General features: G+C 66.7%; 48 protein-coding genes, 1 other RNA gene and 1 riboswitch. Of the genes, 17 read left to right on the forward strand and 32 right to left on the reverse strand.

Annotated elements, in window-relative coordinates; genetic code table 11:
- Together L1088_RS09995 and L1088_RS10000 are read left to right on the forward strand one after the other, a co-directional pair.
- On the forward strand, window positions 1-466 hold a 466-nt coding region (locus tag L1088_RS09995), incomplete at its 5' end, for a transposase (protein ID WP_326490768.1).
- Window positions 467-503: 37 nt separating this feature from the next.
- Window positions 504-1571 carry a hypothetical protein gene (locus L1088_RS10000; protein WP_234554883.1) on the forward strand — a complete coding sequence of 356 codons (1068 nt, stop codon included), beginning with the start codon at window positions 504-506 and terminating at the stop codon, window positions 1569-1571.
- A 235-nt stretch (window positions 1572-1806) separates the two neighbouring features.
- On the opposite strand, the gene L1088_RS10005 is transcribed toward L1088_RS10000, so the two are convergent.
- Window positions 1807-2790: a sensor histidine kinase gene (locus L1088_RS10005; RefSeq protein ID WP_234554886.1), complete on the reverse strand. Its 984-nt coding sequence runs from the start codon at window positions 2788-2790 to the stop codon at window positions 1807-1809.
- Window positions 2780-4606 carry a translation elongation factor 4 gene (gene lepA / locus L1088_RS10010; RefSeq protein WP_234554888.1) on the reverse strand — a complete coding sequence of 609 codons (1827 nt, stop codon included), beginning with the start codon at window positions 4604-4606 and terminating at the stop codon, window positions 2780-2782. Before lepA ends, L1088_RS10005 begins: the two co-directional genes overlap by 11 nt.
- 139 nt (window positions 4607-4745) lie before the next feature.
- Between lepA and L1088_RS10015 the strand changes: the two genes are divergently transcribed.
- The 4 genes from L1088_RS10015 to L1088_RS10030 are packed head-to-tail and all read left to right on the forward strand — an operon-like array spanning window position 4746 to window position 8549.
- Window positions 4746-5864 carry an acyl-CoA dehydrogenase family protein gene (locus L1088_RS10015; RefSeq protein WP_234554890.1) on the forward strand — a complete coding sequence of 373 codons (1119 nt, stop codon included), beginning with the start codon at window positions 4746-4748 and terminating at the stop codon, window positions 5862-5864.
- Entirely contained in the window at window positions 5849-7003 is a 1155-nt protein-coding gene (locus L1088_RS10020; protein ID WP_234554891.1) for a thiolase family protein, read from the forward strand. Before L1088_RS10015 ends, L1088_RS10020 begins: the two co-directional genes overlap by 16 nt.
- A 9-nt stretch (window positions 7004-7012) precedes the next feature.
- On the forward strand, window positions 7013-7744 hold the full coding sequence (locus L1088_RS10025) for a 3-hydroxyacyl-CoA dehydrogenase (RefSeq protein WP_234554892.1): 732 nt from the start codon (window positions 7013-7015) through the stop codon (window positions 7742-7744).
- Window positions 7716-8549 carry a CoA transferase gene (locus tag L1088_RS10030; protein ID WP_234554893.1) on the forward strand — a complete coding sequence of 278 codons (834 nt, stop codon included), beginning with the start codon at window positions 7716-7718 and terminating at the stop codon, window positions 8547-8549. The genes L1088_RS10025 and L1088_RS10030 overlap by 29 nt, the downstream gene beginning before the upstream one ends.
- On the opposite strand, the gene L1088_RS10035 is transcribed toward L1088_RS10030, so the two are convergent.
- Genes L1088_RS10035 through L1088_RS10085 form a run of 11 tightly spaced genes read right to left on the reverse strand, consistent with a single transcriptional unit; the run spans window position 8546 to window position 18104 of the window.
- Window positions 8546-9301 (reverse strand): 3-hydroxybutyrate dehydrogenase, encoded by a 756-nt coding sequence (locus L1088_RS10035; RefSeq protein WP_234554894.1) that lies wholly within the window; start codon window positions 9299-9301, stop codon window positions 8546-8548. The genes L1088_RS10030 and L1088_RS10035 overlap by 4 nt on opposite strands.
- Before the next feature lie 18 nt (window positions 9302-9319).
- A complete protein-coding gene (locus L1088_RS10040) occupies window positions 9320-10024 on the reverse strand; it encodes an ABC transporter ATP-binding protein (RefSeq protein WP_234554895.1) in 705 nt (234 codons plus the stop codon).
- Window positions 10021-10746: an ABC transporter ATP-binding protein gene (locus L1088_RS10045; protein WP_038046084.1), complete on the reverse strand. Its 726-nt coding sequence runs from the start codon at window positions 10744-10746 to the stop codon at window positions 10021-10023. The genes L1088_RS10040 and L1088_RS10045 overlap by 4 nt, the downstream gene beginning before the upstream one ends.
- Window positions 10739-11656 carry a branched-chain amino acid ABC transporter permease gene (locus L1088_RS10050; RefSeq protein WP_038046085.1) on the reverse strand — a complete coding sequence of 306 codons (918 nt, stop codon included), beginning with the start codon at window positions 11654-11656 and terminating at the stop codon, window positions 10739-10741. Before L1088_RS10050 ends, L1088_RS10045 begins: the two co-directional genes overlap by 8 nt.
- A complete protein-coding gene (locus tag L1088_RS10055) occupies window positions 11653-12510 on the reverse strand; it encodes a branched-chain amino acid ABC transporter permease (RefSeq protein WP_234554896.1) in 858 nt (285 codons plus the stop codon). Before L1088_RS10055 ends, L1088_RS10050 begins: the two co-directional genes overlap by 4 nt.
- Window positions 12511-12528: 18 nt before the next feature.
- Window positions 12529-13704 (reverse strand): ABC transporter substrate-binding protein, encoded by a 1176-nt coding sequence (locus tag L1088_RS10060; RefSeq protein ID WP_234554897.1) that lies wholly within the window; start codon window positions 13702-13704, stop codon window positions 12529-12531.
- A gap of 16 nt (window positions 13705-13720) precedes the next feature.
- Window positions 13721-14146: a MaoC family dehydratase gene (locus tag L1088_RS10065; protein ID WP_038046089.1), complete on the reverse strand. Its 426-nt coding sequence runs from the start codon at window positions 14144-14146 to the stop codon at window positions 13721-13723.
- On the reverse strand, window positions 14124-14873 hold the full coding sequence (locus L1088_RS10070) for an alpha/beta fold hydrolase (protein ID WP_234554898.1): 750 nt from the start codon (window positions 14871-14873) through the stop codon (window positions 14124-14126). Before L1088_RS10070 ends, L1088_RS10065 begins: the two co-directional genes overlap by 23 nt.
- Window positions 14857-15639 (reverse strand): alpha/beta fold hydrolase, encoded by a 783-nt coding sequence (locus L1088_RS10075; RefSeq protein WP_038046092.1) that lies wholly within the window; start codon window positions 15637-15639, stop codon window positions 14857-14859. The genes L1088_RS10070 and L1088_RS10075 overlap by 17 nt, the downstream gene beginning before the upstream one ends.
- Window positions 15626-17104: a class I adenylate-forming enzyme family protein gene (locus tag L1088_RS10080; protein WP_234554900.1), complete on the reverse strand. Its 1479-nt coding sequence runs from the start codon at window positions 17102-17104 to the stop codon at window positions 15626-15628. The genes L1088_RS10075 and L1088_RS10080 overlap by 14 nt, the downstream gene beginning before the upstream one ends.
- Window positions 17097-18104: a 3-oxoacyl-ACP synthase gene (locus L1088_RS10085; protein ID WP_234554902.1), complete on the reverse strand. Its 1008-nt coding sequence runs from the start codon at window positions 18102-18104 to the stop codon at window positions 17097-17099. The genes L1088_RS10080 and L1088_RS10085 overlap by 8 nt, the downstream gene beginning before the upstream one ends.
- A 199-nt stretch (window positions 18105-18303) precedes the next feature.
- On the opposite strand from L1088_RS10085, the gene L1088_RS10090 reads away from it, so the two are divergent.
- Entirely contained in the window at window positions 18304-20886 is a 2583-nt protein-coding gene (locus tag L1088_RS10090) for a hypothetical protein (protein ID WP_234554904.1), read from the forward strand.
- A gap of 46 nt (window positions 20887-20932) precedes the next feature.
- Here L1088_RS10090 and secD read toward each other — a convergent pair whose 3' ends face one another.
- From secD to rimP, 6 genes are all read right to left on the reverse strand, one after another.
- Window positions 20933-23140, reverse strand: coding sequence for a protein translocase subunit SecD (gene secD / locus L1088_RS10095; RefSeq protein WP_234554906.1), 2208 nt, complete (start codon window positions 23138-23140; stop codon window positions 20933-20935).
- A 106-nt stretch (window positions 23141-23246) separates the two neighbouring features.
- The gene (locus L1088_RS10100; protein WP_234554908.1) at window positions 23247-23537 is read right to left on the reverse strand and encodes a hypothetical protein; all 291 of its coding nucleotides are present in this window, start codon (window positions 23535-23537) and stop codon (window positions 23247-23249) included.
- A gap of 7 nt (window positions 23538-23544) precedes the next feature.
- Window positions 23545-25260: a translation initiation factor IF-2 gene (infB, locus tag L1088_RS10105; protein WP_234554910.1), complete on the reverse strand. Its 1716-nt coding sequence runs from the start codon at window positions 25258-25260 to the stop codon at window positions 23545-23547.
- On the reverse strand, window positions 25229-25504 hold the full coding sequence (locus L1088_RS10110; RefSeq protein WP_234554911.1) for a YlxR family protein: 276 nt from the start codon (window positions 25502-25504) through the stop codon (window positions 25229-25231). The genes infB and L1088_RS10110 overlap by 32 nt, the downstream gene beginning before the upstream one ends.
- On the reverse strand, window positions 25501-26664 hold the full coding sequence (nusA, locus tag L1088_RS10115; RefSeq protein WP_234554912.1) for a transcription termination factor NusA: 1164 nt from the start codon (window positions 26662-26664) through the stop codon (window positions 25501-25503). Before nusA ends, L1088_RS10110 begins: the two co-directional genes overlap by 4 nt.
- Before the next feature lie 12 nt (window positions 26665-26676).
- Window positions 26677-27102 (reverse strand): ribosome maturation factor RimP, encoded by a 426-nt coding sequence (gene rimP / locus L1088_RS10120; protein ID WP_038049386.1) that lies wholly within the window; start codon window positions 27100-27102, stop codon window positions 26677-26679.
- A 159-nt stretch (window positions 27103-27261) separates the two neighbouring features.
- Here rimP and ssrA point away from each other — a divergent pair.
- From ssrA to L1088_RS10150, 6 genes are all read left to right on the forward strand, one after another.
- Window positions 27262-27610, forward strand: a transfer-messenger RNA (tmRNA) gene (ssrA, locus tag L1088_RS10125).
- Window positions 27611-27717: 107 nt separating this feature from the next.
- A riboswitch (FMN riboswitch) is annotated at window positions 27718-27838 on the forward strand.
- Between the two features lie 2 nt (window positions 27839-27840).
- Entirely contained in the window at window positions 27841-28974 is a 1134-nt protein-coding gene (gene ribD, locus L1088_RS10130) for a bifunctional diaminohydroxyphosphoribosylaminopyrimidine deaminase/5-amino-6-(5-phosphoribosylamino)uracil reductase RibD (RefSeq protein ID WP_234554913.1), read from the forward strand.
- The gene (locus tag L1088_RS10135; protein ID WP_038046112.1) at window positions 28974-29576 is read left to right on the forward strand and encodes a riboflavin synthase; all 603 of its coding nucleotides are present in this window, start codon (window positions 28974-28976) and stop codon (window positions 29574-29576) included. Before ribD ends, L1088_RS10135 begins: the two co-directional genes overlap by 1 nt.
- Entirely contained in the window at window positions 29560-30759 is a 1200-nt protein-coding gene (locus L1088_RS10140) for a bifunctional 3,4-dihydroxy-2-butanone-4-phosphate synthase/GTP cyclohydrolase II (protein WP_234554914.1), read from the forward strand. Before L1088_RS10135 ends, L1088_RS10140 begins: the two co-directional genes overlap by 17 nt.
- Window positions 30760-30779: 20 nt before the next feature.
- Window positions 30780-32921 carry a VWA domain-containing protein gene (locus L1088_RS10145; RefSeq protein ID WP_234554915.1) on the forward strand — a complete coding sequence of 714 codons (2142 nt, stop codon included), beginning with the start codon at window positions 30780-30782 and terminating at the stop codon, window positions 32919-32921.
- A gap of 52 nt (window positions 32922-32973) precedes the next feature.
- Window positions 32974-33315 (forward strand): hypothetical protein, encoded by a 342-nt coding sequence (locus tag L1088_RS10150; protein WP_234554916.1) that lies wholly within the window; start codon window positions 32974-32976, stop codon window positions 33313-33315.
- Here L1088_RS10150 and L1088_RS10155 read toward each other — a convergent pair.
- The 13 genes from L1088_RS10155 to L1088_RS10215 form a co-directional block, all read right to left on the reverse strand.
- Window positions 33272-33757, reverse strand: coding sequence for a PaaI family thioesterase (locus tag L1088_RS10155; RefSeq protein WP_234554917.1), 486 nt, complete (start codon window positions 33755-33757; stop codon window positions 33272-33274). The genes L1088_RS10150 and L1088_RS10155 overlap by 44 nt on opposite strands.
- Entirely contained in the window at window positions 33754-34173 is a 420-nt protein-coding gene (locus L1088_RS10160; RefSeq protein ID WP_038046121.1) for a cobalamin B12-binding domain-containing protein, read from the reverse strand. The genes L1088_RS10155 and L1088_RS10160 overlap by 4 nt, the downstream gene beginning before the upstream one ends.
- Before the next feature lie 9 nt (window positions 34174-34182).
- Window positions 34183-35838, reverse strand: a complete 1656-nt coding sequence (locus L1088_RS10165; protein WP_234554918.1) for an acyl-CoA mutase large subunit family protein — start codon at window positions 35836-35838, stop codon at window positions 34183-34185.
- A 78-nt stretch (window positions 35839-35916) separates the two neighbouring features.
- Window positions 35917-36801, reverse strand: a complete 885-nt coding sequence (locus tag L1088_RS10170) for a cation diffusion facilitator family transporter (RefSeq protein ID WP_234554919.1) — start codon at window positions 36799-36801, stop codon at window positions 35917-35919.
- Window positions 36802-38277 (reverse strand): lysine--tRNA ligase, encoded by a 1476-nt coding sequence (gene lysS / locus L1088_RS10175; protein WP_234554921.1) that lies wholly within the window; start codon window positions 38275-38277, stop codon window positions 36802-36804. It abuts the gene before it with no gap.
- Between the two features lie 12 nt (window positions 38278-38289).
- Window positions 38290-38760: a GreA/GreB family elongation factor gene (locus L1088_RS10180; protein WP_038046134.1), complete on the reverse strand. Its 471-nt coding sequence runs from the start codon at window positions 38758-38760 to the stop codon at window positions 38290-38292.
- An 88-nt stretch (window positions 38761-38848) separates the two neighbouring features.
- Window positions 38849-39211, reverse strand: a complete 363-nt coding sequence (locus L1088_RS10185; RefSeq protein ID WP_038046136.1) for a hypothetical protein — start codon at window positions 39209-39211, stop codon at window positions 38849-38851.
- Window positions 39212-39215: 4 nt separating this feature from the next.
- Complete coding sequence (locus L1088_RS10190; RefSeq protein WP_234554922.1) at window positions 39216-39614, reverse strand: diacylglycerol kinase; 399 nt, start codon at window positions 39612-39614, stop codon at window positions 39216-39218.
- Window positions 39569-39988, reverse strand: coding sequence for an rRNA maturation RNase YbeY (ybeY, locus tag L1088_RS10195; protein WP_234554923.1), 420 nt, complete (start codon window positions 39986-39988; stop codon window positions 39569-39571). Before ybeY ends, L1088_RS10190 begins: the two co-directional genes overlap by 46 nt.
- Window positions 39966-40961 carry a PhoH family protein gene (locus L1088_RS10200; RefSeq protein WP_038042760.1) on the reverse strand — a complete coding sequence of 332 codons (996 nt, stop codon included), beginning with the start codon at window positions 40959-40961 and terminating at the stop codon, window positions 39966-39968. The genes ybeY and L1088_RS10200 overlap by 23 nt, the downstream gene beginning before the upstream one ends.
- On the reverse strand, window positions 40925-41323 hold the full coding sequence (locus L1088_RS10205) for a hypothetical protein (RefSeq protein WP_038042758.1): 399 nt from the start codon (window positions 41321-41323) through the stop codon (window positions 40925-40927). Before L1088_RS10205 ends, L1088_RS10200 begins: the two co-directional genes overlap by 37 nt.
- On the reverse strand, window positions 41320-42297 hold the full coding sequence (gene floA / locus L1088_RS10210; RefSeq protein ID WP_234554925.1) for a flotillin-like protein FloA: 978 nt from the start codon (window positions 42295-42297) through the stop codon (window positions 41320-41322). The genes L1088_RS10205 and floA overlap by 4 nt, the downstream gene beginning before the upstream one ends.
- Before the next feature lies 1 nt (window position 42298).
- Window positions 42299-43567: an NfeD family protein gene (locus L1088_RS10215; RefSeq protein ID WP_234554926.1), complete on the reverse strand. Its 1269-nt coding sequence runs from the start codon at window positions 43565-43567 to the stop codon at window positions 42299-42301.
- 47 nt (window positions 43568-43614) lie between these two features.
- Here L1088_RS10215 and aroE point away from each other — a divergent pair, with 47 nt between their 5' ends.
- The 4 genes from aroE to L1088_RS10235 all read left to right on the forward strand — a co-directional run bounded on the left by aroE (window position 43615) and on the right by L1088_RS10235 (window position 48684).
- On the forward strand, window positions 43615-44409 hold the full coding sequence (gene aroE / locus L1088_RS10220; RefSeq protein ID WP_234554927.1) for a shikimate dehydrogenase: 795 nt from the start codon (window positions 43615-43617) through the stop codon (window positions 44407-44409).
- Window positions 44410-44988, forward strand: a complete 579-nt coding sequence (locus L1088_RS10225) for an IMPACT family protein (RefSeq protein ID WP_038042750.1) — start codon at window positions 44410-44412, stop codon at window positions 44986-44988.
- Window positions 44989-44997: 9 nt separating this feature from the next.
- The gene (gene polA / locus L1088_RS10230) at window positions 44998-47499 is read left to right on the forward strand and encodes a DNA polymerase I (protein ID WP_234554928.1); all 2502 of its coding nucleotides are present in this window, start codon (window positions 44998-45000) and stop codon (window positions 47497-47499) included.
- A 72-nt stretch (window positions 47500-47571) separates the two neighbouring features.
- Complete coding sequence (locus tag L1088_RS10235) at window positions 47572-48684, forward strand: RCC1 domain-containing protein (protein ID WP_234554929.1); 1113 nt, start codon at window positions 47572-47574, stop codon at window positions 48682-48684.
- Window positions 48685-48742 lie beyond the last annotated feature (58 nt).

Consider the following 48742-nt stretch of genomic DNA (forward strand, 5'->3'; position numbering starts at 1 on the left):
GGATACCGGGGGGAGGATGCTCCGGGCGTACGTTCACCCGGCCAACGAACACGACAAGTGGGGCGGGAAAGCGGTTTTGGAGGGGATGGACCTTGGTCTGTGGCCGAGGGTGAGGAAGGTGTATGGGGACTGGGGCTACCGGGGCCTAAGGGGCTTTTTGGAGGCTCTTGGGTTAGAGCTGGAGGTGGTGGCCCATCCTTACGCCGGGGTGCGGGGGGTGTGGGTGCGGGAGGGGGAGGAGGTGCCGGAGCTTCCCCGGGTAGAGGGCTTTAAGCCGTTGCCCAAGCGGTGGGTGGTGGAGCGGACGTTTGCGTGGTTGGGGAGGAACCGGAGGTTGAGCAAGGATTACGAGCAAAAGTTTTCACCCCCCGTTTCCTTAGGCCTCCCAAGGGACACCGTAGCCCCCCTCCTTGCACAGGAGCCGGTCACTACGGTATCCCTACCGGGTGCTCCAACCGGTACCTGAAAGTCTATCACCCTTCCGGCTCGGCTACCTGGCAGGCTTGCTCCTATCCCACCGCAAAACCGTCCACGCCATGTGGGAAGAAGGCTACCTCCCCTCCTCCCCAAGCTACGCCTCCACCCTCCTGGCCCTTAACCCCCATCCCTACGCCCCCGGCTGGCACCAAAGGCTCCTCGCCGCCCCCAAAGGCGCCTACCTGGCCATAGACCTCATGCCCACCCCCCACACTGGCCCCGCCATCCAAGGCTTGGGCCAGGTCTACAACCCCGCCGCCAAGGCTACCCGCCTCGGCCACCTCTTCCTCTCCTCCGTCCTGGTCTTCCCGGGAAAGGACCCCTACCCCCTGGCCCTCAAGCCCCACCCCGTCCCCGGGATGGAAACCCCAGACTACCCCCTCAAGACCCCCTCCGAAGCCCTGTTGGATGAGGTCTTTGACCTTCTGGCGGTCCATCCCCAGGTGGACCTCAAGGGAGTGGTGGCCGACGCCCAGTTCAGCTCAGGGCTGACCTTGAGGTCCCTCCTGCGGGCGGGCATTCCCTTTGTGGGCAGGATGCGGAGCCGGGTGAAGGTGGTGCTGCTGGAAGAGGGGGCAGAGGGGGAGGAGGAGGAAGGGGAGGTGGTCCCGGTGGGGGAGGTTTTGCAGCGCTATCCGCCGGGGAGGGCCCGGTACTACCGGCGGTTTGGGCTGTACGCCAAGCGGGTGCGGGTGGTGTGGCCTGGGGTGGGGCGGGTGGACATGGTGCTAGTGCACAAGGCCCAGGGGGCGGGGTGGCGGCGGTGGGTTTTGGTGTCCACGCTGGGGGGTGGGGTACAGGAGGTGCTGGAGGCTTGGACGTTGCGGTGGAAGGTGGAGGTGGTGCACCGGCTGTTCAAGGGGAACCTGGGGCAAGGGAGGAGCCAGGCGCGGGGGTATGCGGTGCAGCTGGCCCACAGCGAGTTGGTGGTGCAGGCGTTTCACGAGGTGCGGCGGGTGCGGGAGGAGAGGCCGGGGCTGATGTGGCGGCATGCGCAGCGGGAGGCGGGGAGGAGGTTCAGAGAAGCCTTGTTGACCGGGCCTCAGGCCACCTCACCCCCTAGGAGGCTCGCTCGGAAGGAGGGTGGGACGTAGGGAGAAAAGTTTTGTTACGAGCAGCATCCTTCCGTCAGTGAGGCGTGGTTGTACTTGGGCATGCTACGCTTGCTGGTGAAGCGGCTGGCGAGGGCCGCGTAAGGTGAGGTGGGGGACTTTTACGACAGCCTCTTATACCCTTTTCCCCTGAACCCTTCGCTCCCTCCCCTTGGCGGAGGCCCTGGGTACCCTTTCGCCGGGGTCCCCACGCGGACTTTGTCCGCGTGGGGTGGCATTAGAGCTCCCTGGCGGAGGGGAGTTCCAGGCGCAAGCACGCCCCTCCCAGGGAGCTTTGGCACGTTAATAGCCTTCCCCCGTGGGCCTCCGCTACCCGCCCGGCGGTGTAGAGGCCGAGCCCGGCGCTTCCCCGGTTTGTCCCCCCTTGGCGGAAGGGCTGGGCCAGGGCCTCCAGGGGCAGGGGAAGTCCGGGGCCGTCGTCCTCCACTGCCAAAGCCCCTTCCTCCACCCTTACCCGCACGCGGTTTCTGGCGTGGCGCAGGGCGTTGTCCAGGAGGTTGGCCAGGGCGCGCTCCACCAAAAGCCGCTCCCCCCGGGCCAGCCCCGCCCCCTCCACCAAGAGGCCCACGCCCCGCCTGCTGGCCTCCTCCCGGTAGCGCAGGAGGAGGTCTTCTACTAGGGCCCTCAGGTTCAGGGTTTCCCGCTGGGGGGTGCGGGCCTCGAGGCGGGAAAGGGCCAGGAGGTTTTCCACAAGCCGGTAGGCTCGGGAGAGCTCTTCCTTGAGCTGGCCGAGAAGCTCTACCCTCCGCGCCCTGCCCAGGTGGTCCTCCTTCTCCAGGTACTCCAGGGCGCGGATGGCAGAGAGGAGGGGCGTCTTGAGGTCGTGGGCCAAGGCCCCGTAGAAGGCTTCCCGGGCCTCGAGGAGGTTCTGCAGCCTGGCTAGGAGCTCCTGGAAGCGGCGCCGCAGGAGGGCCACCTCCGCGGGTGGGGGTTCCTTGGGGGGCGGGAGCTGGAGGGCCTGCACCGGCCCTTCCTTGAGGGAGAGGTAGGTGAGGGCCCGGGTGAGCTCTTCTAGGGGCCTGAGGAGGCTCCTGGCCAGGAAAAAGCCCACCAGGGCGGAAACCAGGGCCAGGAGGAGGAGCCAAAGGAGGAGGGGAAGCCAGGGTCCCTCCCCCATAAGCCCCAGGGTGAGGGCCAGGACCAGGTTGGGCAGAAAGGCCAGAAGGGCGATGACCAGGGCCAGCCTTGCCCTAAGGCTCATCCCGCCCCGCCGAGAGCACCGCCAGGAAGGCCTCCTGGGGCACCTCCACCTTGCCGATGGCCTTGAGCCGCTTCTTTCCCTCCTTTTGCTTTTCCAAAAGCTTCTTCTTTCGGGTCACGTCCCCGCCGTAGCACTTGGCCAAGACGTCCTTCCTGAGGGCCTTCACCGTGGCCCGGGCGATGATCTTGCCCCCGATGGCCGCCTGGATGGGCACTTCAAAAAGCTGACGGGGGATGACCTCGGCCAGCTTATCCACGATGGCCCGGGCCATGGGGTAGGCCTTCTCCCGGTGGGCGATGAAGGTGAGGGCGTCCACGGGCTCCCCGTGCACCAGGACGCTCACCTTGACCAAATCCCCAGGTTGGTAGCCGATCTGCTCGTAGTCCATGGAGGCGTAGCCCCGGGAAAGGCTCTTCAGGCGGTCGTGGAAGTCGTAGAGGATCTCGGCGAAGGGGGCCTCGTAGATGAGCTCTACCCGCTTCTGCGAGCCGGGGAGGTAGGTCATGTTTACCAGGCGGCCCCGCTTTTCCTGGACCAGCTGCATGATGGCTCCCACGTACTCCTCGGGGGTGAAGAGGGTGAGCTTGACGTAGGGCTCCAGCACCTCCTCCACCTTGGTGGGGTCGGGGAGGTCGGCGGGGTTGTGGATCTCCACCTCTTCCCCGCTTTTCAGGCGCACCCGGTAGACCACGCTGGGGGCGGTGGCGATGAGCTCCAGGCCGAACTCCCGCTCCAAGCGCTCTTGCACGATCTCCGCATGGAGAAGCCCCAGGAAGCCGCAGCGGAAGCCGAAGCCCAAGGCGGTGGAGGTCTCCGGCTCGAAGGTGAGGGCGGCGTCGTTCAGCTTGAGCTTTTCCAGGGCGTCCCGGAGCTTGCCGTAGTCCCCGGAGTCCACCGGGTAGAGGCCGGCGAAGACCACGGGCTTGGCGGGGCGGAAGCCGGGGTAGGGGGCGTCGGTGGGGCGGTCGGCCAGGGTAATGGTGTCCCCCACCTGCACGTCGTGGATGTCGCGGATGGCGGCCACGAGCCAACCCACTTCCCCCGCGGTGAGTTCCTCCACCGGGACAAGCCCCTGCGGGGTGAAGACCCCCACCTTGTTCACCACGAACTCCTTCCCCGTGGACCAGACGCGGATGCGGTCTTCCGGGCGCACCCGGCCCTCGAAGAGGCGCAGATAGGGGATGACCCCCTGGTAGGCGTCGAAGAGGGAATCGAAGATGAGGGCCTTCAAGGGGGCCTCGGGGTCGCCTTGGGGCGGGGGGATGCGCCGGACGATGGCCTCCAGGATCTCCTCCACCCCCTCCCCGGTCTTCCCCGAGGCGAAGATGGCCTCGTCCGCAGGCAGGCCCAGGACCTCCTCCACCTCGAGGGCCACCTCCAGGGGGCGGGCGTTGGGCAGGTCGATTTTGTTGATGACGGGGATGATGGTGTGCTCGTGCTCCATGGCCAGGTAAAAGTTGGCGATGGTCTGAGCCTCCACCCCTTGGCTGGCGTCCACCACCAGCAGGACCCCCTCCACCGCCGCCAGGGCCCGGGAGACCTCGTAGGTGAAGTCCACGTGCCCGGGGGTGTCGATGAGGTTGAAGACGTAGGTCTCGCCGTCCTTGGCCCGGTAGTTCACCCGCACGGCGCTGGCCTTGATGGTGATGCCCCGCTCACGCTCCAGCTCCAGGGAGTCCAGGAACTGCTCCCGCATCTCCCGCTCGCTCACCGCGTGGGTCATCTGCAGGATGCGGTCGGCCAGGGTGGACTTCCCGTGGTCCACGTGGGCGATGATGGAGAAGTTGCGGATGCGGCGGCTATCCATCCTTTCCATCGTCCGGGGAAGGAAGGGCAAAGTCAAGCTGCCCTGTCCACGCCCTGTTCCTGGAGGCGTTGGCGGGAGGAGGGGAGCTTGAGTCAAGTGGCCTTGTGCGGCCCCCGACCGCCGGGTATGCTTGGGCCAGGAGGTTCCCTTGAACCTGGAGCATTCCCTGCGGGAGCTGGCCCGGCGCTTCGCCCGGGAGCGGGTGCTGCCCGAGGCCTCCCGCCTGGACCGGGAGGCCCGCTTCCCTCGTGCCCTCTTCCAGGAGGCGGCGGCGCTTGGCTTCCCCACCCTTGTGGTGCCGGAGGTCTGGGGCGGGGCGGGCCTGGGCCCCACGGCTTTGGTCTTGGTGGCCGAGGAGCTGGCTTATGCCTGCACCGGGGCGGCGGCGGCCTTGCTCCTCAACAACCTGGTGGCGGACGCCCTCCTCCTTTCGCAAAGCCACTACGCCCAGGGTTTCCTTCCCCGGCTCAAGGGGGAGGTGGCCGCCTACGCCCTCACCGAGCCCCAGGCGGGTTCGGACGTGGCCGCCATCCGCACCCGAGCGGAAAGGGTGCCGGGAGGCTACCGCCTCTACGGGCGGAAGACCTGGATCAGCCACGCCCCCGAGGCGGCCTTCTTCGTGGTCTTCGCCAAGGTGGCGGAGGGGAGGGAGGGGATCGCCGCCTTTCTGGTGGAGCGGGGGGAAGGGGTGGAGGTGGGGCCTCCCTTGCCCAAGCTGGGGCAGAAGGCCTCCCCGGCGGCGGAGGTGGCTCTGGAAGGGGTTTTTGTGCCCGAGGAGGGCCTCATCGCCCGGGAGGGTTTCCGGCTCGCCATGCGGGTCTTCGACCGCTCCCGGCCCATGGTGGCCGCCTTGGCGGTGGGGCTTTTGCAGAGGGCTTTGGACGAAGCCCTGGCCTACGCCGCCATGCGGGAAGCCTTCGGCAAGCCCCTTTGGGAGCATGAGGGGGTGGGGTTTAAGCTTTCGGAGATCTTCATGGACCTCGAGGCCGCCCGCCTCCTCACCCTGAAGGCTGCCGAACTGGCGGAACGAGGCGAGGAGAACGCCTTGGAGGCAGCCGCAGCCAAGGCCTTTGCCGCCGACGCCGCGGTGCGGGGGGTTTCCGAGGCCCTCCAGGTCTTCGGGGGCAACGGCTACAGCGAGGAGTACCCCCTGGCCAAGCTCTACCGCGACGCCAAGGTGCTCCAGATCTACGAGGGCACCTCGGAGATCCAGAGGCTCATCGTCCTGCGGGAACTGGTGCGGAGGAAGGTATGGGAGAGCCGGTGATCCTCGAGGCGGTGCGCACCCCCATCGGCAAGCGGAACGGGGCTTTAAGGGCGTGGCGGCCCGATGCCCTTTACGCCCGGGTCTTGGATGCCCTCCTAGAGCGGACGGGGATCGACCCCCACCTCATCGGGGACGTGGTCACGGGGTGTGTGACCCAAACCGGGGAGCAGGGGGCCAACGTGGGCCGGCTGGCCGTCCTCCTCTCCCGCCTGCCCCAGGAGGTCCCTGCGGTAAGCCTAAACCGCATGTGCGGCTCCAGCCAGCAGGCCATTCACTTCGCCGCCCAGGCCATCGCCGCCGGGGACCTGGACTTCGCCATCGCCGGAGGGGTGGAGAGCATGACCCGATGCCCCATGTTCTCCGACATCGGGGGCGGCTTCCACACCTTGAACCCTGCCCTTTTCCGGCGTTATGAGCTCGTCCACCAAGGGGAAAGCGCGGAACGCATCGCAGAGAAGTATGGCCTCTGCCGGGAGGAGCTGGACGAGTGGGGCTACCTCTCCCACAGGCGGGCGGCCCGGGCCATCCAGGAGGGGCGCTTCCGGGACCAGATCCTTCTCCTGGAGGGGGTGGATGGGGAGGGAAGGCCTTTCCTGCTGGACCGCGACGAAGGGGTGCGTTTCGACGTGGACTACGAGCGGATGCTGGCCTTGAAGCCCGTCTTCCGGGAGGACGGGGTGGTGACCGCCGGCAACTCCAGCCAGATCTCCGACGGGGCGGCGGCCCTCCTCCTGGGGGACCGGGAGAAGGCCCAGGCCTTGGGCCTTCGCCCCCGGGCCCGCTTCCTCGCCCGGGTGGTGGTGGCGGGGGACCCCACCCTGCAGCTTCTGGAGGTGATCCCCGCCACGAGGAAGGCCCTGGAGCGGGCCGGGCTTTCCCTCAAGGACATCGACGTCATCGAGATCAACGAGGCCTTCGCCAGCGTGGTCCTGGCCTTCCTGCGGGAGCTTGGCCCCGACCCGGAGAGGGTGAACCCCAACGGCGGGGCCATCGCCCACGGCCACCCCTTGGGGGCCACGGGGGCGGTCCTCATGACCAAGCTCCTCCACGAGCTGGAACGCACCGGGGGGGAGTTCGGCCTGCAGGTGATGTGCATCGGCCACGGTCAAGCCACGGCCACCATCATCCAACGGATCTAGGGGTGGACCATGGAACGAAGCGCCTTGGTAACGGGTGGGGCCTCGGGGCTTGGACGGGCCGCAGCCCTGGCCCTAAGGGATAGGGGCTACAGGGTGGTGGTCTTGGACCTCAGGCGGGGGGAGGCTCCCGGCCTCCAGTACCTGGAGGGGGATGTGGCCCGGGAGGAGGATGCTAAGCGGGCGGTGGAGCTCGCGGCCTCCCAGGCTCCTCTCTTCGCCGTGGTGAACGCGGCGGGGATCGGCCTGGCCCGCAAGATTTTGGGCCGAGAAGGCCCCCACGACCTGGAGGGCTTCCGCCGGGTGGTGGAGGTGAACCTCTTGGGCACCTTCAACGTGTTGCGTCTGGCGGCTTGGGCCATGCGGGAGAGCCCTCCCGACGCCGAGGGGCAGCGGGGAGTCATCGTGAACACCGCCAGCGTGGCGGCTTTTGAGGGCCAGGTGGGCCAGGCGGCCTACGCCGCCAGTAAGGGGGGCGTGGTGGGCCTCACCCTTCCCGCCGCCCGGGAGCTGGCGGACTGGGGCATCCGGGTGGTGACCGTGGCCCCAGGCCTCTTCGATACCCCCCTCCTTCAAGGGCTTCCTGAAAAGGCCAAGGCCTCGTTGGCGGAACAGGTGCCCTTCCCTAAGCGCCTGGGCCGGCCAGAAGAGTACGCCCTGTTGGTCCTCCACATCCTGGAAAACCCCATGCTGAACGGGGAGGTGATCCGCCTGGATGGCGCCCTGCGCATGGCCCCCAGGTAAGGTTCTGGACCTGACCCGGCTGCTTCCCGGGCCCTTGGCGGGAAAGCTTCTTGGGGATTTGGGTTTTCCCGTGGTCAAGGTGGAGCCTCCGCAAGGGGATCCCCTCAGGGACTGGGCCCCGGAGGCCTATCGCTTTTTGAACGGGGAAAAGGAGATCCTGACCCTTGACCTAAAGAGGGGGAAGGATCGGGAGAGGTTGTTGGTCCTGGTAAGGGAAGCCGCCGTTCTCCTGGAGTCCAACCGCCCCGGGGTCATGGAGCGGCTGGGCCTCGGGCCTGAGGTGCTCCTTGGGGTCAACCCCCGCCTGGTCTACGCCCGGCTTCGGGGTTACCCGGATGTTCCCGACCCTGGCCATGACCTCACCTATTTGGCGGAGGCGGGGCTTCTCGGGCGCTTTCCCTGGAGATCCTTCCAGTTTGCTGATCTGGCAGGCGCCTATGCCCTAGCCCTGGTGGCCTTAAAGGGGCTTCTCCTGGGGGGCGGGGTTTACGAGGTGGCCCTCTCCGAGGCGGTCAAGGCCGTGGCCTATCCCCCGATTCCCTTTCTGGATGGCTCGGTCCTTTGCTATGGGGTTTACCCTGCCCGGCAGGGGCAGGTGGCCTTGGCCGCCTTGGAGCCCCATTTCTGGGCCCGGTTTTGTGAGGAGGCAGGTCTACCGGAGTTGCTTGCGGCGGCCTTCAGCCCGGCCAAGCCCGGCCTTGTGCCTTATGAGCGGCTACGGGCCTTCTTTCAAGGGAGGACCGCCCAAGAGTGGGAGGCCTGGGCCAAGGGGAAGGGGGTGCCCCTCCGGGCCGTGCGGGGCTAGCGGGCGGTCCAGCCTAGGTCGATGGGGAAGACGGCGCCGGTGATGGCCCCCGCCTTCTCCGAGGCTAGGAAGAGGGCGAGCTCGGCCACCTCCTCGGGCTCGATGAGCCGCTTCACCGCCGCCTGGGCCAGGAAGACCTTCTCCACCACCTCGCTTTCCGGTATGCCCAGGGTGCGGGCCTGGTCGGCGATCTGGTTCTCCACCAGGGGGGTGCGCACGTAGGCGGGGGCGATGGCGTTCACCGTGACCCCGAAGGGCCCCGCTTCCAGGGCCACCGTCCGTGTGAGGCCGATGAGGCCGTGCTTGGCGGCGATGTAGGCGCTCTTGAAGGGGCTGGCCACCAGGCCGTGGACGCTGGCGATGTTGAGGATCCGCCCCCAGCCCTTGGCCTTCATCCCGGGAAGGAGCGCCTTGGTGAGCTGGAAGGGGGCGGTGAGCATCACCTGGAGCATCCTTTGCCAGGTTTCCAAGGGAAAGTCCTCCACGGGGTCGATGTGTTGGAAGCCGGCGTTGTTCACCAGGATGTCCACGCCGTACCGGGCCGCTTGCTCTCCCAGTTCCTCCACGGCCTTAGGGTCTCCTAGGTCCGCCTGGAGAAACACCCCGCCCAGTTCCGCCGCTAGGGCGGAGGCGTCCTTCACGTCGTGGACCAGCACCCTGGCCCCCTCCTGGGCGAAGGCCCGGGCGATGGCCAGGCCGATGCCGCTTCCGGCGCCGGTGATCAGCACGGTTCTGGGATGAACAGGGTTCATGGGTACCTCTTGGGTATCTTACAAGCTCAGGTAGGCTTCCCGTATGCTGGGGTCCTCTAAAAGGGCGTGGGCAGGACCTTGCAGCACCAGGCGACCGTGCTCCATCACGTAGGCCCTGCTGGCCACCTCGAGGCTCAAGGCGGCGTTTTGCTCCACGAGCAATACCCCGACTCCCTCTTCCGCCACCCGCTTTAGGGCCAGGAGCACTTCTTCGGCCAGCCGGGGGGCGAGGCCCAAGGAGGGCTCGTCCACCAAAAGGATCTTGGGGAAGCCCATGAGGGCTCGGCCGATGGCCAGCATCTGCTGCTCCCCGCCCGAGAGGGTTCCAGCGAGCTGCCGCCTCCGTTCCGCCAGCCTGGGGAAGAGGGCATAGACCCGGGCAAACCCCTCGCCGTCCCTCCCCGGCGCCAGGAAGGCGGCTCCTAGGCGCAGGTTTTCCTCCACGGTCATGAGGGGGAAAAGCTGGCGGCCCTCAGGGACGTGGCCTATGCCCAGGCGGGCCCTCTGGGCTGGGGAGAGGCCTGAGAGGTCCTGCCCGTCCCAAAGCGCCCTGCCCCGCCAGGGCCGCAGGAGCCCGGAGAGGGTGTGCAAAAGCGTGGTCTTGCCCGCCCCGTTGGCCCCCAGGAGGGCCACGAGCTCGCCCTCAGCTACCTCGAGGTCCACCCCGAAGAGCACCTGGGCCTTGCCGTAGCCGGTTTCCAGGGCCTCTACCTGGAGCTTCATGCCCGCCTCCCCAAATAGGCCTCCCTTACACGTTCTTCCTGAGCCACTTTCTCGTAGGTGCCTTCCGCGATCACCTCCCCGTGGTCCAGGACCACCACCCGGTCCGCTAGGGCCCGGACCACGGGCATCAGGTGCTCGATGAAAAGCACAGAAACCCCGCTATCCCGGATGCGCCGCACCAGGGCCACCGCTTCCTCGGCTTCCTTGGGGCGGAGACCTGCCATGACCTCGTCCAGGAGGAGTACCTTGGGGCGCGTGGCCAGGGCCCGAGCTAGCTCTAGGCGTTTGTCCTCCAAAAGGGTGAGCTCCCCAGCCAGGGCTTCGGCCCTGGGGGCGAGGCCGGTGAGGTCCAGCACCTCCGCCACCCAGGCTTCCGCCTCCTTCCTCTTTAGGCCCGGCTTGCCGAAGAGGGCCCCCACCAGCAGGTTCTCCCGCACGCTGAGCTCGGGGAAGGGCTGGACGATCTGGAAGGCCCGGCCTAGGCCCAGGTGGGTGCGGGTTTCCGGAGGGAGGTGGCTGATATCCCGTCCCAGAAGGAGGATCCGGCCCTGGTCGGGCTTTATTAGACCTGAAAGAAGGTTCAAGAGGGTGCTTTTGCCAGCCCCGTTGGGACCGATCACCGCCAGGATCTCCCCTTCCTCCAGGTGGAGACTCACCTCCTTAAGGGCCTGTAGCCCCAGGAAGCGTTTACTCAACCCTATAACTTCCAGGGCCTTACCCACGACGCCTCCCCAGGAGGCCCACCAGGCCGCGGGGCAGGAAGAGGATGACCAGGATGAGGATGGCCCCGTAGACCACCAGGTAGCCCTCCTTGATCCAAAGCCTGAGGGCCTGCTCGAGGCCTACCAACACCACGCCCCCCACTAGGGGTCCTAAAGTGGAGTAAAGACCACCGAAGATAGGGATGACCAGCGCTTCCACCGCCCTTCCCAAGCTGAAGGCGTCGTAGGGGGAGAGAAACAGGGTCTTCATCCCGTAGACCCCTCCGGACAGGCCGGCCACCAGGCTGCCCAAGAGAAGGGACCAGAGCTTCACCCTGACCACCCGCACCCCCAGGACCCGGGCCACCGCCTCCGACTGCCGGGTGGCCGCCTGGGCTAGGCGGAAGGGGCTCCACTCCGCCCAGTGGCTGAGGGCGGTGGCCAGGAGAAGAACGCCAAAGCTCAGGTAGTAGGCGGCCAGAGGCCATACACCCCCAAAGGGCGGTGGCACGGGAAGGCCAATGGGCCCACCCGTGAAGGCGAGCTTCAGGGCCAGGGTGCGCAGCACCTCGCTGAAGGCCAGGCTGGCGATGGCGAAGTACAGGCCGTGCAGGCGTAGGGTCACCGACCCGAGGAGCAAAGCCCCGGCCCCCGCCACGAAGGCCCCGAAAACCAAGGCGGGGAGGGTGCCCACGTGTGGGGCCAGGAGCCCAGCCCCGTAGGCCCCCAGGCCAAAGAAGGCGCCGTGGGCCAAGGAGAGCTGGCCGGTGCGGGCCACCAGATCCCAGGAGAGGGCCATGGCGGTGAAAAGCTGGATGAAAAAGCCCACGTCCAGGAGGAAAGCCCCCCAGATCCCCAGCGGAAGGAAGGGCAGAAGCGCAAAAAGGAGGAGGAAGAAGGAGAGGAAGGGGAGGTGGCTGAGCTCCCTCATGGGCTCCTCCAGGCCCGGCCCACCAGGGCCAGGAAGAGGACCAGGAAGAAAACCGCCTCCACTAGCCCCCCGCCCCCAGGCAGGTAGGTGCTTACCAGCGCCTCCGCTAGGGCCAAGACCAGGGCGGCGGGTACCACCCCTTTGAGGTTGCCAAGCCCGGCCAGGGCCACGATGGCGAAGGACTTGAGCGTGAAGATGAAGCCCACGGTGGGGCTGGCGTAGAGGATCACCGAGAGCATCACCCCGGCTACTCCGGCCAGGGCTGCGGCCAAGCCGAAGGCCAGGAGATAGACCTGGTCCGCTTCAATCCCCAGAAGGCCTGGAGCTAAGCGGTTCTGGGCCACCGCGCGCATGGCTAGGCCTAGCCGGCTTCGGGTGAGGAAGACTTGGAGCAGGAAGAGGAGGCCGAGGGAAAGCATAAAGGCCCCGAGGGGTACTGCTCCCAGGAAGAAGGGCCCCAGGGTGAGGGTGGCCGCCTGGTAGGACGGGGCCACCACCCGGGTGTCCGCCCCAAAGAGGAGAAGGGCCAGGTTTTGCAGGAGGATAGATAAGCCAAAGGTGAGGAGCATCTGGTTGAGCTCGGGGGCCGGGAGTACCGGTCGGATGAGGCCCTGGTAGACCAAGCCCCCTACCAGGAAGGCGGCCAGGAAGGCTAGGCCTAGGGAGAAGAGGGGGTCTAGCCCCTGGAGGGCAAAGAAGAGGTAGGAGAGGAAGGCCCCCATCATGAGGAACTCCCCGTGGGCGAAGTTGACGATGCCCACCACCCCCAGGGAGAGGGCCAGCCCCGTGGCCACCAGGGCGTAGACCCCGCTCATGAGGAGGCCGTTGAGGAGGGTCTGGAGGAGGAGCTCCACAGCCTTCTCCTCGGCCCTTTACCGCAAGTAGTATTCCCCAGGGTAGCGCAGGGGCCTCGAGGCCTTGTCCTTGGGGAAGACGGGGCGGCGGCTGCCTTCCAGGTACTGGAACTGGAACCATATGTCCGCTCCAAACCCCTGGTACCGGGTCTTCCCTGTGTCCGAGGGCTTGAAGGCCAAGGGACCGAATGGGGTGTTCATGCGTAGGGTTGCAAGGGCTTCCGCGATACGGTTCTTGTCGTTGCTCCCAGCCTTTTCCACCGCCAAAGCCAGGCTCTTGACGATGGTATAGCCCATGGGGGCCATGTATTCCTCGGTGACCTCCCCGTACTTTTTGCGGTAAGCTTCCACGAAGCGGCGGGACTCGGCGTTGCTTAGCGTGGGCAGCCAGGCGGTCATGCCCGCGACGTCGTTAGAGAGCGGGTTCCTTTCAAAACCGATAGGCCAGGAGGGGGGCGCACCGTAGATGAGCTTGGGCCTGAGCCCCACCTGCCGGGCCTGGGTGGCGATGGGCAGAGCATCCACGTCGTAGCCAATCCAGTAGAGGATGTCGGGGGCGAAGGCCCGGAAACGGGTGAGTATGGCGGTGAACTGGCCGCTCCCAGTCTTGTAGGGTTCCGCCTGGACCTGGTAGCCCAGTTTTTCCAGTTGCTGTTTGTAAACCCCAATGCCTGCGGAGCCGAAGGGTCCATCCTCGTAAAGGATGGCCACCTTCTTGGCCCCGTGTTCCCGGTTCAGGTACTGGAAGAACTGCAAAGCGGCGGCCACGTTGTGGTAGTCCCAAGGGTGGTAGTGGAAAAACAGGGGATAACCTTCAAAGGCTTGTTCCACCACCGAGCTGGCGGCCCCGATGACCAGGAAGAGGGGTCCGTACTGCTTCACGGGACCAGAGAGGGCGAAGGTGACCCCGCTGACCAGGCCTCCGATCACGATGTCCACCTTGTCCACGGTCATGAGCTTGGTGAAGGCGGGAACGGCCTTGGCCGCATCGGTGCCGTCGTCCACCACTACCAGCTCCAGCTTGGCCTTGCCAGTAGCGTTCACCTCGTCGGCAGCCAGCTGGATGCCGTTGAGCGCCGCCTTACCCGAAACCGCCGAAGCTCCGGAGAGGGGGAGGATGACCCCCACCTTTAGGGCGGTCTGGGCCCATGCCAGACCTGCTAGGAGAACCAAAAACCCCAACGCCTTTCGCATGGTTGCCTCCTTTTCCCTAGGGCCTTGCGCCCGTAGGCTCCTCGTAAAGCACCACAGCCTCACCCTCAATGACCCTTTCCCCACGCTGGTTTTCGCAGATGGTTTCCAGGGTGAGAACCAAGCCCCCCTTTTCCCGTTCGCGTATCGACTTCACCACGGCCGTGGCGGTGACGGTATCGCCCAGGTAGGTGGGCTTGAGGAAGCGCAGGGTTTGGGAGAGGTAGATGGCCCCGGTGCCCGGCAGCTTGGTCCCGATGACCGTGGATATAAGTCCGGCCACCAGGATTCCCTGGGCAACGCGCCGGCCGAAGCGGCTTCCTTGGGCGTAAGCTTCGTCCACGTGTAGGGGATTGGTATCCCCCACCGCCCCCACGAAGAGGGCCACGTGGGCCTCGGAAATGGTCTGGGTGTAGCTGGCTTTATCCCCCACCTTGAACCTCACCTTGCACCTCCTTAAGGAATGTTTCCAGGACGTCTTTGAGCATGCCTGGGTTTTCCAGGTTCGCCGAGTGGCCTACCCCCTCGAGGACGAGAAGCCTCCCCCTGGAGAAGAAGGCCGCCGTAGCCTCGGCCATAACCCGGGTCACCAGGGGGTCCAGGGCCCCGTAGACCACGAGGACCGGTCCCCTGTAAGGCTGCTCCAGCCGCCAGGCCGCCAGGGCCCGGGCGTTGCCCTGGAAGTGGGCAGGATGCATCCTCTGCGCCCTTTCCACCAGCTCGAGAAACCAAGGGGGTCTGCGGGTAGGGGCCATGGCCGCCAGAGCCTGGGCCAAGCCCTCAAGGTTGTGGCGGTAGCTTTCCAGGATGGGGTAGTAAGCTTCCGGGGTCTGTAGCCCCGAGGGGGGGGCGGAGTTGAGGAGGACGAGTCCCAGGGTCGTCGGGCCCGCCGCTTCCATCGCCACCGCACCCCCTAGGGAGTGGCCCACCAGGATGGCATCGTCTATCCCCTTTTCCCGGAGGAAGTCCCGCAGGGCTTGGGCGTAGGTGGGGATGGAGGGGACGAAGTCCTCGGGGGCTGGGCTTTCCCCAAAGCCCGGCAGGTCGGGGGCCAGGAGCCGGGCCCCCTCGGGGGGGTCTTGCAAAACCTCCCGCCACCACTCCTTACAGGCGAAGTTGCCGTGGATCAGGACCACCGGGGTGCCGCTTCCGCTTTCAAGGTAACGGAGCATAGGTTTCCTCCAAAAACGTCCTCACGGCCTGGGCGAAGGCCGCAGGGTCTTCCAAGGGTGCCGCGTGCCCCGTGGGCAGGGCCTTTAACCTAGCCCCCAGGCCCTTGGCGAGGGCCTCGGCGTAGGGCCGGGGGAAGAGGAGGTCCTCCTCCCCATAGAGGACCAAGGCTGGGAGATGGAGGTGTGGGAGCCGAGGCCTGAGGTCCTCGAGGGCGAGAAACCCGAGAAGGAGCCTTTCCTGGGCCTTTTCCTCCGGCGCTTGGGCCACCAGGAGGGCCAGGCCTTCCTCGGTGAGGAGCTCGGGGTGCTGGTTCAGGAAGCGGGCTCCGAAAACCCAGGGCAGGGCTACCCTTAGGCGCAAGGGGGTGCCCCCGGCCCTTAGGGCGTGAAGCCAGCCCTCCACCTTGGCCCTAAGGGCGGCGTCCAGGTAAGGGGTGGTGCAGCAGAGGACCAGGCTCCGGAAGCGCTTCGGGGCCAGGAGGGCGGCCTGCACGGCCACAATACCCCCGTTGGAAAGGCCCACCAAGGTGGTTTCCTCCCAGCCCAGCTCCCCAAGGAGGGTGAGGAGGTCCTGGGCGTGGACCTCTGGGGTGTAGGGGCCCTCAGGGGTTTCGCTCTCCCCTTGGCCCCGCATGTCGTAGCGAAGAAGGGTATAGCCCTTAAGTAAGGGTACCACGGGGTCCCAGCTTTCCAGTCGTTGGAAGATCCCGTTGAGAAGCACCACTTTGGGTCCTTCTCCCTCCACGCGGAACCTAAGCCTGGCCATGCTCTGCCTCCCACATCCTTTTCAGGGCCTCCTTTTGCACCTTCCCGGGCCCGGACTTGGGCAGTTCCGGCAGGAGGACGATGTGTTTGGGTACCTTGTACCCCGCCAGGCGCTCCCGGAGGAAGGCGCGAAGGACGTCTGCTTCCAGGGGCTCCTTGAGGGCCACGAAGGCCACCCCCACCTCGCCCCACTTGGGGTCCGGCACGCCCACCACTGCCGCCTCCCGCACCGCCGGGTGGTCGTATAGGGCCCGCTCCACCTCCACGGGGTAGATGTTTTCCCCCCCGGAGATGAACATTTCCTTTCTCCTCCCCACGATGTAGAAGCGCCCTTCCGCATCCTGGTAGGCCAGGTCCCCGGTCCTAAGCCAAAGCCTCTCCCCGTCGTAGACGAAGGCCTTGGCGTTCTCCTCCGGGCGCTGGAAATACCCCTTCATGACCACGCTCCCCGAAAGCCAAAGCTCCCCTGCCTCGCCCACGGGGGCCTCCTCGCCGTCCTCCCGCACCAGGCGGGCCCTCAGGTGGGGCATGGGCCGGCCCACGCTCTCCGGGTAGACCTCCGCTTCCTCCAGCTCCAGGGTGAAGCAGTTGACCCCGCACTCCGTGAGGCCGTAGCCTTGCTTGAAGCGCACGCCCTTCCTTTGGAACGCCTCCCTCACCGGGGCCGGGCAGGGGGCTCCGCCGGAGATGGCGAAGCGCACGAAGGAGAGGTCGGCCTCGGCGAAGCCGGGGGTTTCCAGGAGCATCTGGAACATGGTGGGCACCAGGAAGAGGATCGTGGGCCGGTACGTCACCACCAGCTCCAGGTACTCCTCGGGGCGGAAGCGCTCCTGGATCACCACGCTCCCGCCCAGGTAGAGGAGGGGGATGGCCAGGGCATTCAAGGCGGCGTGGAACATGGGGGTAGCCACGATGTACCGGTCTTCCCGGGAAAGCCCCCAGGCGAAGGCGGTCTGGATCGCGTTCACCAGGAGCTGGCGGTAGGGGATCAGCGCCCCCTTGGGCAGGCCGGTGGTGCCCCCGGTGAAGAGGAGGAGGGCAGGGTCCTCCAGGTTCACCTGCGTGGCCTCCGGGGTTGCCTTTCCTTCCTGAAGGACCTCGAGGGGAAACGCCCTGGGATCCAGGGCCTGGGCCAGTTCCTGAAAGCCCTCCCCATAGAAAAGCACCCGGGGTTCGGCGTAGTCGTAAAGGGTTCGCAGCTCGGCTAGGCTTAGGCGGTGGTTGAAGGGAGTGAGGATATGGCCGAGGAGGGGGCCTGCGAAGAGGAGGTCCAGGTAGGCGGGGTGGTTCCAGGCGAGAAGGCCCACCCGGTCGCCTTTGCCCACCCCCAGGTCCCGGAGGGCTGCGGCGGCCCTTTGCGCCCTTTGGTAAAGCTCAGCGTAGGTCAGCCATTCCCCGCGGAACCAGACCGCCTGGCGCCTGGGATGGTAGCCGGCCAGGCGCTCCAGCCAGTTGGGCTCAAGCATAAAGCCCTCCTTCCAGCCGGAGGACCGCAACCCCGTAGAAGTACCCCACCCCCGCCGCCGCCAGGGCCACCAGGCTTCCTTCCCGCAACAGCCCCTTCTCCCAGGCCAGCTTCAGGGAGAGGATGGGGTCCAGCTGGCCCAGGTGGCCAAAGCTCTCCAGGTAGATGGATTGTTCGTCCCTGAGGCCTAGGCCCTCCAGAACCGCCCGGTGGGCGGAGCGCTTCATGTGGAGCAGGGCCAGGTAGTCCAGGTCGGCCTCGGTGTACCCTGCCTCCGCTAGAGCCTCCCGTATCACTGCCAAGAAGGTGGGGATGGAGGTGCGGTCTAGGCGTTCCTTCATGGCCCGAGGATTCTCCACCCGTAGGCGGAATGCCGGCAGGTTGCCTGGGGCTAACGGGTTGCGGGTGCCGCCCACGGGCACCTTGACCGCAAGAGCCAAGGTGGGGTCCATGCGGTGGGCAAGGCCCAAAAGCCTAAGCCCTGGCCCCTTCCGGGTGAGGAGCGCAGCGGCACCGCCTGCGGCCAGGTCGTAGAGGAAGCGGGTGTGGGGGTCCTGGTAGTCCACCAGGTCCCCGTTGCGGTAGCCGCCGGCCACCAGGACCGTTTCCACCTCCTTCCGGGTGGCGAAGAGCCCCCGGGCCACCTCCAAGGCTCCCATGAAGGAGGCGCACTTCTGATTGAGGTCCAGCCCCTTGGCCCTCGAGGCCCCCAGGCCCAGGGCCAGATAGGGGGCCGTGGCCCAGACCGGATAGTCCTTGTGCTCCTCCACGATGGAGATCACCCAGTCCACCGCTTTCCCACTGAGGCCTGCTTTTTCCAGGGCGGTCTGGGCGGCCCAGAGGGCCATGTCCGCGGGGTGGTCTTCGGAACCTGGCGCAGTTTTTTCCAGGATGCCCAGCTTCTCCCGCACCACCTCGGCGGGTAGGTTGGCCCAGGCTGCGAGCTCCTCGGCGGTTATGCGTCTTTCCGGCAGGTAAACCCCCAGGCTGTGCACGACCATCTGCCCCTAGGTTAGGACGGGGCCGTTACACCTGCGTTACACGCAGGCGAAGGGGGATCGGGGTCCGGCGGGGGCCGGCTCAAGCACTCCACTTTGCCGGCATGAAGCGAACACTTGCGTGCACATCTTTTCCAAAGTCCCTGCGTTGGCGCAAGCCTTGGGGCTTGCCCCCGGGCCGAACCCCGGCGAGAATGAAGCCGTGCCCTACCCGGTACCTACCTTGAGGCTCCTCCCTCCGCGCACGGCCAAGGAGGTGCGGCGAGACCGCCCAAGACGCTTGGTGGAGGAAGCCTTCCGCCAAAGCCCCGGGGTGGTCCTGGCTGCAGGGGCGGGGTACGGGAAGACCAGCCTGGCCTCGGAGTTTTCCGGGGTCTACGTGGCCCTGGCTGAGGAGGCCAAGGACCCGGCGGTTTTCCTGTGGCACCTTCTGGCTGCCTACCAAGGTCGGGCCGAGCTTCAGCAGGTGGCGGAGCTCTTGGAGGCGGGGGCTTGGCCTAGGGCCTTGGAGGCTTTGTTAGGTGCTCTGGAGCCCTTGGGCTTCCACCTTTTGGTGTTGGATGAGGTGCATCGGGCGGAAAGCCCCGGGGTGCTCAAGGTGGTGCAGGGCCTGGTCCGGCTTCCCGGACTAAGGCTCTTGCTCCTTTCGCGCAGGGCCACACCTTTTGCTTTCCTCACGGTGCTTTCCGAGGGAGAGTTGGCCTTCGATCCTGAGGAGGCCTGCCAGCTCGCCAGGGCCTTGGCCCCTGAGCTTCCGGCTTTTGAGGTGGAACGGGCTCTTTCCCTGGTGAAGGGATGGCCCTTGGGCCTGAGGGTAGTTCTGTTGGCCATGCGCCGAGGGCTTAAGCCGGAGCTGGCGCTGGAGAGCGCTGAGGGGCTCTTGGCCTACTTGGCCTATGGCCTTCCCGAAGAGGTTCTGCGGGAGGCCTCGAGGCTGGCCCTTTTGGGGGAGGTTCCGGAGGCGGAGGGGCAGGTCCTTCTGCCCTTCGCCGAGGACCTGCTCCTGGAAAGGAGGGAGGGGAAGCTCTGCTTCCATCCCTTGGTGCGCAGCGCCTTGAAAACGCTCCTCTCCGAGGCGGAGGCCCGGGGGCTCCTCACCAAGGCGGCGGAAGAGGCCCTAGCCCGCGGGGAAGGGGTTCGGGCGGCCGAGTTTCTCCTGGAGGCGGGAAGGCTTGGCCACGTGGCGGATCTTTTGGCGCAGGAAGGGCTTTCCTGGTTGGCCCGGGGCCTCACCTATACCGTCTTGCGCCTTCTGGCCCACCTGCCGGAAGCCCTGCGGCGAGGGCGGCATAAGCTCGGCCTCTTGGAGGCGGAGGCCTTGCGCCAGGCTGGGCGTTACCAAGAGGCGGAGGCTGCTTACCAGAAGGTCCTTAGGGCAGGGGAGACCCGGGCCTATCTGGGGTTGGCCCGCCTTTTCCTGGACACGGTGGAGCCCGCGCGGGGGCGCCCCTATGTGGAGGAGGCCTGTCGGCTCTTTCCGGAAGAAGCGCGGACACTTCTTGCCGAGAACCTCCTCAACGAGGGCCGGGTGGAGCAGGCGGAGGCCCTGGGGTTTTCGGGGCCGCGGCTTCTCCTTCGGCAGGGAAAATCTGCAGAGGCCCTGGCCTGGCTTAGGGAAAGCGCGGAACCCGGCTTGCACCGGCCGCCGCAGAACCATCGTGAAGGCGCCCTTCTTCGGGCGCTTCTGGAGTGCGTGGCCGGGGATGCGGAAGAAGGCCTTCGCTGGGCGGAGCGGGGGTTGAGGGAGGCCGAGGTGCTGGGAAGCCCCTTTGGCATGAGCCTGGCCCAGGCCAGAAGGGGCCATGCTCTTCTGGCCTTGCATCGCTTGGAGGAGGCCAAAACCGCTTACCAGTCCGCTTTGGCCATGGCGGAAGGAGGCCCAGCCCGGCTTAAGGTGGAAGCCCTGGGGGGGCTGGCTGCTCTGGGGGATGAAGAGGCCTACAGGGAAATGGTCCGCCTGGCCCGGACCGCCGGGGATCTTTGGGTGGAAGGCTTCCTCACCCTTATGGTGGCGGTGGCTTGGCTTCGGCGGGGTGAGGTTTTTTCCTTGCCCGCTCTGCCCCTTTTGGACCCCTTCCTTCGGGCTATGGCCGAGGCTTACCCCTTTGGGGATGGATGGGAAGGCCTTTTGCGGGTATACCCCTTCCTGGCCCACCGGACGCTTTTCTCACCCCCGGTTTCCCGGGTACGCCGGGCCCTTTGGCGACTTGGCCGCCTTCCCGTTCCCTACCATCCCGGGGTGCGGGTGGAGATACGGGTTCTCGGGGGATTTGAGGTGCGGGTGGAGGGACGGCCTGTACGGTTCCGCCGGGATAAGGCTCGCCTCCTCCTGGCCCTCTTGGCCACCGGGGACTGGGCGAAGGAGGATCTGGAGGAGGTCCTGTCGGTGTCCGCTGGGGAGTTTCGGGTGCTGTGGTGGGAGGTGGTGAGTGCTTTGGAGCCCGGCCGCCCTAAAGGGGCCAAGCCCTATTTCCTCCGCCAGAGGCCTTATGGGCTTAACCGGGAAGCTCCGGAGCTGTACCTGGATCTGCAAGACCCCGAGGCTCCCTTGGCCTTGCCCTTTCGGGGGCTGGGGCATCCCTTTCTAGAGGACTGGGCCAGGGCTTATCTGGAGGAGCGGCGGCAAGGGCTTTTGCGAAGCCCCCGGCTCGAGGACTGGCTCCTGGCCCTGCGCTTAGATCCCTTGGACGAAGAGGCTCTGCGCCGCCTCCAGGGTACTTCGGCCCAGGAGGAGGGCCTTCTCCTGCACCGAAGGGCCTTGCGGGAGCTGGGTTGGGAAGGTTAAACCCCCAGGGGATGCGGCCCCCGGGGGTGGGTTCTCCCGCTTCTACCTAGGCTGCCTTCTTGGCCCGCGCTTGCCGTAGCTCCTTCCAGAACACCACCAGGGCGCTCACCACGTAGATGGAGCTGTAGGTGCCCACGAAGATGCCCACGAAGATGGCCAAGGAGAAGTCCCTCAAGACGCTTCCCCCCAGGAAGAGAAGGGCGATGATGGGCAGGAGGGTGGTGAGGCTGGTCATCACCGTGCGGGAGAGGGTCTGGTTGATGGAGCGGTTCACCATCTCCCGGTAGGGCACCCCCCGCAGGAGCTTCTGGTTTTCCCGGATGCGGTCGGAGACCACGATGGAGTCGTTGATGGAGTAGCCCACGATGGTGAGCAGGGCGGCGATGGTGGGGATGGAGAACTCCAGGCCCAAAAGGCTATACATCCCCGCCACGATGGCCACGTCGTGGGCCACCGCCAGCACGCTGGCCACCCCGAAGGTCCAGTCAAAGCGGAAGGCCACGTAGATGAGGATGAGGCCCAGGCCCACCAGCACCGCCATCACCGCATTGCGGCGAAGCTCCGAGCCGATGGCAGGGCCCACGGTTTCCGAGGTGAGGACCGTGGCCTTGAGCTCCGAGGCGAAAAGCCCCTCCAGCTCCAGCCGTTTGGTGTCGGGCAGGGGGGGGAGCTTCAGGGAAAACTCCCGGTAGTCGGCGGTGGGGGCTTGCACCTGGGTGATCACCGCCTCCTTGGCAGGGAAGCCCTTCTCCTCCAGGAAGCGCCTCAGGGTGTCCACGCCTACCTCGGTTCCTGTGCGCACGGTATAGGCGGTGCCCCCGGTGAAGTCGATGGAATAGTTGAAGCCCTTGGTGAAGACCACGCCCGCCGCTAGCACCGCCAGGAGGAGCGTGGCCGCGGTGATGAAGCGGGCTGGGCCCATGAAGTTGAACCTGGGGTCCACCAGCCACATGGGGGGGCGGATCTCCCCCCGGTCCGCCAGGCGCTCCAGGAGGTAGCGGCTGAAGACCAGGTTGGAGAAGACGCTGGCCACCACGCCGATGGCCAGGATGACCGCGAAGCCCCGCACCGGCCCGGTGGCGTACTGGTAAAGGGCCGCTGCCGCCAGGAGGTGGGCGATGTTCACGTCCAGGATGGTGAGGGTGGAGTGCTTGAAGCCCTCGGGGATGGCCTGGCGGAACTTCTTTCCTGCCCTTAGCTCCTCCTTGACGCGCTCAAAGGAGAGGACGTTCCCGTCCACCGCCGCCCCCAGGGTGAGGACCAGGCCGGCGATGCCGGGAAGGGTCAGGGTGGCCCCCAAGCCCGAGAGGAGGCCCAGGATCAAGACCGAGGTGTAGATGAGGCCCAAGGAGGCCACCAGGCCAAGGCTAAAGCCGTAGTAGGCGAAGATGAGGAGGAAGATGGCCAGGGTGCCGATGAGGGCCGAGCGGATGCCCGCCTGGATGGCGTCCTGGCCCAAGGTGGGGCCTATTGAGCGGATCTCCGCCACTTCCAAAGCAACCGGAAGGGCACCGGAGCGTAGGACCAGGGCGATCTCGCTGGCCTCCTCGAGGCCCGATAGCCCCTCGATCACCGCCTGCCCCCCGGTGATGGCCTGGCGGATCACGGGGGCGGTGTAGACCTTGCCGTCCAAAACGATGGCCAGCTGCTTGCCCACGTTGGCCCGGGTGACCTCCTCAAACTTCTTGGCCCCTTCCGGGGTGAAGGTGAGGGCCACCTGGGGGCGGCCGAACTGGTCGAAGACCGCCCGGGCATCGGCCAGATCCGCGCCCGTAAGAAGGGCTGGGCCCAGGTCCTCGGGCTTGATGAGGTTCTTCTCCAGGTCTTCCCGCTTGAGCCTGGGGTTTTCCCTGAGGGCCTGGTTGATCTGGGCCACGGTGGTGCCCGTGGCCCCCTCCTTGAGGATGCGGAACTCCAGCACCGCCCGCTGGCCGATGAGCTTGAGGGCTCGGTCCTGGTCGGCCTGGGAGAGGCCGGGAAGCTCCACCACGATGCGCTTCTGCCCTTGGATTTGGATCAGGGGCTCGGCCACACCCAGGGCGTTGATGCGGTTTTCCAGCACGGTGCGGGCCTTTTCCAGGTCGTCGGGGGTGGGGTTTTCCACCGCGGCCTCCAGCACGATGCGGAGGCCCCCCTTGAGGTCCAGGCCCAGCTTCACCTTGGGCTCTTGGGGCGCCCAGGGTTTCCAAACGAGGAGGATGGCCAGGAGAAAAAGGCCCAGGAGGAAAAGTCCGTGCAACAGCTTTCGGTTCATAATGCGTCCTTAGATCACAGGTGTTGAGGTCCTTTGGCCGGGGAAGCCTGCTATACCCTAGCCCGCGCCGCCTTCCCGCCTCAGCGCGGGCCTCCGGGGGATTGGGCTAGCCCCCGTCCAGCTGCAGGCGCAGGTAGAGGAGGTAAAGGTCGGGGCCTAGGGGTGCAGGAGCGGGGCTGGGAAGCGCCCCTTCCCGAGGAGGCTCGGGCAGCGCCCGGGGAGGTTTGGGTAGGGCTGGGAGGAGGGGAGCGGGGCTCCCGCCCCCTCGGTCTTCCTTCTGGACCAACGCCGGGCCCTTGGTCAGGAGTCCTGCCCGGTCCTCCCCCTTGGGGGCGGGTAGGGCCACCCCCTGGAGGACCAGGGCCACCGCGGCCCAGATGGGAAGGAGGCGCCCCATGGTTCCCTTAGGCGGGGATTTCCACCATCTGGTAGGCCTCGATGACGTCCCCCTCCTGGAAGTCGTCAAAGCCCTCGAGGCCGATGCCGCACTCGTAGCCCTGGGCCACCTCGCGCACGTCCTCCTTGAAGCGCTTGAGGCTGGCCATGCGGCCCTTCCAGATCTCCTGGCCCTTGCGCAGGACGCGCACCTCGGCGTTGCGGGCGATCTTCCCCTGGGTCACCATGCAGCCGGCCACCTGCTTGCCCATGGGCAGGCGGAAGACGGCCCGCACCTCGGCCCGACCCAGGACCTCTTCCTTGTACTGGGGCTCCTTCTGCCCCTTGACCATGGCCCGCACCTCGTCGACGAGGTCGTAGATGATGCGGAAGGTCTTGAGGAGCACCCCTTTCTGCTCCGCCGCTTTCTTCACCGAACCCGAGGGGTTCACCCCGAAGGCCAGGATGGCGGCGCCCGCCGTCTGGGCCAGAAGGACGTCGGACTCGGTGGGAGCCCCTACCTGGGCCAGGAGGACGTTGATCTGCACCTCTTCCGTGCTCTCCTTGGCCAGGATGTGCTGGATCGCTTCCAATGAACCCTGGGTATCGGCCCGCAGGATGAGGTTGACCTCCTTCTTCCCCTCCTCCTGCAGGGCGCGGAGGAGGTCGGCCATGGTCTTGGGGCGGCGCTCCCGCTCCGATTCCTCCTTGGCTTTGCGTTCCTCCTTGCGCTCCTCGGCGATCTCCTTGGCGGCCTCGAGGTCCGGCACCCACTCCACCACATCCCCAGCGTGGGGAAGCTCCTGGAAGCCCAGCACCTGCACGGCGCTTCCCGGGCCCGCCTCCTTGCGCTGGTGGCCCTCCGCGTCCATCATGGCCCGGATGCGGCCGTACACTTCGCCGGCCACCACGTAGTCCCCCACGCGGAAGGTGCCCTCCTGGACCAACATATTGGCGATGATGCCCGCCTGCTTGTCCAGCCTGGACTCCAGGATGATGCCCTTGGGCTCGGCGTTGGGGTCCGCCCGGTAGTCCTCCAGCTCGGCGATGAGGAGGATCATCTCCAGGAGGTCCTGGACCCCCTGGCCGGTTTTGGCGCTGATGGGCACCACGATGGCGTCCCCGCCGTACTCCTCGGGCACAAAGCCCCGCTCCATGAGCTGGCGCTTTACCCGCTCGGGGTCCGCCTGCGGGAGGTCCATCTTGTTCAGAGCGAAGACGATCTTGGCCCCGGCGGCCTTGGCGTGGGCGATGGCCTCGTCCGTCTGGGGCATGATGCCGTCGTCGGCGGCGATGACGATGATGGCGATGTCCGCCACCTTGGCCCCCCGCTGCCTTATGGCGGTGAAGGCCTCGTGCCCCGGGGTGTCGATGAAGACCACCGTGCCCTGGGGAGTCTTCACCTCAAAAGCGCCCACGTGCTGGGTGATGCCCCCGGCTTCCTTCTCGGCGATGCGGCTCTTGCGCAGGTAGTCCAGGAGGGTGGTTTTCCCGTGGTCCACGTGGCCCATGATGACCACCACGGGGGGGCGGCGGGGGAGGGCCTTGCGGCGCTCCTCCTCGGCCATCTTCTCCTGGAGACCTCGCTGCTCCTTGACCAGTTCCCGCACCGCCTCCGCGTCCTCCTCGGAGAGGGTGGAGGCGTGGGATTTGTAGGCCACCCCCATCTGGTCCAGGAGCTCTAGGAGCTCGTCGTTTTCCATGCCCAGCTCTTTAGCCAGCTGGTAAATGCGTATTTTGGCCATCCCTACCTCCTAAAAGGGAGGCCAGGGCTTCGGAAAGGGCCCTGGCGCGGCTACCGGCAAAGCGCCGGAGCTTCTTCTCCTGCCAGCACTCCGGGCTGTCGGGGCAGACGTAGGCCCCCCTGCCCGGAAGTTTCCCTGAGGGGTCCAGCTGGAACCCATCCGCGGTGAGGAGGATGCGCAAAAGCTCCCCTTTGGGCCGCCTTCTGCGGCAGGCCACGCACATGCGGATGGGCACGTGCTTCATGACCCAAGGTCCTTGAAGAGCTTCTCGAACTCTTCCTTGGCCCGGGAGGAGGACTCCGTTTCCTCCTGAGCCGCCCGGCGGATGGCTTCGTCCAGGTCGGAGATCTCCGCCTCCTCGAAGTGGATGTCGTAGCCGGTGAGCTTGGAGGCCAGGCGCACGTTTTGTCCCCCGGTGCCGATGGCCAGGGAGTGTTGGTCCTTGGTGACCTTGACCCGGGCTTTCTTGCCGTCGGGGTCCAGCTCTATGGAGCCCACCTGGGCGGGGGAGAGGGCGTTTCGGATGAACTCCTTGGGGTCCTTGGCCCACTGGATGATGTCCACCTTTTCCCGGCCCAGCTCGGCGGAAACCGCCTGGATGCGCTGCCCCTTGTGCCCGATGCAGGCCCCGATGGGGTCCACATTGGGGTTGTGGCTCATCACCGCCACCTTGCTCCGCTTCCCCGGCTCCCGGGCGACAGCCTTGATCTCCACGATTCCCTCGGCGATCTCCGGCACCTCCTGCCTCAGGAGATGCCTCAGGAGTTCCTCGTGGGCCCGGCTGACGATGAGGGAGGGACCCTTGGCGGAGCGGTCCACCTTCTTCAGGTAGACCTTGAGGCGCTGGCCAGGGTAGTAGCGCTCCGTGGGGATTTGCTCGCTCCGGGGCAGGTAGGCCTCGCCGCGGCCCAGCTCCACGAAGACGTTGCCCCGGTTGTCTACCCGGGTCACCACCCCGGTGAGGACCTGGCCCTCCTTGTCCTTGTACTCGTTGTAGATGCGGTTGCGCTCGGACTCCTTGAGGCGCTGGGTGAGGATTTGGCGCAGGTCCTGGATGGCCATGCGGGAAAGGCCCTCGGGGTCGATGGGGAACTCCATCTCGTCCCCCACCTGGACCTCGGGGTCGTACTGGAGGGCCTCGGACAGGGCGATCTCCTTGTCGGGGTCCTCCACCTTCTCCACCACGCGGCGGACTTCCACCATCTCGATGCGGCCTGTTTGCGGGTCGATGTAGACGTCCACCTCTGGGCCCTTGCCCGCGTCCACCTCTTCTTTTTTGTACCCTTTTTGTCTTTTGATGTAGGCCTTGCGCAGGGCCTCCTTGAAGGCCTCGAGGACCTCCTCGGTGGTGACCCCGCGCTCCAGGGCCAGCTGTTGCATGGCGTCTATGAATTCCCGGTTCATGCTTCCCCCTTTTTACCTCGGCTCCTCGGGCCACTCGGCGAGGTTGGCGCGGAAGGTGCCCAGGGTCAGGCGCTTCTCCTCGGTGCCCACCTGGAACACCACCTCGTCCCCCTCCAGGCGCAGGATGCGCCCGGTGAACCCCTCGGGCCCCGGCACTTTGGCCTTGAGGCCCTGGAAGCGCTCAAAGTGGCGGCGGGTGAAGAGGGGGCGCTTGGGCCCGGGGGACTCCACCAGGAGGCGGTAGGAGCCGGGGATGGGGTCTTCCCGGTCCAAGACGGCCTCAATGGCGCGGCTCGCCCGCTCCAGGTCGGCCACGCTAATGGGCTGTTCGTCTTTGCGCTCCAGGCGCACCAGCACCTCCCCCGGAGCCTCCCTGACCTCCAGGACCTCGAGGTCCAAGGGCTCCACCGCTTCCTCCACCAACCGCCAAAGCTCCACGGGCACCTCCTCACCTCCCTTCACAAAGGAAGGGTGGGCTTACACCCACCCCCCTCCCTTGGGAGCACTGCTCGTAGTCTACACCCAAGGCCCCCTTGACTACAACCCCTTTAGCCTAGTACACTCAAGGTTGCCGGTCCCATCCCGGCCCAACCACATGGGGGTGAACGGTCTCGACGGGGGTCGCCGAAGGCAGGCTGGCGCGCCGAGGTGCGGGTGGCCTCGTAAAAACCCGCAAAAGAATAAAGGCCAACAAGCCTGCTTACGCTCTCGCGGCTTAGACCCGCGACCTCGCCCGGAAGCCCTGCCGGGGGCTCGTCGGCGCGGGGACACCAAACCCGGCTAGCTGTGGGCGACGCCCCGTAGTCCGCAGCGAACCTTAACGGGGCTTGCCCCTGGCCGCCCGTCCGCGGGCCAAGCCAGGGGGACACCCAAAACGCGGACTACGCGCGTAGAAGGCCGCTGTAGGGACTCTCGGACGGGGGTTCAACTCCCCCCACCTCCACCAGGAAGGGCGCCTGTGGGCGCCCTTTTGCCTTTTTAGGTCCAGGGTCTTTAGGGACCAGCGGACATTCTTCCTCCCCGACCTGCTAAAGTGGGCTTGGTGCCACCTGGCACCTCCTTCGGGGCGGGGTGGAAGTCCCCACCGGCGGTGAAAGCCCGCGAAGCCCCTTTGGGGCCCGACCCGGTGGAACTCCGGGGCCGACGGTGAAAGTCCGGATGGGAGAAGGAGGGCCTTTGCGAGAGCTGGACGAGCGTTTCCTGCGTAGAGCCCTACAGCTGGCCGAAAGGGCCAGAGGCCATACCCACCCCAACCCCATGGTGGGGGCGGTCTTGGTGCACGAGGGCCGCATCGTGGGGGAAGGGTACCACCCCAGGGCGGGGGAGCCCCACGCAGAGGTCTTCGCTTTGAGGCAGGCGGGGGCCTTGGCCCGGGGGGCCACCGCCTACGTTTCCCTGGAGCCTTGCAACCACCATGGCCGCACCCCCCCCTGCACCTTGGCCCTCTTGCAGGCGGGGGTGGCCCGGGTGGTGGTGGCCGCCCGGGACGAGAACCCCCTGGCCAAGGGGGGGCTTGAGCGCCTCCAGGCGGCGGGGGTGGCGGTGGAGGCCGGGCTTTTGGAGGAGGAAGCCCGGGAGCAGAACGAGGTGTTCTTCAGCGTCCAGAAAAAGGGGCGGCCCTTTGTTCTTTTGAAGGCGGCCCTCACCTTGGACGGTCAGGTGGCGGCCCGCTCCGGCGACGCCCGCTGGGTTTCCTCGGAGGCGAGCCGAAGGGTGGCCCAGGCGTACCGCCAGTGGCTTCCCGCGGTGATGGTGGGCGTGGGGACCGTACTCCAGGACGACCCCGCCCTCACGGTGCGCCATCCCGACTTCAGGCCCTTCCCCCTCATGCTGGAGCCTCCTCCCTTGCGGGATCCGGCCAAGGTGGTCCTGGACACCGAAGCCCGCACCCCTCCCCAGGCCCGCCTCTTCCAGCCGGGTCCCCGGGGGGAGCCCGCCCGGGTGTACGTGCTGGTGGGGGAAGGGGTGCCCAGGGGGCGGCTTGCCGCCCTGGAGCGGGCAGGGGCCTGGGTGGTGGAGCTTCCCCGGGACGGGGGAAGGGTGAGCCTCGAGGCCGCCTTGGCCTTCCTCCTGGAGGAGGGTTTGGACGGGGTGTTGCTGGAAGGCGGGCCTCGCCTGGCCGGGGCCTTCTGGCAGAGGGGCCTGGTGGACAAGCTGGCCCTGTTCCTGGCCCCCAAGCTTTTGGGAGAGGGAAGGGGCCTCCTGGAGGGGTTTGTCCCCGAACACATGGCCGAGGCCAAGGGGCTTAGGCTGGTGCGCAAGGAGTGGATCGGCAAGGATCTCTGGCTGGAGGCTTATCCGGAGGAGTGATGTTCACGGGACTCGTGGAGGAAACGGGTGAGATCGTCAGGGTGGAGGAAGGCCCCTTCCTCAGGGTCAGGATCGCCGCAAAAAGGGTGCTTGCGGACCTGAAGGTGGGGGACTCGGTGGCGGTGGACGGCGCCTGCCTCACCGCCGTGGAGGTGGACGGGGAGGGGTTTTGGGTGGAACTGGCCAAGGAAACCCTGGCCCGCACCGCTCCCACCTGGCGCCCTGGGCACTGCCCCAACTTGGAGCGGGCCCTGCGGGTGGGGGACCGGCTTGGGGGGCACTTCGTCACCGGGCACGTGGATGGGGTGGCGGAGCTTGTGGCCATCGAGGAGGCTCCGGGGGCCAGGAACTACTTCTTCCGCCCCCCCAAGGGCTATGCCCGCTACATCGCCGAGAAGGGAAGCGTGGCCTTGAACGGGGTTTCCCTCACCGTGGCCGGCCTTGAGGGGGAGGTTTTCTTCGTCACCCTTATCCCCCACACCCTCGAGGTCACCAACCTGGGGCGCCTCTCGCCCGGGGACGGGGTGAACCTGGAGGTGGACCTCATCGCCCGCTATCTGGAAAGACTCCTGGAAGGAGGCGTGCATGGAAGGGCTGGCTAGCGTGAAGGAACTCTTGGAGGAGCTCCGCCAAGGACGCCCTGTGATCCTGGTGGACGATGAGGACCGGGAGAACGAGGGCGACCTGATCATGGCGGCAGAGCACGTCACCCCGGAGTGGGTGAACTTCATGCTCAAGGAGTGCCGAGGCCTCCTCTGCGTGGCCCTGTCCGAGGAGCGGGCCAAGGCCCTGGACCTTCCTCCCATGGTGGAGCGCAACCAAGACCCCCAGGGCACCCGCTTCACGGTGAGCGTGGACGCTAGGGGCACCACCACGGGGATCTCCGCCTTTGAGCGGGCGGCCACCATTAGGCTCTTGGCGGACAAGGAGGCGGGCTCCCAGGACTTCCGCCGTCCCGGGCACATCTTTCCCCTGGTGGCCCGGCCGGGCGGGGTTCTGCGGCGGGCCGGGCACACGGAGGCCACGGTGGACCTCTTGCGCCTGGCCGGGCTTACCCCGGTGGGGAGCCTCATCGAGATTCTCAAGGAGGACGGCACCATGGCCCGCCTGCCCGACCTTCTGGAGTTCGCAAAGAAGCACGGGCTCAAGGTGGGCACCATCGCCGACCTGATCCGCTACCGCCTGGAAAAGGGGGACCTTTACGTGCGGCGGGAGGCGGAGGCGCTTTTGCCCACGCAGTACGGGGAGTTCCGCATCCTGGGCTACCGGGACACCCTCAGCGGGCAGGAGCACGCCGCCTTGGTGATGGGGGAGTGGGGGCCGGAGGAGCCCGTGCTGGTGCGCATGCACTCCGAGTGCCTCACCGGGGACGCCCTCCACTCCCTGCGGTGCGACTGCGGCTTCCAGCGGGACCTGGCTTTGCAAAAGATCGCCGAGGAGGGCAAGGGGATCCTGGTCTACCTCCGCCAGGAGGGGCGGGGGATCGGCCTTATCAACAAGATCCGGGCGTACCACCTGCAGGACCAGGGCCTGGACACGGTGGAGGCCAACCTGGCCCTGGGCTTCCCCCCAGACCTCCGGGACTACGGGGTGGGGGCGCAGATCCTCTACGACCTGGGGGTGCGCAAGATGCGCCTCCTCACCAACAACCCCCGCAAGGTGAAGGCCCTTTCCGGCTTCGGCATCGAGATCGTGGAGCGCGTGCCCCTGCGGGCGGGGGACAACCCCTTTAACGAGCGCTACCTCCAGGCCAAGAAGGAGAAGCTGGGGCACTGGATGGACTGAGGGGCCTTTAGGATAGGGCTATGCCCCGCCTGCTGCGGGGAGCGGTGCTCCTCCTGCTCCTGCTGGCCTTTTTGGACCTGAAGGCGCCCCTGCCGGGCCGGGTGGTCTACCTCTTGGACTTCTCCCCCTCGGCGCGGGAGGGCGTCTTTGCCCTGGCGGAGCGCCTGCCCAAGGAGGGGGTCTACGTGGCCTTCGCGGAGCGGGCGGTGCGGCTTCCCGCTCCCACGGCCCGGAGGCTGGACCTGGGGGAGAGAACGGACCTGAAGGCGGCCTTTCAGGAGGCAGCCAAGCTCAGGCCCAGCCGGGTGGCGCTGGTGTCCGACGGGCTCTTGGAGCCCCTGCCTCCCCCTTTCCCCCTGGACGTCATCCACGTGCTTCCCAAGGTTCACGTGGAGGTGCGTTTGGTGCCCCCCCCTTATCCCCTTTTCGGGGAGACCGTGGGCGTGGGGGTGGTCCTCGAGGCCCCCCTCCCCACCGAGGCCCGCCTGAGGGTGGAGGGGCCCGGGGGGGTCCTGGAGCGCTCCTTGCGGGTGGAGGGCTTAAAGAGCCTCACCTACACCTTCCCCCTCACGGAGGAGGCCGAGGTGCGGGCGGTGGCCGAAGGCCCTTGGGGGCGGAGCGAGGCCCAGGTGCGGCTCGCCCCCGCCGACCGCCCCAAGGCCCTGGTCCTGGGGGATCCGGCCCTGGCCCGCTACCTGGAGGTCCAAGGCTTCCGGGTGGAGGAGGGTCCGTTCCGGGTGCCCCTCGAGGCCGACCTGGTGGCGGTGGGGCTTGGGGTCTTGGACCTCCCCGAGGGGGCTCCTGAGGCCCTTCGGGACTACCTTCGCCGGGGCGGGGGCCTCCTCTTTACCGCCACCGCCAAAGGGCTCTTCTTCGGCGGGTGGGACCGCGCCCTGCCCGAGGACCTTCCCCTGAAGCCCCTAGGCCGCAAGGGGGCCGCGTTGGTGCTGGTCCTGGACGTTTCCGGGAGCATGGAAGGGGATAAGCTCTCCATGGCCGTGGCCGGGGCCTTGGAGCTTTTGCGGTCGGCGGCGGAGGAGGACTATGTGGGCGTGGTCCTCTTTTCCTCCACCCCGCGGGTTCTTTTCCCTCCCAGGCCCATGACGGCCCAGGGGAAAAAGGAGGCGGAAAGCCTCCTCCTCTCCGTGCGGGCAGGGGGCGGGACGGCCCTGGGGCCCGCCTTCCGGGAAGCGGTGCGGCTTTTGCAGGGGGTGCCGGTGGAGCGCAAGGGCCTCCTGGTGCTCAGCGACGGCCTCATCGCCGATGCGCAAGAGCCCCTCTTGGCCTTAGCCGAGGGCTCGGGCCTCGAGGTGAGCGCCATGGCCCTGGGGCCCGACGCCGACCGGTCTTTTCTCCAGGCCCTGGCCGAGAGGGGTGGGGGGCGGTACTACCAGGCAACGGCCCCAAGGGAGCTTCCCCGGCTTTTCTTGAAGGAGGGACAGGAGGTCTTCCAGGGGGAGGGTTTGGAGGGTCGTTTCCCGGTGGCGGTGAAACCCCATGCCCTGACCCAGGGGTTTGCCCCACCTCCCTTGGCGGTCCTCCTCCCGGCCCGGGCCGAGCCCTGGGCGGAAGTGCTTTTGGAGAGCGGCAACCGGGCGGTCTTGGCCTTGGGGGAGCGGGGGGAGGGCCGGGTGGCGGCCTTGGCCACGGACCTCTCCCGCTCCTGGCGGGGATGGGAAGGGGCGGCTCCCTTTTTGGGCGGCCTCGCCCGCTACCTCGTGGGGGGCCGGCGCTCCTTAGCCCTCTACGCCTACCCCCAGGCAGGGGGCGTCCAGATGGTGGTCCTTGGCCAGCTGGAGAACCCCATCCTCCTGAGCGGGGGAAAGGAGGTGCCCCTGGTGCCCACGGGACCTGTGCGCCACGAGGCTTGGGTTTCGGAACCTGGGGTGCTTCGGGAGGGCAAGCGCCAGATACCCCTGGCCCTGCCCCTGCCAGGGGAGTGGACCCCGTACCCGGGGGAAAAGGTCCTCCAGGAAATGGCCGAGGCCAGCGGGGGACGGGTGTTGCGCCTTCAAGATCTGGGTCTAGCCCCACCGGCATGGGTGGCGCTTAGGCCCTACCTCTTGGCCCTGGCCCTCTTCCTCTTCCTGCTGGAGCGGTACCAGGAGGCTCGCGCAGGGGCTTTGGCTCGCGGTGGGCCCCCAGAGGCTTCCGGCCCTTAGGGTGTGTGCAAAAATCACACGCCGCTATTCATATCCCCTCTAAGCTGAAAACATGTTCCACTGGGATGACGAGCTGGAGCGCCAGGTGAACCAGTACCTTGCGCGAAAGCGCAGGGAGGAGAGCCACCTGGAAAAGCTCCTCCAAGAAAAGGAAATGCAGGTCTACCAGATGGGCGTGTTGGTGGAAAGCCTCAAGCGGGAGAAGCAGGTGCTGGAGGACCGCTGCCAAATCCTGGCCTTGGGCCAGATCTTCCCCGCCCAGGAACTCCGCCAGATGCGCGACCTCCTGGAGGAAGCCTGGCTGGAGCTAGCCCTCCTCGCTTCGCCCCGGGCTGGTGCCTTGTCCCAGCTCATCCGGAGGTTGGAGCGCTTGCTGGAGGAAAGCCCTCGGTGATCTGAACCAAAACGGCTTCCCCGCGCACCGTGAGCAGGCCGTCGGCGAAGAGCTCGGTGTCCACCACCACCTTTTTGCCCTTGACCTCCCGGGCCCGCCCCACCAGGACGAGCTCCGGGCCCAGGGGGGTGGGCTTCAGGTAGTCCACCTTGAGGCTGGCGGTCACAAAGCGGAGGGGGGTCTTTTCCAGGTCCAGCCCCTCGGCGTCCGCCTTGGCGGCGGCGGCGGTGGCGGTGGCGTGGCAGTCCACCAGGGAGGCGAGAAGCCCCCCGTAGACAAACCCGGGGATGGCCGTGTGGTGTGGGCTCGGGGCGAAGGCGGTGCGGCTCTCCTTGCGCTCCTTGTCCCAATAGGTCTTGAGGTGGAGGCCCATGGGGTTCAGGTAGCCGCACCCGTAGCAGTGGGCCCACTCCGGGGGGTAGTAGAGCTGGATGGCCTTCATGCCAAACCCTGGGCCCGCCAGCGCTCGGGCACCGCCTGGCGGAGGAAGTCCACGATCTCCTGGGTGCTGGTCCCAGGGCCGAAGACCGCCGCCACCCCAAGCTCCAGCAGCTTGGGCACGTCCTCGTCGGGGATGATGCCGCCGCCGAAGAGGAGGATGTCCGAGGCCCCCTGTTCCTCCAGGAGCCTTTTCACCTCGCGGAAGTAGTGCATGTGGGCCCCGGAGAGGATGGATAGCCCGATGGCGTCCACGTCCTCTTGGACCGCCGCGCTGACGATCATCTCCGGGGTCTGGCGCAGGCCCGTGTAGATCACTTCCATGCCGGCGTCCCTTAAGGCCCGGGCCACCACCTTGGCCCCGCGGTCGTGGCCGTCCAGGCCCGGCTTAGCGATGAGCACCCGTATGCGCCTGTCCATAGCCCCATCCTAAACGTAAGCTGGCTCCTGGTAGGTGCCGTAGACCTCCCGCAAGACGTCCATCATCTCCCCCAGGGTGCAGTAGGCCAGGGCGCACTCCACGAAGTGGGGCATGGTGTTCCCCCCCTCCACCGCCGCCCGCCGCAGGCCCGAAAGGGCCTCCTCCACCCGCCTGGGGTCCCGCTCTCGGCGCACCCGGGCCAGGCGCTCGGCCTGCACCCGCTCCACCTCGGGGTCCACCAGCTGGATGGGAACCTTCAAGGGGATCTCATCGGTCAAGGCGTTTACCCCCACGATGATGCGCTCCTTGCGCTCCACCTCCTGCTGGTAGCGGTAGCTGGCCTCGGCCAGCTCCCGCAGGAAGTAGCCCTCCTCGATGGCCCGCACCACGCCCCCCATGCGCCGGATCTCCTCGATGATGGCCATGGCCTGGCGCTCCATCTCGTCGGTGAGCCACTCCACGTAGTAGCTGCCCGCCAGGGGGTCGATGGTGTGGGTGACGCCCGTTTCGTAGGCGATGATCTGCTGGGTGCGGAGGGCGATGGTGGCCGACTCCTCCGTGGGCAGGGCCAGGGCCTCGTCGTAGGCATCGGTGTGCAGGCTGTTGGTACCCCCCAAAACGGCGGCCAGGGCTTGGATGGCCACCCGGGCGATGTTGTTCAGGGGTTGTTGGGCGGTGAGGGAGACCCCGGCGGTCTGGGCGTGGGTGCGGAGCATCCAGCTTTGCGGGTTCTTGGCCCCGTAGCGGTGGCGCATCTCCTTGGCCCAGATGCGCCTCGCCGCCCGGAACTTGGCGATCTCCTCAAAGAAGTCGTTGTGGACGTCGAAGAAGAAGCTGATGCGGGGGGCGAACTCGTCGATGTCCAGGCCCCGCTTGAGGGCGGCCTCCACGTACTCGAAGCCGTCGGCCAGGGTCCAGGCCAGCTCTTGGACCGCGGTGGAGCCGGCTTCCCGGATGTGGTAGCCGGAGACGGAGATGAAGTTCCACTTGGGGACGTTCTTGGGCCCCCACTCGAAGGTGTCGATGACCAGCTTCACGCTGGGCTCGGGGGGGAAGATGAACTCCTTCTGGGCGATGAACTCCTTGAGGATGTCGTTCTGGATGGTGCCCCCCAGCTTCTTCCAGTCGTAGCCCCGCTTCTTGGCCACCGCCAGGTACATGGCCCAGATGGCGTTGGCCGGGCTGTTAATGGTCATGGAGGTGGTGACCTCTTCCAGGTTGATGCCCTCGAAGAGGACCTCCATGTCCGCCAGGCTGGAGACCGCCACCCCGCACTTGCCCACCTCTCCCTTGGAAAGGGGGTGGTCGGAGTCGTAGCCCATGAGGGTGGGGAGGTCGAAAGCCACGGAGAGCCCGGTCTGACCGGCCTTTAGGAGCTTCTTAAAGCGCTCGTTGGTCTGTTCGGCGGTGCCGAAGCCCGCGAACATGCGCATGGTCCAGAGCTTGGACCGGTACATGGAGCCGTAGACCCCGCGGGTGTAGGGGTACTCCCCCGGGTAGCCCCGCTTTTCCTCGTACTCCGGGTCCAGGACCCCGATGTCCTCGGGGGTGTAGAGGGGCTCTGGGGCGATGTCCGAAAGGGTGCGGTGGGCCACGGGCCTCTCGGGCATCTTCTCCAGGCTCTTCCGGTAGGTTTCCCTGAGCCAGTCGTGCTTCTTGCGCATGGGCCCTCCCTTTGCCCTGTAGTTTACGCTTTTATGCGCCCCTGGAAAAGGGCGTCATGTCCTCCATGAGGCGAACCTCTAGGGGGCCCGCTCTCCTTGGCTTTGACGTTCGCTTTCCGGCTCCACGTGGATGGTGACGGAAAGCCCAGGGAACTCCCCTTCCAGGGCCCGTTCCAGCTCGTCGCAGAGGCGGTGGGCTTCCTCCACGCTCATGCTTCCCGGGACGACCAGGTGGAACTCCAGGAACGCCCGGGGGCCCGCCCGGCGGGTCTTGAGGTCGTGGACCTCGAGGGCCCTTCCTTGGAGCACGCGGGCAATGGCCCTGCGGATCCCCTCCACCTCCGCGCCCGAAAGCCCCTCGTCCATGAGCCCGCCTACGGACTGGCGCACCAGGCGCAGGCCCATGAGGAGGATGTTGCCCGCCACCACCAGGGCGAGAAGGGGGTCCAGCACCCAGAAGCCCGTGAGCCAGGCTAGGCCCACCCCCACCAGAACGCCCACCGAGGTGAGGACGTCCGACAGCACGTGGTAGCCGTCGGCGGTGAGGGCGGGGGAGCGCAGGGCCTGGCCCTGCCGGATCAGGTGCAGGGCCAAAAGGCCGTTTAGTGAGGAGGCGAAAAGGCTCACCAGAAGCCCAGGGCCCAAACCCTGGAGGGCCTTGGGGTTTAGAAGCCGGGGAAGGGCCTCTTGGGCGATGAGGAGAGCGGCTACCACCACCAAGACCCCTTCCAGCACCGCGGAGAAGTACTCAGCCTTGGTGTGGCCGAAGGGGTGGGTTTCGTCGGGGGGCCTCTGGGCGAAGCGGATGGTGAAGAGGGCCATGAGGGCTGCGGCCACGTTCACCGTGGACTCGAGGGCGTCGGAGAGCAGGGCCACCGAACCGGTGAGGAGGTAGGCCAAGGCCTTTAACCCCAGGACCCACAGGGCCACCAGGAGGCTGAGGCGGGCGGCCTTCTCCGCCATCTAGGCCTTTTCCTCCACGGGCTCCCGCTTGGGTTTGAGCAAGGGGAAGAGGAGGACGTCCCTCAAGGAGGGCTGGTCGGTGAGGATCATGGCCAGGCGGTCTAGGCCGAGGCCAAGCCCCGCCGCCGGGGGCATGCCGTACTCCAGGGCCAGGAGGAAGTCCTCGTCGGGCTCAGGGGCCTCTTCATCCCCCTCTTGCCGGCGCCGGGCCTGCTCCAGAAAGCGCTCCCGCTGGTCCAGGGCGTCGTTGAGCTCGGAGTAGGCAGGGGCCAGTTCCATCCCGGCGGCGTAGAGGTCCCAGCGCTCCGTGAGGCCGGGCTTCTCCCGGTGCCGCTTGGCCAAGGGGCTGATGGCCAGGGGGAAGTCAAAGACGAAGGTGGGGTCTTGCAGATCGGGCTCCACGTAGATGCCGAAAAGCTTGTCCAGGAGCTTGTAGCTGGGCACTTGGGCCAGCTCGGGGTGGTGGGCGTCGGCCCAGAGGCGCAAGCGCTCCAGGTCCAAGGGGTCGAAGGGCAGGCCAGCTTTCTCCTTGAGGGCCTCCACGAAGGAGATGCGCCTGAAGGGTGGGGCGAAGTTCAGCACCCGGCCCTGGTAGGGCACCTGGTAGCTGCCGAAGAGGTGGAGGGCTAACCCCGAAAGGAGCTCTTCCACTAAGAGGGCCATGTCCTGGTAATCGGCGTAGGCCCAGTAGGCCTCCAGCATGGTGAACTCGGGGTTGTGGTTGTGGTCGATGCCCTCGTTGCGGAAGTTGCGCCCGATCTCAAAGACCTTCTCAAAGCCGCCCACCAGGAGGCGCTTCAGGTAAAGCTCCAGGGAGATGCGCAGGTAAAACTCGTGGTCCAGGGCGTTGTGGTAGGTCTTGAAGGGCCGGGCCTCCGCCCCACCGGTGGTGGGCTGGAGGATGGGGGTTTCCACCTCCAAAAACCCCCGCTCCTCAAAGAAGCGGCGGATGTAGCGCACCATGGCGGTGCGCCGGCGGAAGACCTCCCGCACCTCCGGGTTCACGATGAGGTCCAGGTACCGCTGGCGGTAGCGGACCTCCTTTTCCTTGAGGCCGTGCCACTTGTCGGGCAGGGGGTGAAGGCTTTTCACCAGGGGCGTCCAGGAGAGGACCTTGACCGTGACCTCCCCGGTCTTGGTGGTGAAGAGGGTGCCCTTCACGCCCAAGATGTCCCCCACATCCAGCTTTTTCAGGAGCTCGTAATGGGGGGTGAGGTCCTTCTGGAAGTAGAGCTGGATCTTGCCGCTCTCGTCCAGGAGGTGGGCGAAGGTGACCTTGCCCATGCGCCTTAGGGCCAGGAGCCGCCCGGCCAGGGCCACTTCCTCGCTCCATTCCGTCTCCGGGGGAGCTCCCGCTTTGGCGGCCAGGATCTCTTGGGCGCTTTGGGTCTTGGGGTAGCGGTAGGGGTAGGGCTCGAAGCCCGCCTCCACCAAGGCTTCCAGGTTCAGCAGGCGTTGCCGGGTTTGCTCGTTCATGGAAGGTGTGGTTTAGCCGCTTACCGCCACCACCCGGAACTCCTTCTTGCCCCGGGGGGTTTCCAAGGCCAGCACGTCCCCCACCCGGTGGCCCAGGAGGGCCTTGCCCATGGGGGAGGCATCGGAGATCTTCATGGGGGTTTCCAGGACGCTGGCTTCTGCGGGGGAAACCACCTGCACGGAGAGGCGCTCCCCGGTCATGGGGTCTTCCAGCTCCACCACGGAGCCCAGGCCGATGACCTCCGTGGCCGCCTCTTCCAGGATCACCGCCCGGGAGAGGACGTCCTCCAGGCTGTCGATGCGCGCCTCAATGCGGGCCTTTTCCTGCTTGGCCGCCTCCAGCCCGGAGTCGTCGTAGTCGTCGGAGGACTCCATGAGCTCTTGCAGGATCTGGGTGGCCTGCTGCAGGCGCTCCCGCTCCTGCTCCAGCTGCTTCATGAGCCGTTCGTAGCCGGCCTTGGTTAGCTTCACCTCGCGCGCCATAGCTCACCTCGTGCGTCAGGGTTCGGTCCCCGCTGGGAAGATTGAGAGGCCGGCCAAAGCCGACCTCCACGGCCCAAGGGCCTCCTTCTCAGGTGAGTATACCCCGAAGGAGGATTTCCCTCAAACGCTCGGGCTCCGCATGGCTGGCGCAAGAGCCCGTGTCCTGGCAGAGAACCAGGTAGCGGAGGTGGGTGGGCCTTCCCCCTACGGGGTGGCGGAAGAAGCCGAGGGCGTTCCCTGAGAGGTGACGGCGGCACGCCTCGCACACCTGGGGGGTGGTGGCGGTTCCGGGCAGGGGTTCCAGCACCAGCCGAAGCTCCGGAGGGCCTTTTTCCAGGATGACCACCCGGCCCTCCTCGTCTCGGTAATAAAGAATCTCCCCGATGGGGAGAAGGTCAGGGGAGGTGCCTGGGAAGAGCTCCAGGATCAGCTCCCTTTCCTCGTAGTCCATGCCTCTAGCTTAGCCCAAGGCGGGCCAGGAGGGGGGGGAGGAAGAGGTAGAGGCCCAGGAGGAAAGCGGTGAGGCTGGCCAGGAGTACGGCGCCTGCCGCCGTGTCCTTGGCCCGCTTAGCCAGGGGGTGGTAGACGGGGCTCGCCAGGTCGGTGAGGGCCTCGAGGGCCGTGTTCAGAAGCTCCAGGGAGAGGACCAAGGCTGTGAGGAGGAGGACCGGCACCAGGCTCACCCCGAGCCATAGGGCAAGGCCCAAGGCCAAGGCCGCCAGGCACACCTCCACCCGGAAGTTGCGCTGCACCCGCCAGGCGTACCGCACCCCTTCCCAGGCGTAGCCGAAGGAGCGCAGAACCCCTTTTAGAGGCTGAGGATCCTCTCTTGGACGCGGCGGAACCCTTCCCAATCCTCCTCCTGCTGGTGGTCGTGGCCTAAGAGGTGCCAAAGCCCATGGGCCGCCAGGACCAGGACCTCCTCCTCGAGGCCCATCCCCCGCGCCTCGGCTTGGCGCTTGGCCGTGTCCAGGCTGATCCAGATGTCCCCCAGGTGGGGGGGTACGAAGGGATCCCCGGGTTCATAGTGGGGAAAGGAGAGGACATCCGTGGCCTCGTTCTCCCCCCACCACGCCCGCTTGAGCGCCCGGATCCTGCGGTCCCCGGTGAGGATGACCGTGACCGCCTTGTCCCCCACGCCCAGTTCCTCCATCAGGGTGGAAAGAGCCCGGCGGAGCCTAGGGATGAGGCCGCGGGGCGGACGCTTATTGGCTACGATCGCCACCACGTTCCGCTTCCTCGTAGGCCTTGATGATGCGGGCCACCAGGGGGTGGCGCACCACGTCGGACTCCTTGAAGTAGATGAAGGCGATGCCCTCAATGCCCTTGAGGATGCGGATGGCCTCCACCAGCCCCGACTTCTGGTGCTTGGGCAGGTCGATCTGGGTGATATCCCCGGTGATGACCATCTTGGAGGAGAAGCCCATGCGGGTGAGGAACATCTTCATCTGCTCCGGGGTGGTGTTTTGCGCCTCGTCCAAGATGATAAAGGCATCGTTCAGAGTGCGGCCCCGCATGAAGGCCAGGGGGGCCACCTCAATGATCCCGGACTGGAGGTACTGCTCAAAGCGCTCGGCGTCGATCATGTCAAAGAGGGCATCGTAGAGGGGCCGGAGGTAGGGGTCCACCTTGGCCTGGATGTCCCCGGGCAGAAACCCCAGCTTTTCCCCCGCCTCCACCGCCGGCCGGGTGAGGACGATGCGCTTAACCCTCTTGGCCCGAAGGTGGCTCACCGCCATGGCCACCGCCAAATAGGTCTTGCCGGTTCCCGCAGGGCCCACCCCGAAGGTAACGTCATGGTGGGCGATGGCCTCCACGTACCGCCTCTGCCCCGGGGTTTTGGGCCTAAGGCGGCCCGGTAGCGCCAGCTCGGTTTCCGGGGTGGTGGCCTGGTACAGGCCCTCCCCTTGTAAGGCCAGGGCCACGGACTGTTCCAGGGTGGGCGGGTCCAGCTCCGCTCCTTGCCTGAGGAGGGCCAAAAGGTCCCGCACGGCCCGCTCGGCCACTTCTACCGCTTCCTGGTCACCCTCCAGTTCCACCTGGTTACCCCGCGTGATGAGCTTGAGCCGATCGCCGAAGGCCTCCCGGAAAAGGGAGCGGAGCTTCTTCAGGTTGCGGTCCGCCTGGCCCAAGAAGGCCAGGGTTTCCTCGGGTTTTAGCGGGATTACCAGCCTTTGGGCCTCTTCAGGATTTCGTGCCATATCACCCCTTTCAGGATGCTCTCACCGTCTGTGGCCAACAGCTTTCTTTTGGGAGCCCTTTGGGGCTCCTCTTCCGGGCTTGGGGTGGCGCGGAAGCTGACCTCCAAGGGGGTTCGCTCCGGGCTGGGGTAGCGCTCCAAGGAGGCCGCCTCGGTGGGTTGGGAGGGAGGGGGGGTAGGCCGGGGTTTCGGCTTGGGTCGGGCCTTGGGCTTGGGGCGGGGTAGGGGCTCCGGTAAGGGCAGGTCCTCGGGAAATCCCGGGGGGGTGGGGGGAGGCTGGCCCCGGCGGCTTAGGCCCTGCAGGGCGGGGATGACGATGAAGAAGAGTAGGAAAAGGAGGCCCAGGAGGTCGTCTAGGCTCATTCCTCACCCTCGGGCTTGGCCGCCCGACTGATGGACTCCCGCATCTCGGTGTCGGCCTCGATGTTCTTCAGGCGGTAGTAGTCCATGACCCCAAGCTTTCCCGCGCGCAAGGCTTCCGCCAGGGCCAGGGGCACCTGGGCCTGGGCTTCCACCAGCTTGGCCCGCATGGCCTCCACCAGGGCCCGGTTCTCCTGCTCCGCGGCCACCGCCATGGCCCGGCGCTCCTCCGCCTTGGCCTGGGCGATCTTCTTGTCGGCCTCCGCCTGGTCGATCTGGAGCTGGGCCCCGATGTTCTTGCCCACGTCCACGTCCGCAATGTCCACCGAAAGGATCTCAAAAGCCGTGCCCGCGTCCAGGCCCTTTTCCAGCACGGTCTTGCTGATGCGGTCGGGGTTTTCCAGGACCTCCTTGTGGGAGAGGGCGGAGCCGATGGTGGTCACGATGCCTTCCCCCACCCGGGCGATGATGGTCTCCTCCCCGGCCCCACCCACCAGGCGGTCGATGTTGGCCCTCACCGTTACCCGGGCGGTGGCGAGAAGCTGGATTCCGTCCTTGGCGACCGCGGCCACCATGGGGGTCTGGATCACCTTGGGGTTCACGGAGACCCGTACCGCCTCCAGCACATCCCGCCCCGCCAGGTCGATGGCCGCGGCCCGATCAAAGGTGAGCTTGATGCCCGCCTTGTCGGCGGCGATCAAGGCGTCCACCACCCGGTCCACATTGCCCCCCGCCAGGTAGTGGGCCTCGAGGCGGTCCAGGCGCACGTCCAGCCCCGCCTTGGTGGCCTTGATGAGGGGGTAGATGATCTTGGCGGGGGGAACCCGCCTTAGGCGCATGGCCACCAGGGTGATGAGGGGCACCCTGACCCCTGCGGCCCAGGCGGAGATCCAGAGGCCTACGGGGATGAAGCTGAAGAAGAGAAAAACGAGGACAAGAACAACAAAAGCCAGAAAGAGCACGCCAAGTCCTTCCATATCATTCCTCCAAGGCTTCCACCACCACCGTGGGTCCCCTGACCTCCACCACCCTTAAGGTGGTGCCCTTGGGCAGGAAACCCCGGTTGGCCACCACATCGATGCGCTTGTTGCCGAAGCGGGCCACCCCCCCGGGTCTCAGGTCGGTCAGGGCCACGCCGATGGCGCCCACCTCCACCTCGTCCCCGGTGGCGTGTTCCGCGATGGTGCTTTCCAGCACCAAGGCCCTTGCTGGCCGGGTCCTGGGTAGGAAGCGAAAGACCATGAAAAGGCCAAGGCCCAGGGCGATCACCGCGATGGCGATGACCATCAGGGCGTTCTCCCCGAAGGTGAAGTACACGGAGGCCAATATGGATCCCACGCCCAAGGCCCCAGCGATGCCAAACCCAGGGAAGAGGAAGGCCTCGGCCAGGAGGAGGGCCACCCCCAGGAAGAAGAGGACGAGCTCGAAGGCCCCGGAAAGCCCGGCAAGCCACCCCCCGGCAAAGTAAAGGGCCAAAAAGGCCAGGCCCAAGGCCCCCATCACCCCAAAGCCCGGGGTGAAGAGCTCGAGAAGGAGAAGAAGAAGCCCAAGGGCCAGGAGAAGCCCCGCCACGGTGGAGCTGGTGAGGAAGCGGGCCACCTGCACCCGGGGGCCGGGCTCCAGCCTTTCCGTCTCCAGGCTGAACCCGGCCTGCCGGAGGGCCTCGGGGAGGCTGGCCGCCCGGAAGTCGGCCACCTTCAGCTCCACCGCCTTGTCGGCGGAAAGGGTAAGGGGCTCCCCCTTGGCGGAGAGGCCGGGGATTTCCAGGTTGGGGTCCACCATGGCCTCGGCCAGCTCCACCGGCCTGCCCCGGGCTTCCGCCACGGCGCGGAACTTGCCCTTAAGGGCGGAGATGATCTTCTGGTCCGCCGCCTGGGGCTGTTGTAGGGGCAGGGCCACCACCGGCAGGGCGGCCCCGATTTCCGAGCCCGGCAGCATGGCGATCTGGCGGCAGGAAAGGGCGATCAAAGCCCCTGCAGAGAAGGCGTTTTGCACCACGGCCAGGGTGGGGAGGGGGGTTTGCAGGATGCGGTCGGAGATGCGGATGGCGGCGTCCACCCGGCCCCCTGGGGTGTCGATGAGGAAGACCACACCGCTCGCCCCTTCCCGTTCGGCGCGGGTCAGGGCCTGCTCCACAAAGACGGCCAAGGCGGGGTCGATCTCCCCCTGGATGGGGACGAGGTAGGTTTTCCCCAGGGCCAGGGAGAGCAGGAAGCATAGGGCAAGGAGCCTTTTCACCGTCCTCATTCTATAGGGCTTTGGCGGGGGAGTGTGGTGGGGTTATCCTAAAGTCCGTGCTACGCCTAGCGGTGTTGGGCCACCCCATAGCCCACTCCCTCTCCCCGGCTATGCACCGGTACGCCCTGGGCTCCCTGGGCCTCAAGGGGAGCTACGAGGCCTGGGAAACCCCCCTCGAGGCCCTGAAGGACCGCCTGGAGGAGGTGCGCCAGGGGTACCGGGGCGTGAACCTGACCATCCCCCTTAAGGAAGCGGCCCTGCCGTTTTTGGATTGGATCTCCCCGAAAGCCCAGGCCATCGGGGCGGTGAACACGGTGCTTTCCGTGGAGGGGAGGCTTTTCGGCTTCAACACCGACGCCCCCGGGTTCCTCGAGGCCCTCAAAGCAGGCGGCATCCCCCTGGAAGGCCCCGCCTTGGTCCTGGGGGCGGGGGGAGCGGGCCGGGCGGTGGCCTGGGCCCTGAAGGAGGCGGGGCTGGAGGTCTGGGTGTGGAACCGCACCCCCGCTCGGGCGGAGGCCCTGGCGGAGGCGTTTGGCCTGAAGGCCGTGTCCCTGGAGCGAGCGAAGGAGGCCCGGCTCCTGGTGAACGCCACCAGTGTGGGGTTGAAGGATCCAGGGGCCACGCCTTTGCCCCCGGAGTTCCTTCCGGCGGAGGGGGCAGCGGTGGACCTGGTCTACCGCCCCCTCTGGACTCGGTTCCTGCGGGAGGCCCAGGCGCGGGGGCTCAAGGTGCAGACCGGGCTTCCCATGCTGGCCTGGCAGGGGGCCTTGGCCTTCCGCATCTGGACGGGCCTTCTCCCCGACCCTAGGGGCATGGAGGAGGCGGCTCGCCAGGCCTTGGAGGGAGAGTGAATGGCCTACACCCTGGCAGCCCCGGTGGTTCACGAGGAGATCATTCAGAAAAGCCGCTTCCTCGCCAAGGCGGCCCCGGTGGCCTCGGAGGAGGAAGCCTTGGCCTTTTTGGCGGCCCAGCGGGAGCCGGAGGCCACCCACAACTGCTACGCCTACAAGATCGGTTCTCTTTATCGCTTTTCCGACGACGGCGAACCCACGGGCACCGCGGGCAAGCCCATCCTGCACGCCATCGAGGCGGGGGGACTGGACCGGGTGGTGGTCCTGGTGGTGCGCTACTTCGGGGGGGTGAAGCTGGGGGCCGGGGGCCTGGTGCGGGCCTACGGGGGGGTGGCGGCGGAGGCGTTGCGGCGGGCTCCCAAGGTGCCCTTGGTGGACCTTGTGGAGGTGCGCTTCCGGGTGCCCTTCGCCGAAGTGGGCCGGGTCCACGGCCTCTTGCGCGCCCGCGGCCTTGCGGCGGAGGAAACCTACCTGCCCGAGGGGGTGGCTTTCGCCCTACGTCTTCCAGAAGAGGAGAAGGAGGCTTTTCTTAGGGCCCTTGGGGACCAGACCCGGGGCCAGGCCCAGGTGGAGGGGTGAGCCCTTACCATGGAGGCGATGCTGCCCCTCTTCGAACCCAAAGGCCGCCTCCTTCTGGTGGATGGCCACCACCTGGCCTACCGCACCTTCTTCGCCCTGAAGGGCCTCACCACCAGCCGCGGTGAGCCCGTGCAGGCGGTATACGGCTTCGCCAAGAGCCTCCTCAAGGCCCTGAAGGAGGACGGGGATGCGGTGATCGTGGTCTTTGACGCCAAGGCCCCTTCCTTCCGCCACGAGGCCTACGAGGGGTACAAGGCGGGCCGGGCCCCCACCCCGGAGGACTTTCCCCGGCAGCTGGCCCTTATCAAGGAACTGGTGGACCTTTTGGGCCTCACCCGGTTGGAGGTACCGGGCTTTGAGGCGGACGACGTCCTGGCCACCCTGGCCAAGAAGGCAGAGCGGGAAGGGTACGAGGTGCGCATCCTCACCGCGGACCGGGACCTCTACCAGCTTCTTTCGGACCGAATCTCCATCCTTCACCCGGAGGGTTACCTGATCACCCCGGAGTGGCTTTGGGAGAAGTATGGGCTTAAGCCTTCCCAGTGGGTGGACTACCGGGCCTTGGCCGGGGATCCTTCCGACAACATCCCCGGCGTGAAGGGCATTGGGGAGAAGACGGCGGCCAAGCTCATCCGGGAGTGGGGAAGCCTGGAGAACTTGCTGAAGCATCTGGAGGAGGTAAAGCCCGCCTCCGTTCGGGAGAAAATCCTCAGCCACATGGAAGACCTCCAGCTATCCCGGGAGCTTTCCCGGGTGCGCACGGATCTCTCCCTGGAGGTGGACTTCGCCCGGAAGCGGGAGCCCGACCGGGAAGGGCTTCGGGCCTTTTTGGAGCGCCTGGAGTTCGGAAGCCTCCTCCACGAGTTCGGCCTCCTGGGAAGCCCGGTGGCGGCCGAGGAGGCCCCTTGGCCGCCCCCAGAAGGGGCCTTCGTGGGCTTTGTCCTCTCCCGTCCCGAGCCCATGTGGGCCGACCTCCTGGCCCTGGCGGGGGCCCAGGGGAGCCGGGTCTTCCGGGCGGGGGACCCCTTGGCGGGCCTAAGGGACCTCAAGGAGGTGCGGGGGCTTCTGGCCAAGGACCTTGCCGTCTTGGCCCAGCGGGAGGGGCTGGACCTCCTCCCGGGGGACGACCCCATGCTCCTCGCCTACCTCCTGGACCCTTCTAACACCGCCCCCGAGGGGGTGGCCCGGCGCTACGGGGGGGAGTGGACCGAGGAGGCGGGGGAAAGGGCGTTGCTTTCCGAAAGGCTTTACGCCGTCCTCCTGGAGCGGCTTAAAGGGGAGGAGCGGCTTCTTTGGCTCTACGAGGAGGTGGAACGGCCCCTCTCCCGGGTGCTGGCCCGGATGGAGGCCACCGGGGTGCGCCTGGACGTGGCCTACTTGAAGGCCCTTTCCCTCGAGGTGGAGGCGGAGATGAAGCGCCTCGAGGAGGAGGTCTTCCGCCTGGCAGGGCACCCTTTCAACCTGAACTCCCGCGACCAGCTGGAGCGGGTGCTCTTTGACGAGCTGGGGCTTCCCGCCATCGGCAAGACGGAGAAGACGGGCAAGCGCTCCACCAGCGCTGCGGTGTTGGAGGCCCTGCGGGAGGTCCACCCCATCGTGGACCGCATCCTGCAGTACCGGGAGCTTTCCAAGCTCAAGGGCACCTACATCGACCCTCTGCCCGCCCTGGTCCACCCCAAGACGGGCCGGCTCCACACCCGCTTCAACCAGACGGCCACGGCCACGGGGAGGCTTAGTAGCTCCGACCCCAACCTGCAAAACATCCCCGTGCGCACCCCCTTGGGCCAGCGAATCCGCCGGGCCTTCGTGGCCGAGGAGGGCTGGGTCCTGGTGGCCTTGGACTATAGCCAAATCGAGCTCCGGGTCCTGGCCCACCTCTCCGGGGACGAGAACCTCATCCGGGTCTTCCAGGAAGGGCAGGACATCCACACCCAGACCGCAAGCTGGATGTTTTCCGTGCCCCCGGAAGCCGTGGACCCCCTCATGCGCCGGGCGGCCAAGACCATCAACTTCGGGGTCCTCTACGGCATGTCCGCCCACCGGCTTTCCTCGGAGCTTGCCATCCCCTACGAGGAGGCGGTGGCCTTCATCGAGCGCTACTTCCAGAGCTACCCCAAGGTGCGGGCCTGGATTGAGAGAACCCTAAAGGAGGGGCGGGAGCGGGGTTATGTGGAAACCCTCTTCGGCCGCAGGCGCTACGTGCCGGACCTGGCTTCCCGGGTGAAGAGCGTGCGGGAGGCCGCCGAGCGCATGGCCTTCAACATGCCGGTGCAGGGCACCGCCGCCGACCTGATGAAGCTGGCCATGGTGCGGCTCTTTCCCAGGCTTGGGGAGCTGGGAGCCAGAATGCTTTTGCAGGTGCACGACGAGCTGGTCCTCGAGGCGCCTAAGGACCGGGCGGAGGCCGTGGCCGCCCTGGCCAAGGAGGTGATGGAAGAGGTCTGGCCCCTGGCCGTGCCCCTGGAGGTGGAGGTGGGCATCGGGGAGGACTGGCTTTCCGCCAAGGGTTAACGCCCGCCTCAAGGAAGGCTCATAAAACGCTCATCAAGCGCGTTTAGACTTCTCCCGGAAGGGAGAAGAGCTATGAAAAAGCGTTGGATTGTAGCGGTGGCCGTGGCCTTAGGGTTGGCCGGGGTGCTGGGTCAGCAGGTGAGCTTGCCCAAGCCCGAGGGTCCCAGGGTGGAGGTGGTGGCCAGCACCATCAACGCCAAGGTCAAGGTGCCGGGATGCACGCGGGATGCAAACGGGCAGGTGGTGTGCGCCGTCACCTTTGAAAGCCAAGCCCAGACCAACCAAAGCGTGGTGGTGCTCCATAGCTCTGTGCGGGCGGTGGCGCCGGATGGTTTTAGCTACCCTGGGTACCTGGTGGTGGAGGGAGGTACCACCGACGGCACCAAGACAACCTTTTCCCTGCCCGCTGGGGGCCGGGCCAACGGGCGCTTGGTATTCCCGGGGGTACCTCAGGAGGTTGGGGTGTTCCCCTTGATGCAGTTGGGCGGGCTGGAGTTTCGTGGCCTTCCCGTGGCCGGGGCGGCCCCTGCCCAGGCGGAGCCAAGCGGACAGGCCAAGCAGAGCACGGCCAGCGCTGCTTCGGCGCCGCTTTCCCGGCCTTCGGGCAACACCTGGGAAGCCTGGGAGGGGCGGATCAGCTTGGGACCTTGGCATGCCCTCTATGTTGCCAAAGATGGGACCGTGTGGGCTTGGGGACGGAACCAGGATGGTGAGCTGGGTATCGGTAAAAAATCAGAAGTGGAATTGAAGCCTGTGAGAGTTCAGGGTCTTACGGATGTGGTTGCGGTTGTAGCAGGGCATGGACATTCCCTTGCCCTTAGGAAAGATGGGACAGTGTGGGCGTGGGGTCAGAATGACAGAGGACAAGTAGGTCCGACAGCGAATCCCCTTGTACCTACCCAGGTTAGGGGATTGACAGATGTGGTGAAAATTGCTGCAGCTACGCAGACGAGTTATGCGTTGAAAAGAGATGGTTCTGTTTGGGCTTGGGGTTGGGGGCGGTGGGGAATGTTAGGTACAGGCGATTTTGAGGATAGGTTAATTCCTACACAAGTTAAGCTTCCTGCTAGGGTGCAAGCAATCAGCGTCATAGCTGAGACTGTTGCAGCTGCGCTGGATGTGGACGGAGCGGTGTACACCTGGGGTAATCCTTGGGCAAATCAATTAGGGACGGATCAGACTTGACCGTTATACCGCATAGAGCCCCAGGAACCTGAGGGCGGAGAGGGGATGGAAGGAGAAG

Source organism: Thermus caliditerrae (genome assembly GCF_021462525.1).
Lineage (GTDB): Bacteria > Deinococcota > Deinococci > Deinococcales > Thermaceae > Thermus > Thermus caliditerrae.

Excerpts from the sequence above, each read along its gene's own strand:
- nusA (WP_234554912.1), bottom strand. The coding sequence starts at position 26,664 with ATGAACCGGGAATTCATAGACGCCATGCAACAGCTGGCCCTGGAGCGC.
- L1088_RS10170 (WP_234554919.1), bottom strand. The coding sequence starts at position 36,801 with ATGGCGGAGAAGGCCGCCCGCCTCAGCCTCCTGGTGGCCCTGTGGGTC.
- L1088_RS10180 (WP_038046134.1), bottom strand. The coding sequence starts at position 38,760 with ATGGCGCGCGAGGTGAAGCTAACCAAGGCCGGCTACGAACGGCTCATG.
- L1088_RS10080 (WP_234554900.1), bottom strand. The coding sequence starts at position 17,104 with ATGCTTGAGCCCAACTGGCTGGAGCGCCTGGCCGGCTACCATCCCAGG.
- L1088_RS10070 (WP_234554898.1), bottom strand. The coding sequence starts at position 14,873 with ATGCTCCGTTACCTTGAAAGCGGAAGCGGCACCCCGGTGGTCCTGATC.
- lysS (WP_234554921.1), bottom strand. The coding sequence starts at position 38,277 with ATGAACGAGCAAACCCGGCAACGCCTGCTGAACCTGGAAGCCTTGGTG.
- lepA (WP_234554888.1), bottom strand. The coding sequence starts at position 4,606 with ATGGAAAGGATGGATAGCCGCCGCATCCGCAACTTCTCCATCATCGCC.
- L1088_RS10025 (WP_234554892.1), top strand. The coding sequence starts at position 7,013 with ATGGAACGAAGCGCCTTGGTAACGGGTGGGGCCTCGGGGCTTGGACGG.
- L1088_RS10005 (WP_234554886.1), bottom strand. The coding sequence starts at position 2,790 with ATGAGCCTTAGGGCAAGGCTGGCCCTGGTCATCGCCCTTCTGGCCTTT.
- L1088_RS10200 (WP_038042760.1), bottom strand. The coding sequence starts at position 40,961 with ATGGCACGAAATCCTGAAGAGGCCCAAAGGCTGGTAATCCCGCTAAAA.
- L1088_RS10160 (WP_038046121.1), bottom strand. The coding sequence starts at position 34,173 with ATGGACAGGCGCATACGGGTGCTCATCGCTAAGCCGGGCCTGGACGGC.
- L1088_RS10185 (WP_038046136.1), bottom strand. The coding sequence starts at position 39,211 with ATGGACTACGAGGAAAGGGAGCTGATCCTGGAGCTCTTCCCAGGCACC.
- floA (WP_234554925.1), bottom strand. The coding sequence starts at position 42,297 with ATGGAAGGACTTGGCGTGCTCTTTCTGGCTTTTGTTGTTCTTGTCCTC.
- L1088_RS10135 (WP_038046112.1), top strand. The coding sequence starts at position 28,974 with ATGTTCACGGGACTCGTGGAGGAAACGGGTGAGATCGTCAGGGTGGAG.
- L1088_RS10050 (WP_038046085.1), bottom strand. The coding sequence starts at position 11,656 with ATGAGGGAGCTCAGCCACCTCCCCTTCCTCTCCTTCTTCCTCCTCCTT.
- L1088_RS10110 (WP_234554911.1), bottom strand. The coding sequence starts at position 25,504 with ATGAAGCACGTGCCCATCCGCATGTGCGTGGCCTGCCGCAGAAGGCGG.
- L1088_RS10155 (WP_234554917.1), bottom strand. The coding sequence starts at position 33,757 with ATGAAGGCCATCCAGCTCTACTACCCCCCGGAGTGGGCCCACTGCTAC.
- L1088_RS10150 (WP_234554916.1), top strand. The coding sequence starts at position 32,974 with ATGTTCCACTGGGATGACGAGCTGGAGCGCCAGGTGAACCAGTACCTT.
- L1088_RS10145 (WP_234554915.1), top strand. The coding sequence starts at position 30,780 with ATGCCCCGCCTGCTGCGGGGAGCGGTGCTCCTCCTGCTCCTGCTGGCC.
- L1088_RS10060 (WP_234554897.1), bottom strand. The coding sequence starts at position 13,704 with ATGCGAAAGGCGTTGGGGTTTTTGGTTCTCCTAGCAGGTCTGGCATGG.
- L1088_RS10235 (WP_234554929.1), top strand. The coding sequence starts at position 47,572 with ATGAAAAAGCGTTGGATTGTAGCGGTGGCCGTGGCCTTAGGGTTGGCC.
- L1088_RS10225 (WP_038042750.1), top strand. The coding sequence starts at position 44,410 with ATGGCCTACACCCTGGCAGCCCCGGTGGTTCACGAGGAGATCATTCAG.
- L1088_RS10165 (WP_234554918.1), bottom strand. The coding sequence starts at position 35,838 with ATGCGCAAGAAGCACGACTGGCTCAGGGAAACCTACCGGAAGAGCCTG.
- L1088_RS10035 (WP_234554894.1), bottom strand. The coding sequence starts at position 9,301 with ATGAACCCTGTTCATCCCAGAACCGTGCTGATCACCGGCGCCGGAAGC.
- L1088_RS10140 (WP_234554914.1), top strand. The coding sequence starts at position 29,560 with ATGGAAGGGCTGGCTAGCGTGAAGGAACTCTTGGAGGAGCTCCGCCAA.
- secD (WP_234554906.1), bottom strand. The coding sequence starts at position 23,140 with ATGAACCGAAAGCTGTTGCACGGACTTTTCCTCCTGGGCCTTTTTCTC.
- L1088_RS10040 (WP_234554895.1), bottom strand. The coding sequence starts at position 10,024 with ATGAAGCTCCAGGTAGAGGCCCTGGAAACCGGCTACGGCAAGGCCCAG.
- L1088_RS10030 (WP_234554893.1), top strand. The coding sequence starts at position 7,716 with ATGGCGCCCTGCGCATGGCCCCCAGGTAAGGTTCTGGACCTGACCCGG.
- L1088_RS10085 (WP_234554902.1), bottom strand. The coding sequence starts at position 18,104 with ATGGTCGTGCACAGCCTGGGGGTTTACCTGCCGGAAAGACGCATAACC.
- polA (WP_234554928.1), top strand. The coding sequence starts at position 44,998 with ATGGAGGCGATGCTGCCCCTCTTCGAACCCAAAGGCCGCCTCCTTCTG.
- L1088_RS10075 (WP_038046092.1), bottom strand. The coding sequence starts at position 15,639 with ATGGCCAGGCTTAGGTTCCGCGTGGAGGGAGAAGGACCCAAAGTGGTG.
- L1088_RS10215 (WP_234554926.1), bottom strand. The coding sequence starts at position 43,567 with ATGAGGACGGTGAAAAGGCTCCTTGCCCTATGCTTCCTGCTCTCCCTG.
- infB (WP_234554910.1), bottom strand. The coding sequence starts at position 25,260 with ATGGCCAAAATACGCATTTACCAGCTGGCTAAAGAGCTGGGCATGGAA.
- L1088_RS10020 (WP_234554891.1), top strand. The coding sequence starts at position 5,849 with ATGGGAGAGCCGGTGATCCTCGAGGCGGTGCGCACCCCCATCGGCAAG.
- L1088_RS10205 (WP_038042758.1), bottom strand. The coding sequence starts at position 41,323 with ATGAGCCTAGACGACCTCCTGGGCCTCCTTTTCCTACTCTTCTTCATC.
- L1088_RS10100 (WP_234554908.1), bottom strand. The coding sequence starts at position 23,537 with ATGGGGCGCCTCCTTCCCATCTGGGCCGCGGTGGCCCTGGTCCTCCAG.